Origin of the sequence: Novilysobacter erysipheiresistens (assembly GCF_036663935.1) — a bacterium.
GTDB lineage: Bacteria > Pseudomonadota > Gammaproteobacteria > Xanthomonadales > Xanthomonadaceae > Novilysobacter > Novilysobacter erysipheiresistens.
Window position 1 is genome coordinate 56,468 of sequence record NZ_JAXGFP010000001.1, and the last position, 56,331, is coordinate 112,798.

The 56,331-nt window shown below is 66.0% G+C and carries 53 protein-coding genes and 3 tRNA genes (2 of these 56 only partly in view); 43 read left to right on the top strand and 13 right to left on the bottom strand.

Annotated features, from left to right (window positions below; translation table 11 throughout):
* The 3 genes from SNE34_RS00250 to SNE34_RS00260 form a co-directional block, all read left to right on the top strand.
* A protein-coding gene (locus SNE34_RS00250) for an ABC transporter ATP-binding protein (RefSeq protein WP_332614577.1) crosses the window boundary here: on the top strand, window positions 1–470 show its 3' portion. The gene continues 469 nt to the left of window position 1, outside the view; only the last 470 of its 939 coding nucleotides appear in the window; its start codon lies beyond the left edge, outside the window; the stop codon is at window positions 468–470.
* Window positions 467–1,588, top strand: coding sequence for an ABC transporter permease (locus SNE34_RS00255; protein ID WP_332613641.1), 1,122 nt, complete (start codon window positions 467–469; stop codon window positions 1,586–1,588). The genes SNE34_RS00250 and SNE34_RS00255 overlap by 4 nt, the downstream gene beginning before the upstream one ends.
* A gap of 127 nt (window positions 1,589–1,715) precedes the next feature.
* Window positions 1,716–2,582 (top strand): pirin family protein, encoded by an 867-nt coding sequence (locus SNE34_RS00260; RefSeq protein WP_332613642.1) that lies wholly within the window; start codon window positions 1,716–1,718, stop codon window positions 2,580–2,582.
* Window positions 2,583–2,701: 119 nt separating this feature from the next.
* On the opposite strand, the gene miaB is transcribed toward SNE34_RS00260, so the two are convergent.
* Window positions 2,702–4,054, bottom strand: coding sequence for a tRNA (N6-isopentenyl adenosine(37)-C2)-methylthiotransferase MiaB (gene miaB / locus SNE34_RS00265; protein ID WP_332613643.1), 1,353 nt, complete (start codon window positions 4,052–4,054; stop codon window positions 2,702–2,704).
* 146 nt (window positions 4,055–4,200) lie between these two features.
* On the opposite strand from miaB, the gene SNE34_RS00270 reads away from it, so the two are divergent.
* The 6 genes from SNE34_RS00270 (at window position 4,201) to SNE34_RS00295 (ending at window position 9,312) form a co-directional block, all read left to right on the top strand.
* Window positions 4,201–5,115: a transglycosylase SLT domain-containing protein gene (locus SNE34_RS00270; protein WP_332613644.1), complete on the top strand. Its 915-nt coding sequence runs from the start codon at window positions 4,201–4,203 to the stop codon at window positions 5,113–5,115.
* A gap of 168 nt (window positions 5,116–5,283) precedes the next feature.
* Window positions 5,284–5,949, top strand: coding sequence for a ubiquinol-cytochrome c reductase iron-sulfur subunit (petA, locus tag SNE34_RS00275; protein WP_332613645.1), 666 nt, complete (start codon window positions 5,284–5,286; stop codon window positions 5,947–5,949).
* A gap of 3 nt (window positions 5,950–5,952) precedes the next feature.
* Window positions 5,953–7,218 (top strand): cytochrome b, encoded by a 1,266-nt coding sequence (locus tag SNE34_RS00280; protein ID WP_332613646.1) that lies wholly within the window; start codon window positions 5,953–5,955, stop codon window positions 7,216–7,218.
* Window positions 7,219–7,243: 25 nt separating this feature from the next.
* On the top strand, window positions 7,244–7,975 hold the full coding sequence (locus SNE34_RS00285; protein ID WP_332614580.1) for a cytochrome c1: 732 nt from the start codon (window positions 7,244–7,246) through the stop codon (window positions 7,973–7,975).
* 102 nt (window positions 7,976–8,077) lie between these two features.
* Complete coding sequence (locus SNE34_RS00290) at window positions 8,078–8,713, top strand: glutathione S-transferase N-terminal domain-containing protein (protein WP_332613648.1); 636 nt, start codon at window positions 8,078–8,080, stop codon at window positions 8,711–8,713.
* Window positions 8,714–8,799: 86 nt separating this feature from the next.
* A complete protein-coding gene (locus SNE34_RS00295; protein WP_425604417.1) occupies window positions 8,800–9,312 on the top strand; it encodes a ClpXP protease specificity-enhancing factor in 513 nt (170 codons plus the stop codon).
* Between the two features lie 80 nt (window positions 9,313–9,392).
* Here the strand turns inward: SNE34_RS00295 and SNE34_RS00300 are convergent, their stop codons facing one another.
* Window positions 9,393–9,713, bottom strand: coding sequence for a DUF3301 domain-containing protein (locus SNE34_RS00300; protein WP_332613649.1), 321 nt, complete (start codon window positions 9,711–9,713; stop codon window positions 9,393–9,395).
* A gap of 72 nt (window positions 9,714–9,785) precedes the next feature.
* Between SNE34_RS00300 and SNE34_RS00305 the strand changes: the two genes are divergently transcribed.
* Window positions 9,786–10,604, top strand: coding sequence for an FHA domain-containing protein (locus tag SNE34_RS00305; RefSeq protein ID WP_332613650.1), 819 nt, complete (start codon window positions 9,786–9,788; stop codon window positions 10,602–10,604).
* Window positions 10,605–10,620: 16 nt separating this feature from the next.
* Here the strand turns inward: SNE34_RS00305 and nadC are convergent, their stop codons facing one another.
* Both nadC and SNE34_RS00315 read right to left on the bottom strand, forming a co-directional pair.
* Entirely contained in the window at window positions 10,621–11,487 is an 867-nt protein-coding gene (gene nadC, locus SNE34_RS00310; protein WP_332613651.1) for a carboxylating nicotinate-nucleotide diphosphorylase, read from the bottom strand.
* Window positions 11,484–11,753 carry a Trm112 family protein gene (locus SNE34_RS00315; protein WP_332613652.1) on the bottom strand — a complete coding sequence of 90 codons (270 nt, stop codon included), beginning with the start codon at window positions 11,751–11,753 and terminating at the stop codon, window positions 11,484–11,486. The genes nadC and SNE34_RS00315 overlap by 4 nt, the downstream gene beginning before the upstream one ends.
* Before the next feature lie 77 nt (window positions 11,754–11,830).
* Here SNE34_RS00315 and purE point away from each other — a divergent pair, with 77 nt between their 5' ends.
* Both purE and SNE34_RS00325 read left to right on the top strand, forming a co-directional pair.
* Entirely contained in the window at window positions 11,831–12,334 is a 504-nt protein-coding gene (gene purE, locus SNE34_RS00320) for a 5-(carboxyamino)imidazole ribonucleotide mutase (protein ID WP_332613653.1), read from the top strand.
* A gap of 10 nt (window positions 12,335–12,344) precedes the next feature.
* The gene (locus tag SNE34_RS00325) at window positions 12,345–13,499 is read left to right on the top strand and encodes a 5-(carboxyamino)imidazole ribonucleotide synthase (protein WP_332613654.1); all 1,155 of its coding nucleotides are present in this window, start codon (window positions 12,345–12,347) and stop codon (window positions 13,497–13,499) included.
* A gap of 175 nt (window positions 13,500–13,674) precedes the next feature.
* Here SNE34_RS00325 and sodB read toward each other — a convergent pair whose 3' ends face one another.
* Window positions 13,675–14,253 (bottom strand): superoxide dismutase [Fe], encoded by a 579-nt coding sequence (sodB, locus tag SNE34_RS00330; protein WP_332613655.1) that lies wholly within the window; start codon window positions 14,251–14,253, stop codon window positions 13,675–13,677.
* A gap of 115 nt (window positions 14,254–14,368) precedes the next feature.
* Here sodB and grxD point away from each other — a divergent pair, with 115 nt between their 5' ends.
* The 5 genes from grxD (at window position 14,369) to ppnN (ending at window position 20,985) form a co-directional block, all read left to right on the top strand.
* Entirely contained in the window at window positions 14,369–14,689 is a 321-nt protein-coding gene (gene grxD / locus SNE34_RS00335) for a Grx4 family monothiol glutaredoxin (RefSeq protein WP_332613656.1), read from the top strand.
* A complete protein-coding gene (locus tag SNE34_RS00340) occupies window positions 14,686–15,429 on the top strand; it encodes an SDR family NAD(P)-dependent oxidoreductase (protein WP_332613657.1) in 744 nt (247 codons plus the stop codon). The genes grxD and SNE34_RS00340 overlap by 4 nt, the downstream gene beginning before the upstream one ends.
* Before the next feature lie 34 nt (window positions 15,430–15,463).
* Window positions 15,464–16,063 (top strand): YhgN family NAAT transporter, encoded by a 600-nt coding sequence (locus tag SNE34_RS00345; RefSeq protein ID WP_332613658.1) that lies wholly within the window; start codon window positions 15,464–15,466, stop codon window positions 16,061–16,063.
* Between the two features lie 233 nt (window positions 16,064–16,296).
* Complete coding sequence (locus SNE34_RS00350; RefSeq protein ID WP_332613659.1) at window positions 16,297–19,482, top strand: TonB-dependent receptor; 3,186 nt, start codon at window positions 16,297–16,299, stop codon at window positions 19,480–19,482.
* Window positions 19,483–19,602: 120 nt separating this feature from the next.
* Window positions 19,603–20,985 (top strand): nucleotide 5'-monophosphate nucleosidase PpnN, encoded by a 1,383-nt coding sequence (gene ppnN, locus SNE34_RS00355; RefSeq protein WP_332613660.1) that lies wholly within the window; start codon window positions 19,603–19,605, stop codon window positions 20,983–20,985.
* A 4-nt stretch (window positions 20,986–20,989) separates the two neighbouring features.
* Here ppnN and SNE34_RS00360 read toward each other — a convergent pair whose 3' ends face one another.
* Window positions 20,990–22,012 carry a sensor histidine kinase gene (locus tag SNE34_RS00360; RefSeq protein WP_332613661.1) on the bottom strand — a complete coding sequence of 341 codons (1,023 nt, stop codon included), beginning with the start codon at window positions 22,010–22,012 and terminating at the stop codon, window positions 20,990–20,992.
* A 210-nt stretch (window positions 22,013–22,222) separates the two neighbouring features.
* Between SNE34_RS00360 and SNE34_RS00365 the strand changes: the two genes are divergently transcribed.
* From SNE34_RS00365 to SNE34_RS00395, 7 genes are all read left to right on the top strand, one after another.
* Entirely contained in the window at window positions 22,223–22,786 is a 564-nt protein-coding gene (locus SNE34_RS00365; protein ID WP_332614584.1) for a GspH/FimT family pseudopilin, read from the top strand.
* Between the two features lie 8 nt (window positions 22,787–22,794).
* On the top strand, window positions 22,795–23,277 hold the full coding sequence (gene pilV, locus SNE34_RS00370; RefSeq protein WP_332613662.1) for a type IV pilus modification protein PilV: 483 nt from the start codon (window positions 22,795–22,797) through the stop codon (window positions 23,275–23,277).
* A 49-nt stretch (window positions 23,278–23,326) separates the two neighbouring features.
* Window positions 23,327–24,391: a PilW family protein gene (locus SNE34_RS00375; protein WP_332613663.1), complete on the top strand. Its 1,065-nt coding sequence runs from the start codon at window positions 23,327–23,329 to the stop codon at window positions 24,389–24,391.
* Window positions 24,388–24,930, top strand: coding sequence for a pilus assembly PilX family protein (locus SNE34_RS00380; protein WP_332613664.1), 543 nt, complete (start codon window positions 24,388–24,390; stop codon window positions 24,928–24,930). The genes SNE34_RS00375 and SNE34_RS00380 overlap by 4 nt, the downstream gene beginning before the upstream one ends.
* 11 nt (window positions 24,931–24,941) lie before the next feature.
* Window positions 24,942–28,430, top strand: coding sequence for a PilC/PilY family type IV pilus protein (locus tag SNE34_RS00385; protein ID WP_332613665.1), 3,489 nt, complete (start codon window positions 24,942–24,944; stop codon window positions 28,428–28,430).
* A 5-nt stretch (window positions 28,431–28,435) separates the two neighbouring features.
* Window positions 28,436–28,852: a type IV pilin protein gene (locus SNE34_RS00390; protein ID WP_332613666.1), complete on the top strand. Its 417-nt coding sequence runs from the start codon at window positions 28,436–28,438 to the stop codon at window positions 28,850–28,852.
* A 50-nt stretch (window positions 28,853–28,902) separates the two neighbouring features.
* Window positions 28,903–28,979, top strand: a tRNA-Asn gene (locus SNE34_RS00395).
* 46 nt (window positions 28,980–29,025) lie between these two features.
* On the opposite strand, the gene SNE34_RS00400 is transcribed toward SNE34_RS00395, so the two are convergent.
* Window positions 29,026–29,562, bottom strand: coding sequence for a GspH/FimT family pseudopilin (locus tag SNE34_RS00400; protein ID WP_332613667.1), 537 nt, complete (start codon window positions 29,560–29,562; stop codon window positions 29,026–29,028).
* Window positions 29,563–29,716: 154 nt separating this feature from the next.
* On the opposite strand from SNE34_RS00400, the gene uvrB reads away from it, so the two are divergent.
* From uvrB to SNE34_RS00460, 12 genes are all read left to right on the top strand, one after another.
* A complete protein-coding gene (gene uvrB, locus SNE34_RS00405) occupies window positions 29,717–31,780 on the top strand; it encodes an excinuclease ABC subunit UvrB (RefSeq protein ID WP_332613668.1) in 2,064 nt (687 codons plus the stop codon).
* A 75-nt stretch (window positions 31,781–31,855) separates the two neighbouring features.
* A tRNA-Val gene (locus SNE34_RS00410) sits at window positions 31,856–31,930 on the top strand.
* A gap of 423 nt (window positions 31,931–32,353) precedes the next feature.
* The gene (gene thrS / locus SNE34_RS00415) at window positions 32,354–34,270 is read left to right on the top strand and encodes a threonine--tRNA ligase (RefSeq protein WP_332613669.1); all 1,917 of its coding nucleotides are present in this window, start codon (window positions 32,354–32,356) and stop codon (window positions 34,268–34,270) included.
* Window positions 34,271–34,331: 61 nt separating this feature from the next.
* The gene (gene infC / locus SNE34_RS00420) at window positions 34,332–34,856 is read left to right on the top strand and encodes a translation initiation factor IF-3 (protein WP_332614586.1); all 525 of its coding nucleotides are present in this window, start codon (window positions 34,332–34,334) and stop codon (window positions 34,854–34,856) included.
* Window positions 34,857–35,171: 315 nt separating this feature from the next.
* On the top strand, window positions 35,172–35,369 hold the full coding sequence (gene rpmI / locus SNE34_RS00425) for a 50S ribosomal protein L35 (RefSeq protein WP_332613670.1): 198 nt from the start codon (window positions 35,172–35,174) through the stop codon (window positions 35,367–35,369).
* Between the two features lie 13 nt (window positions 35,370–35,382).
* Window positions 35,383–35,742 carry a 50S ribosomal protein L20 gene (gene rplT / locus SNE34_RS00430; RefSeq protein ID WP_332613671.1) on the top strand — a complete coding sequence of 120 codons (360 nt, stop codon included), beginning with the start codon at window positions 35,383–35,385 and terminating at the stop codon, window positions 35,740–35,742.
* A gap of 106 nt (window positions 35,743–35,848) precedes the next feature.
* Window positions 35,849–36,859 carry a phenylalanine--tRNA ligase subunit alpha gene (pheS, locus tag SNE34_RS00435; RefSeq protein ID WP_332613672.1) on the top strand — a complete coding sequence of 337 codons (1,011 nt, stop codon included), beginning with the start codon at window positions 35,849–35,851 and terminating at the stop codon, window positions 36,857–36,859.
* A gap of 12 nt (window positions 36,860–36,871) precedes the next feature.
* Window positions 36,872–39,262: a phenylalanine--tRNA ligase subunit beta gene (gene pheT, locus SNE34_RS00440; protein ID WP_332613673.1), complete on the top strand. Its 2,391-nt coding sequence runs from the start codon at window positions 36,872–36,874 to the stop codon at window positions 39,260–39,262.
* A gap of 27 nt (window positions 39,263–39,289) precedes the next feature.
* On the top strand, window positions 39,290–39,592 hold the full coding sequence (locus SNE34_RS00445; RefSeq protein WP_332613674.1) for an integration host factor subunit alpha: 303 nt from the start codon (window positions 39,290–39,292) through the stop codon (window positions 39,590–39,592).
* Window positions 39,585–39,941, top strand: a complete 357-nt coding sequence (locus SNE34_RS00450) for a MerR family transcriptional regulator (RefSeq protein ID WP_332613675.1) — start codon at window positions 39,585–39,587, stop codon at window positions 39,939–39,941. Before SNE34_RS00445 ends, SNE34_RS00450 begins: the two co-directional genes overlap by 8 nt.
* 64 nt (window positions 39,942–40,005) lie before the next feature.
* Window positions 40,006–40,082: transfer RNA gene (locus SNE34_RS00455), tRNA-Pro, on the top strand.
* 152 nt (window positions 40,083–40,234) lie between these two features.
* Window positions 40,235–41,287, top strand: a complete 1,053-nt coding sequence (locus SNE34_RS00460; RefSeq protein WP_332613676.1) for a TraB/GumN family protein — start codon at window positions 40,235–40,237, stop codon at window positions 41,285–41,287.
* Here SNE34_RS00460 and SNE34_RS00465 read toward each other — a convergent pair.
* The 6 genes from SNE34_RS00465 to SNE34_RS00490 form a co-directional block, all read right to left on the bottom strand.
* Window positions 41,278–42,525, bottom strand: coding sequence for a phospholipase D-like domain-containing protein (locus tag SNE34_RS00465; RefSeq protein WP_332613677.1), 1,248 nt, complete (start codon window positions 42,523–42,525; stop codon window positions 41,278–41,280). The two genes, SNE34_RS00460 and SNE34_RS00465, sit on opposite strands and share 10 nt — an antisense overlap.
* Before the next feature lie 98 nt (window positions 42,526–42,623).
* Window positions 42,624–44,552 (bottom strand): 1-deoxy-D-xylulose-5-phosphate synthase, encoded by a 1,929-nt coding sequence (gene dxs / locus SNE34_RS00470; protein ID WP_332613678.1) that lies wholly within the window; start codon window positions 44,550–44,552, stop codon window positions 42,624–42,626.
* A 76-nt stretch (window positions 44,553–44,628) separates the two neighbouring features.
* A complete protein-coding gene (locus tag SNE34_RS00475; RefSeq protein WP_332613679.1) occupies window positions 44,629–45,732 on the bottom strand; it encodes a hypothetical protein in 1,104 nt (367 codons plus the stop codon).
* Window positions 45,733–45,857: 125 nt separating this feature from the next.
* A complete protein-coding gene (locus SNE34_RS00480) occupies window positions 45,858–46,538 on the bottom strand; it encodes an HNH endonuclease (protein WP_332613680.1) in 681 nt (226 codons plus the stop codon).
* Window positions 46,539–46,684: 146 nt separating this feature from the next.
* Complete coding sequence (locus SNE34_RS00485; RefSeq protein ID WP_332613681.1) at window positions 46,685–48,475, bottom strand: acyl-CoA dehydrogenase C-terminal domain-containing protein; 1,791 nt, start codon at window positions 48,473–48,475, stop codon at window positions 46,685–46,687.
* A 54-nt stretch (window positions 48,476–48,529) separates the two neighbouring features.
* A complete protein-coding gene (locus SNE34_RS00490) occupies window positions 48,530–48,979 on the bottom strand; it encodes an LEA type 2 family protein (RefSeq protein ID WP_332613682.1) in 450 nt (149 codons plus the stop codon).
* A gap of 432 nt (window positions 48,980–49,411) precedes the next feature.
* On the opposite strand from SNE34_RS00490, the gene SNE34_RS00495 reads away from it, so the two are divergent.
* The 7 genes from SNE34_RS00495 to SNE34_RS00525 all read left to right on the top strand — a co-directional run.
* Window positions 49,412–50,830 carry a tyrosine-type recombinase/integrase gene (locus SNE34_RS00495; protein ID WP_332613683.1) on the top strand — a complete coding sequence of 473 codons (1,419 nt, stop codon included), beginning with the start codon at window positions 49,412–49,414 and terminating at the stop codon, window positions 50,828–50,830.
* 26 nt (window positions 50,831–50,856) lie between these two features.
* Window positions 50,857–51,408, top strand: a complete 552-nt coding sequence (locus SNE34_RS00500) for a hypothetical protein (RefSeq protein ID WP_332613684.1) — start codon at window positions 50,857–50,859, stop codon at window positions 51,406–51,408.
* Window positions 51,409–51,495: 87 nt separating this feature from the next.
* On the top strand, window positions 51,496–51,735 hold the full coding sequence (locus SNE34_RS00505; RefSeq protein ID WP_332613685.1) for a helix-turn-helix transcriptional regulator: 240 nt from the start codon (window positions 51,496–51,498) through the stop codon (window positions 51,733–51,735).
* The gene (locus SNE34_RS00510) at window positions 51,732–53,708 is read left to right on the top strand and encodes an AAA family ATPase (protein WP_332613686.1); all 1,977 of its coding nucleotides are present in this window, start codon (window positions 51,732–51,734) and stop codon (window positions 53,706–53,708) included. The genes SNE34_RS00505 and SNE34_RS00510 overlap by 4 nt, the downstream gene beginning before the upstream one ends.
* 48 nt (window positions 53,709–53,756) lie before the next feature.
* Window positions 53,757–54,458 carry a hypothetical protein gene (locus tag SNE34_RS00515; RefSeq protein ID WP_332613687.1) on the top strand — a complete coding sequence of 234 codons (702 nt, stop codon included), beginning with the start codon at window positions 53,757–53,759 and terminating at the stop codon, window positions 54,456–54,458.
* Between the two features lie 745 nt (window positions 54,459–55,203).
* Window positions 55,204–55,941, top strand: a complete 738-nt coding sequence (locus SNE34_RS00520; RefSeq protein WP_332613688.1) for a hypothetical protein — start codon at window positions 55,204–55,206, stop codon at window positions 55,939–55,941.
* Between the two features lie 3 nt (window positions 55,942–55,944).
* Window positions 55,945–56,331: the 5' portion of a hypothetical protein gene (locus SNE34_RS00525; protein WP_332613689.1), read on the top strand. Its footprint extends 51 nt past the window's final position; only the first 387 of its 438 coding nucleotides appear in the window; it begins with the start codon at window positions 55,945–55,947; its stop codon lies beyond the right edge, outside the window.

Sequence of the window (56,331 nt, forward strand, 5' to 3'; positions counted from 1 at the left end):
AACCGACCAGCGCGGTCGACCCCGAGTCGCGCCGCGACTTCTGGGAGAAGTTGTTCGAGCTGGCCGACGCCGGTACCACCTTGCTGGTCTCGACCCACTACATGGACGAGGCCGAGCGCTGCCATCGGTTGTTGATCCTCGACCGCGGCGCACGCGTCGCCGACGGCACCCCGGACGAACTGACCGGCCAACTCGACGGCCGCACGGTCGAGGTCCGCGCCGCGCGTCCGCGCCAGGCCCACGCCGTTTTGGTCGACGTGCCGGAGATCCTCAGTGTCGCCCAGATCGGCAACAGCCTGCGGGTGCTGGCCGAACGCGACGGCGAGATCGCCGGGCGGGTGCGCGACGCGCTTGCCGACGCCGGGCTGGAGGCGGACGTCGAAGCGGTCTCACCCAACCTGGAGGACGTGTTCGTCGCCGCCACCCGCGGCAACGACGCGGTCGACGCCCGGCCGGAGCGCGCGGCATGAACTGGCGCCGGCTCTGGGCGATCGTGCTCAAGGAGCTGCGGCAGATGCGTCGCGACCGCATCACCCTGGCGATGATCATCGGCATCCCGGTGATGCAACTGGTGTTGTTCGGCTATGCGATCAACCTCAACCTGCGCGGCCTGGACGCCGCGATCGCCGACCAGGCCCGCACCGCCGGCTCTCGCGCGCTGGTGATGGACATGCTGGCGACCGGGGTGATCGAACCGGTCGCGGAGGCGGGCACCCCGCGACAGTTGATGGAGGCGCTGCGGGGCGGCGAGATCAGCGTCGGCGTGGTGATCCCGGCCGACTTCGAGCGCCGCCGGCTCGATGGCCGCGAAGCGGTGCAGGTGCTGGTCGACGGCAGCGATACGGTGGTGCAGAGCGCGGCGATCCAGCTGGCGCGGATGCCGATCGGCGATCCGCGTCCGCGGCTTGCGCAGCCGCCCGACGCCGGCGGTCAGGTCAACGGCGCGGGCGGCCAGATCAGCGTGGTCAGCTTTTACAACCCCGAGCGCCGCTCCGCGGTCAACATCGTGCCCGGCCTGATCGGGGTGATCCTGACCATGACGATGGTGCTGTTCACCGGTGTCGCCATCGTCCGCGAGCGCGAGCGCGGCAACATGGAGTTGCTGATCGCGACCCCGCTGAGCCGCAGCGAGCTCATGGTCGGCAAGGTGCTGCCGTACGCGGTGATCGGCCTGGTCCAGACCACCGTGGTGCTGGCGCTCGGCATGTGGCTGTTCCGGGTGCCGGTGCAGGGCAGCCTGCTCGACGTCTACCTCGCCTCGGTGCTGCTGATCCTCGCCAACCTGACCCTCGGCCTGCTGATCTCGACCCGGGCGCAGTCTCAGTTCCAGGCGATGCAGATGACCTTCTTCGTGTTCCTGCCGTCGATCCTGCTGTCGGGCTTCATGTTCCCGTTCGCCGGCATGCCGACGGTGGTGCAGTGGCTGGCCGAGGTGCTGCCGCTGACCCACTTCCTGCGCCTGATCCGCGGGGTGATGCTGCGCGGTGCGGGGCTTTGGGAGCTGTGGCCGGACGTGTTGGCGTTGGTGGCGTTCACCGTGGTGATGATGACGGTGGCGATCACGGGATTCCGCAAGCGCCTCGACTGACCGCCGGCAGGCGTATCGTTTCCTGGACGGAACGATGTGGCGCACTGTCCGCGCTACCAACCGCCGGCTGCGGCCTCAAATCGGCAGGCAACCGGACGCGATCCGGCTTTCGCGTTGGAGCAAACACATGAAGAAGATCCTCGACACCCGCAGCGCTCCCGACCGCCACTGGGTCGGCGACGGCTTCCCGGTGCACGGCCTGTTCGGCTACAGCGGCGCGGACGTGCCGCAGCGCAGCCCGTTCCTGCTGCTCGACTACGCCGCACCGACCCGGTTCGAGCCGACCACGCAGCGCCGCGGCGTCGGCCAGCACCCGCACCGCGGCTTCGAGACCGTCACGATCGTCTACGACGGCGAGGTCGAGCATCGCGATTCCACCGGAAAAGGCGGCGTGATCGGCGCCGGCGACGTGCAGTGGATGACCGCCGGCGCCGGCATCCTGCACGAGGAGTTCCATTCCAGCGGGTTCGCCAAACGCGGCGGCCCGTTCGAGATGGTGCAGCTGTGGGTCAACCTGCCGGCCAGGGACAAGATGGCCGCGCCCGGCTACCAGGGCATCACCGACGCGCAGATCCCGTCGGTACCGCTGCCGGACGACGCCGGTCGCGTGCGGGTGATCGCCGGCAGCTTCGACGGCCATGACGGCCCGGCCCACACGTTCTCGCCGATGAACGTCTGGGATGTGCGGCTGGACGCCGGCAAGACCGTGCAACTGCCGCAGGCCGAGGGCTGGACCGTGCAGGTCGTGGTGCTGGCCGGCACCGTGCAGGTCAACGGCGAGGCGGTGCTGCGCGAGAAGCAGATGGTGACGTTGTCGACCGAGGGCACCGGTGTGGGCATCGAGGCCAACAGCGACGCCAAGTTGCTGCTGCTGGCCGGCGAGCCGATCGACGAGCCGGTGGTGGGCTATGGCCCGTTCGTGATGAACAGCCAGGCCGAGATCGCCCAGGCGGTCGCCGACTTCAACAGCGGGCGTTTCGGTCGGATGGATTGAACTGACCGGGGCTCTTGTCGGAGCGGCTTCAGCCGCGATCTGGAACCGTTCGCCCGCGCCGATTCCAGATCGCGGCTGAAGCCGCTCCTACAACCGCACGAAGTCCAGTCGGGCAGGGATCAACCGTCGACCGCAATCCGCCCGCGCAACGAGTTGCTCATCGCCTCGGTAATGACGACGTCGACGAACTGGCCGATCAACCGCGGATGCCCGGGGAAGTTCACCGAGCGCATGTTCTCGGTCTTGCCGGTCAACTCGCTGGCGTCGCGCTTCGACGGCCGCTCCACCAGCACCCGCTGCACGCTGCCGACCATCGCCGCGCTGATCCGGGCGGCGTTGTCGTTGATCGCCGCCTGCAGCCGCGACAGCCGCGCGTGCTTGTCGGTATCGCTGGTGGCGTCGTCGAGGTCGGCCGCCGGCGTGCCGGGGCGCCGCGAGTAGATGAACGAGAACGACTGGTCGAAACCCACGTCCTCGATCAGCTTCATGGTCTTCTCGAAATCCGCGTCGGTCTCGCCGGGGAAGCCGACGATGAAGTCCGACGAGATCGCGATGTCCGGCCGGACGCTGCGCAGCTTGCGGATCTTCTGCTTGAACTCCAGCGCGGTGTAGCCGCGCTTCATCGCGCTCAGCACGCGGTCGGAGCCCGATTGCACGGGCAGGTGCAGGTAGTTGGCCAGTTGCGGCACGTCGCGGTAGGCCTCCACCAGCGAGTCGGAGAACTCCAGCGGGTGCGAGGTGGTGAAGCGGATCCGGTCGATGCCGTCGATCTCGGCGATGGTGCGGATCAGCAGGCCGAGGTCGGCCATGTCGCTGTCACCGTACGGCCCGCGATAGGCATTGACGTTCTGCCCGAGCAGGTTGATCTCGCGCACGCCCTGCGCCGCCAGTTGCGCGACCTCGACCAGCACATCCTCGAACGGCCGGCTGACCTCCTCGCCGCGGGTGTAGGGCACCACGCAGAACGAGCAGTACTTGCTGCAGCCTTCCATGATCGAGACGAACGCGCTCGGCCCTTCGGCGCGCGGCTCGGGCAGGCGGTCGAACTTCTCGATCTCGGGGAAGCTGATGTCGACCTGTGGCCGGCCGGACTGGCGACGCTCGCGGATCAGCTCGGGCAGCCGGTGCAAGGTCTGCGGGCCGAATACCAGATCCACATACGGCGCTCGCTTGACGATCGCCGCGCCTTCCTGGCTCGCCACGCAGCCGCCGACGCCAATCAGCACCGGTTTGTCGCCGGCCTTCAACGACTTCCAGCGCCCCAGTTGGCTGAATACCTTCTCCTGCGCTTTTTCGCGGATCGAGCAGGTATTGACCAGGATCACGTCGGCTTCTTCGACGTTCGTGGTCAATTCCAGCCCGTCCGAGGCGGCCAGCACGTCGGCCATCTTGGCCGAGTCGTATTCGTTCATCTGGCAGCCGTGGGTCTGGATGAACAGCTTTCCCGGGGACGGGGCGAGGGTGTCGGTCATGGCGGTTCCGGGGAGGGCGGCGGTTAATCCGCGCCGGAGATGTGCGGGAACCGGCTAGTCTAGCGGATCGGCCGCAGTCGGGCCGCCGTCGCGTTTTCGAAGCGTGGGGCTTGGCAATGCCGACAGGAAGGGAGAGACTCGCGGGCATGAGGGGGGGTATCGCACTGCTGGGGTTCCTGTGCCTGCTGGTCGCCACGCCCGTGGCGGCCGGCACCATATACCGCTGCGACAGTTCCGACGGCGCCCGCAGTTACGTCAGCAAGCGGATTCCCGGCGCCAAGTGCAGCGCGGTCAGCAGCTACACCGCCAGCCGGTCCACGCCTCCCGCGGAACGCGCACCGGCCTCGGCCGCGGTGGGTGATGCGAGTCCCTCCAGTCCCACCGCGGGCTCGCCGGCCACGATCAGCACCGGCTCCAGCGCCGCGCCGGTGACGGTCATGACCAACGCGGCCCCGGTCAGTTCGGTCAAGCCCGGCTCCAAGGGATCGCGACGGGTGCAGGGGCAGGTGTATTCCTACATCAAGGACGGCGTCCGCCACTACACCAGCGAGCGCCCTAAAGGCTTGGCCCGCGCGAGCGCCGTGCGGACGATCAAGTACAGCTTCCTGGAGACCTGCTATGCCTGCGCGGCCCGGCCGGGGGTGAGTTTCGCCAACGTCCGGCTCAACACGGAAGCCTACCGCGATGAAATCGCGTCGGCCGCCGCCAGGCACGGCGTCGACGAGGCGATCGTGCGGGCGATCATCCACGCCGAGTCGGCGTTCAACCCCAATGCGCTGTCGCGAGTCGGGGCGCAGGGCCTGATGCAGCTGATGCCCGCCACCGCGCGCCGGTTCGGGGTCGACAACGCCTTCGATGCCGGGCAGAACATCCAGGGCGGAGTCGAGTACCTGGCATGGCTGCTGAAGCGGTTCGACGGCAACCTGACCTACGCCGCGGCCGGCTACAACGCCGGCGAGGGCAACGTCGACAAGTACAACGGGGTGCCGCCCTTCAGCGAAACCCAGCGCTACGTGCAACGCGTCGGGGTGCTGGCCGAGCGCTATCGCGCCGCGCGGTAGGCGTTTCCGGTTTGCCGCAGGCGGCGTCGCACGGCCCGCGGCGGCGTCCCGGATTGTCGGGTCGTTAACCGTTCCGTTACACTTCCCCGTCTTTTGAGCCGCCAGCCGACGCCAGTGGTGCCGGTCGTGCGGTGAAACTTCGATATTCAAGCTTTTGCGGAGCGCCGGATGGCAAACCAAGGGGTCAAAGATCCTCATAACGAGGTTAGCGGACATGGTGGCGAGCCCGTCAACCACGGCCGCCGCCGTTTCCTGACCGCGACCACCGCCGTGGTCGGCGCGATCGGCGCCGGTTTCGTGGCCGTGCCGTTCATCAAGTCGTGGAACCCGAGCGAGCGGGCCAAGTTGGCTGGCGCGCCGATTTCCGCCGACATCAGCACGCTCGAGGCCGGCCAGCGCCTGGTGCTGGAATGGCGCGGACAGCCGATCTGGATCGTGCGTCGCACCGAGGAGATCCTGCAGGCGCTGCCGACGCTCAAGGACCAGCTGCGCGACCCGCTTTCGACCGAAGCCCCGGACCAGCAGCCCGAGTACGTGATGGAAGGCGAGCCGCAGTTCCGCTCGATCAAGCCCGAGATCTCGGTGCTGGTCGGACTGTGCACCCACCTGGGCTGCTCGCCGGAGATGAAGGCGGAGATCCGCCCCGAGCCGTTCGACCCCAACTGGAAGGGCGGCTACTTCTGCCCCTGCCACAAGTCGAAGTTCGACATGTCCGGCCGCGTGTACCAGGGCGTGCCCGCACCCATCAACCTGCTGGTGCCGCCGCACCACTATGAGAGCGACACCACCATCGTGATCGGTGTCGATCCCTCGCAGTCCCAGGGAGCCGCGTAAGCCATGTCGAACATCTTCACCCGCGCCGCCAACGGCGCGATGGACTGGGTCAACGACCGCGCACCCGCGCTTGCGCCGATGTACCGCAAGCACATGACCGAGTACTACGCGCCGAAGAACTTCAACATCTGGTACGTGTTCGGCGTGCTGTCGCTGGTGGCCCTGGTCAACCAGATCTTCACCGGCATCTTCCTGACGATGCACTTCAAGCCGAGCGCGGCGGAAGCCTTCGCCTCGGTCGAGTACATCATGCGCGACGTGGAGTGGGGCTGGCTGATCCGCTACATGCACTCCACCGGCGCATCGCTGTTCTTCATCGTGGTCTACCTGCACATGTTCCGCGGACTGCTGTACGGCTCCTACCAGAAGCCGCGCGAGCTGGTCTGGCTGCTCGGCATGGTGATCTACCTGGTGCTGATGGCCGAGGCCTTCATGGGCTACGTGCTGCCGTGGGGCCAGATGTCGTTCTGGGGCGCCAAGGTGATCATCTCGCTGTTCGGCGCGATCCCGGTGATCGGCAACGGCCTGACCGAGTGGATCATGGGCGACTACCTGCCCGGCGACGCCACCCTCAACCGCTTCTTCGCCCTGCACGTGATCGCGCTGCCGCTGGTGCTGCTGTTGCTGGTGGTACTGCACCTGGGTGCGCTGCACGAGGTCGGGTCCAACAACCCGGAAGGCGTGGAGATCAAGAAGGGACCGAAGGGCAACCGCTGGTCGCCGAGTGCGCCGGCCGATGGCATCCCGTTCCACCCGTACTACACGGTCAAGGACCTGGTGTTCGTCGGCTTCTTCCTGCTGATCGCGGCGTTCATCATCTTCTTCGCGCCGGCGTTCGGTGGCTGGTTCCTCGAGCACGACAACTTCGTCGAGGCCAACCGCCTGGTGACCCCGGAGCACATCAAGCCGGTCTGGTACTACACCCCGTTCTACGCGATGTTGCGGGTGATCCCCGACAAGCTCGGCGGCGTGATGGTGATGTTCGGCGCGATCGCGATCCTGTTCGCGGTGCCGTGGCTGGACCGTAGCAAGGTCAAGTCGGTGCGCTATCGCGGCTGGATCTCGAAGGTCGCGCTGATGGTGCTGGCGATCTCCTTCATCTGGCTCGGCAAGATCGGCGCCGGCCCGGGCACCGACCCGGTCGAAACCCAGATCGGCCGCGTGCTGACCTTCCTCTACTTTGCTTTCTTTATCACGATGCCGCTGTGGACCAAGCTCGACAAGACCAAGCCGGTGCCGGAGCGGGTGACGACGCATGACCATGACTAAGCCACTTACCGCCCGCCGTCCGCAGATGCTCGCCAGGATCGCCGCCTTCGCTGCCGGACTGCTGGTCTCCGCGTCGGCATTCGCCGCCAGCACCGGCGACCTGCAGCAGGCCGGCGTCGACCTCGGCAACCAGGCCTCGCTGCAGCGCGGTGCCCAGCTGTACATGAACTACTGCGCGGGCTGCCACTCGCTCAAGTACCTGCGTTACTCGCGCATCGCCGAGGACCTCGACCTGACCGAAGAGCAGGTGATGGAGAACCTCAACCTCACCGGTGCCAAGTTCGGCGAGCACGTGCTGGTCGCGATGCCCGAGGAACATGCCACCGAGTGGTTCGGCAAGATGCCGCCGGACCTGAGCCTGATTGCGCGTTCGCGCGGCAGCGACTGGGTCTACACCTACCTCAAGTCGTTCTACCTGGATGAGTCGCGCCCGCTGGGCTGGAACAACAAGTTGTTCCCGAATGCCTCGATGCCCAATCCGCTGTGGGAGCTGCAGGGGTTGCAGCACGCCATCCATGGCGAGCCCGACGTGACCGGCGAGCCGACCGTGGTCGGCCTGGAAGTCACCCGCGCGGGCACGATGGCGCCGGCCGAGTTCGACCAGGCCGTGCGCGACATCACTGCATTCCTCGAGTACGCCGGTGAGCCGGCTGCCCTCAAGCGCCAGAGCATGGGCGTGTGGGTGGTCCTGTTCCTCGCCCTGCTCACGTTCCTGCTCTACCTGGTGAAGACCGAGTACTGGCGCGACGTGAAGTAGTTGCCCCTGCGGGCGACCGACGACTCAAGGCCGTGACGACCGCCCGCACTGGGTGGGCGGCGTCGTGCGACCGGCGGAATCCGGTCGCTGGAGAGGTCGATGATGGCAGCGAGTCCCCGTATGCGTAATGCCCTTACCCTGTTCTCGTCCACCGATTGCGTGCTGTGCCACCGGGTGCGGCTGGTGCTTGCGGCCAAGGGTGTTACCTACGACCTGATTCCGGTAGACCCGCAGAACCCGCCGGAAGACCTGGTCGACCTCAACCCGTACCACTCGGTGCCGACCCTGGTCGAGCGCGACCTGGTGCTGTACGCCGCCAGCGTGGTCAGCGAATACCTCGACGAACGCTACCCGCATCCGCCGCTGATGCCGGTCGACCCGCTGTCCCGCGCGCGCCTGCGGCTGGCGATGCTGCGGCTGGAACACGACTGGGTGCCGCAGGTGCAGGCGATCCAGCTGGGCAACAAGGCGCAGGCCGATGCGGGCCGCAAGCGCCTGAAGGAACTGCTGACCGCCTCGGTGCCGCTGTTCAAGGCGTTCAAGTTCTTCCTCAACACCGAGATGAGCCTGGCCGACTGCGCGATGGCGCCGATCGTCTGGCGTCTCGACTCCCTGGGGGTGCCGTTGCCGAAGGACGGCAAGGCGATCGAGGACTACGGCAACCGCATCTTCCGCAACCCCGGCTTCACCCGCAGCCTGACCGAGCAGGAGCGCCGCCTGCGCGACCTGCCGGGCTGAACCGCGGCACCCACCGCGCCGCATCGCGTGTGCCCGTTTGCGACGGGCCTTCGCGTGCGGCGCTTTCATTTGCTTAGACTGCACGCATGACCGATGACGCCTCCCCGATGACCAGCCACCGTCCGTACCTGTTGCGGGCGCTGTACGAGTGGATCGCCGACAACGGCATGACCCCGCACCTGCTGGTCGATGCCACTCGGGCGGACGTGCAGGTGCCGAAAGGTGCGGTGAAGGAGGGCCGGGTCGTGCTCAACATCGCCGATCGCGCAGTCTCGGGATTGGAGATGAGCAACGAACTGATCCGTTTCAGCGCCCGCTTTGGCGGGGTCAGTCAGACGGTGTCGGTGCCGGTCGGCGCGGTGCTGGCGATCTATGCGCGCGAAACCGGGCAGGGCATGGCGTTGCCCGACGAGGTCCAGGGCGAAGACGCGCAGGACGTCAGCGACGGCGGCACCGAAAGCACGCGCCCCACGCTGAGCGCGGTCCCGAGCGCGTCGGGCGACGAGGGCGATCTGTCTTCGGGCGACGACGGCGACGACGATCCGGGCGATGGCTCCGACCGACCGCGTCGCGGTCCACACCTGCGCGTGGTCAAATAGCCGGCGGATGTAGGAGCGGCTTCAGCCGCGATCTGAAACCGTTCGCTCGCGCCGACTCCAGATCGCGGCTAAAGCCGCTCCTACAACTGCGACGGTGCCGCGGCGACCGGGCCGCTGAACGACACCAGCCGACTGTCTCGCAGGACCAGCCGACCGCTGCGGCGGTCGTGCCCATCGCTCGAATAGTCGAACCGGAACGTGCGTTCCCAGCCGAGCCAGCCGTTGTCGTGGCGGCACACCCGCAGCCGGATCGCATGCACGCTCTCGTCGAGCAACTGCACGCCGGCGGCACGGCAGGCGTCGCGACCGACCTTGACGGCCTGTTCGGCGGCGGCGCGGCCCGCGCTCCAGAATGCGAACGCGGTCGCAGCGAGAATCATCACGATCAGTAGAGTCGGCATCGGCTAAATGTGGCGGCGTATCGCGTCGTCCGCAAGGGCCGCCGACGTGCTTCTCAGGGGGAGAGCAACGACATGAAACTGGTCTTTCCGGGTGGTGAACACCCGCAGGTCCTGCTGGGCCAGGGCGTCAACCGGGTCGGCTCCGATCCGCTCGCCAACATCGTCCTCGACCGCCCCGGCGTGCTCCCGCAGCACTGCCAGCTGCACGTGACCGACCAGGCGGTGATGCTGTCGGTCACCGCCGGCATCGCGGTGACCGTCAACGGCCATGCGGTCGATGGACTGATTGCGTTGCGCGCCGGTGATCGCGTGTGCTTCGACGGCGTGCAGGCCCAACTCGCGGCGCTCGACCCGAACGCCGCGGCGCGGCACCGGGCGCTGGCGGCCGGTTGCGCGCAGGGCGCGGCCAACGACGACCCGGGGGCGACTGCGGTCCGCCCGGTGTTGCCGAAGTTTGTCCTGCGCGGTCTCTCGGGCAGTGTGTTCGGCCGCAGCTTTGCACTGCTCGGGCCGATGTCGGTCGGGCGCGCGAGCGAGTGCGAACTGCTGTTGCGTGACGAAGGCCTGTCACGCCGCCATGCGCGCCTGATCCCGACCGCGGAAGGCGTGCAACTGGAGGACCTGGGATCGACCAACGGTTGCTTCATCAATGGCGCGCGGGTCCTGCGCGGGGTGGCCCGGCCCGGCGACGAGGTTGTTTTCGACAGCGTGCGCTTCCAGCTGGTCGGTTCAACCGTCGAAACCGGCGCCCGGTCCACGCCGGTGCAGGTCCCGGCGACGCCCGGCCACCGACCGGTTCGCGCGCTCTCGCAGCTCTGGTCGCCGTGGTTGTGGACGGCCCTGGCGGCTTCGTCGCTGGTGGCCTTGGTCGCGCTGGCGTTCCTGTACTGAGGACGCCGCGGTCGGGTCAATTCCCCTCGGGAGGAGGACCGAGCTTGAGCGACAGGTCGATCGCGCGGACGTGCTTGGTCAGCCCGCCAATCGAGATGCAGTCGACGCCGTCGGCGGCGATCGCGCGCAGGCCCTCGAGGTCGACGCCACCGGAAACCTCCAGCGGAACCGGGCGGGGATGGGCGGCGGTGATCGCCACCGCCTCGCGCCGGGTGGTGGCGTCGAAGTCGTCGATCAGGATCCGGGTGCAGCCGACCTCGAGCGCCTCTCGCAACTGGTCGAGGGTTTCGACCTCGACGATCAGCGGCAAGTCCGGCTGGGCGGCACGCGCGGCGTCGATCGCGGCGGTCAGCGAACCGGCGGCGCGGACGTGGTTCTCCTTCAGCATCACCGCATCGAACAGGCCCATCCGGTGGTTGACCCCGCCGCCGACGCGGACCGCGTACTTCTGCGCCTGGCGCAGGCCGGGGAGGGTCTTGCGGGTGTCGAGGATCTTCGCTTTGCTGCCGCGCACGGCGTCGACGTGGGCGGCGGTATTGGTGGCGGTCGCCGACAGGGTCTGCATGAAGTTCAGCGAACTGCGCTCGGCGCCGACCAGGGCTCTGGCACGGCCCTGCAGCGTAGCGAGCACGGTGCCGGCGGCGATGCGATCTCCTTCTTCTACCCGCCAGTCGATCCGCACGTCCGCATCGAGCGCGCGGTGGCAGGCATCGAACCACGGCCGGCCGCAGACGATCGCGTCTTCCTTGCACAGCAGGTAGGCGCTGTCGGCGATGTCGGGAAGCAGCGCAGCGGTGACGTCGCCGGCGCCGAGGTCCTCGGCCAGCGCCCGGGCGACATCGGCGGCGACGGCGTCCAGCGGTGCGGCGAATTCGACGCTCATGCGGTCGGGAACCCGTCGACCTGGGCAGTCGCGATCGCCTCTTCGGCCAGTAGCACCGGAATGCCGTCGTCGATCCGATAGACCCGCTTGCGGTCGCGGGTGACCAGCGCCTCGCGCAGCGGCTCAGGCTGGGCGCTGCCGTCGTCGCGGACCACGCCGCCCGCCGCGATCGCCTGGTTCAGCGCCTGCAGGCCGCGGCTGTCGAGCAGGGCCAGCGATTGGCGGCTGGCGGGGCAGACGAGCAGGTCGAGCAGTTTGCGGTCCATGGGACGAGACTCCTGTGCGGGCCGGTGAAGCGACGGCGTAAGGTCGGTAGAATACCGTTTTGCCGCAGGCTCGAACCATGACAGACACCGCGCAGGCGCCGCTCGTCGGCATCGTGATGGGCTCCCGCTCCGACTGGGAGACGATGCAGCATGCGGCGGCCAAGCTGGAGGTACTCGGCGTCCCGCACGAGGTCCGGGTGGTCTCGGCGCACCGCACCCCCGACGTGCTGTTCGACTACGCCGCCAGTGCGGCCGGTCGCGGCCTGCGCGCGATCATCGCCGGCGCCGGTGGCGCTGCGCACCTGCCGGGCATGCTCGCCGCCAAGACCGCGGTGCCGGTGCTCGGCGTTCCGGTGCAGTCGAAGGCGCTCAACGGCATGGACTCGCTGTTGTCGATCGTGCAGATGCCGGCCGGGATTCCGGTGGCGACGTTCGCGATCGGCAACGCCGGCGCGGCCAATGCGGCGCTGTTCGCGGCGGCGATGCTGGCGGCGGAACACCCCGCGATCGGCGGGGCGCTCAACGCGTTCCGCACCCGGCAGACCGAAGACGTCGCCGGCAACGACGACCCGCGCAAGTGAGCCCGGCACGATGACTACCGTAGGCATCCTCGGCGGCGGACAGCTCGCCCGCATGCTGGCGCTCGATGGCGCGCCGCTGGGCGTGCGCTTCCTTGTGATGGATGCGTCGGCCGACGCATGTGCCGGCCAGTTCGCGCCGATGGTGGTGGGCGACTACACCAACGAGTCCGCCCTGGCCGAGTTCGCGTCGCGGGTGGACGTCGCCACCTTCGACTTCGAGAACGTGCCGTCGGAATCCGCCCAGTGGCTGACCGAGCGGATCGCGGTATACCCGAATCCCCGTGCACTCGGCACCACCCAGGACCGGCTGGCGGAGAAGACCCTGTTCCGCGAACTCGGCATCCCGGTACCGCCCTTCGCCACCATCGACACCCGGGCGCAACTCGACACCGCCATCGCCGACATTGGCGCGCCCTGCATCCTCAAGACCCGTCGGCTCGGCTACGACGGCAAGGGCCAGTTCCGGATCAAGAGTGCGGCCGATGCCGATGCCGCCTGGGGCGCGCTGGGTGCGCAGGCGGAGAAGGTCGGGTTGATCCTGGAAGGTTTCGTCGCGTTCGAGCGCGAGTTGTCGGTGGTTGCGGTACGCGGCCGCGACGGCGAGTTCCGCACCTGGCCGCTGACCGAGAACTGGCATGTCGACGGCGTGCTGTCGGCCAGCTTGGCCCCGGCCACCGCCGAGCCGGCGCTGGCGGAGACCGCGTTCGGCTACGCCCGCCAGCTTGCCGAGGCGCTGGATTACGTCGGCGTGTTCGCGCTGGAACTGTTCTGCCGCGATGGCGAATTGCTGGCCAACGAACTGGCGCCGCGTGTGCACAACTCCGGCCACTGGACGATCGAGGGCGCCGAGACTAGCCAGTTCCAGAACCACCTGCGCGCCGTGCTCGGCCTGCCGCTGGGCGCGACCCGAATGGTCGGCCACGCCTGCATGCTCAACTGGATCGGCGCGATGCCGGACGCCAACGCGGTGCTGGCCGAGCCGGGCGGGCATTGGCACGACTATGGCAAGGCGCCGCGCGACGGCCGCAAGGTCGGGCATGCGACGTTGCGGGCGGAGTCGCCAGAGGAATTGGCCGCGGGGTTGCAGCGGGTCGGTGCTGCGCTTGACCGTGAAGCGCAGGTTGCCCCGGTCATTTCCAGATTGCATGGCAGGCGGCCCTTGTAGGAGCGGCTTCAGCCGCGATCTGAAATCGTTCGCTCGTGCGGACTCACGATCGCGGCTGAAGCCGCTCCTACAACCGCGGGACGTCCAGTCGACAGGGACATTCCAACCGCCGTCGACGCAAACAAAAAACGACCGGGTCGCCCCGGCCGTTCGCGTCACGTCACCGGATGCGCGATCACTTCATGTTCGAAGCGACGAACTCCCAGTTGACCAGGTTCCAGAACGACTCGACATACTTCGGCCGCGCGTTGCGGTAATCGATGTAGTACGCGTGCTCCCACACATCGCAGGTCAGCAGCGCGGTGTCGTCGCCGGTCAGCGGGGTGTTGGCGTTGGCGGTGCTCACCAGCGCCAGCGCGCCGTCGGGACGCTGGACCAGCCAGCCCCAGCCGGAGCCGAAGGTCTTGATCGAGGTCTCGCTGAACTGCTCCTTGAACTTGGCGAAGTCGCCGAACGCCTTGTTGATCGCCTCCAGCAGTTTGCCGGTCGGCTCGCCGCCACCGTTGGGTGACAGGCAGTTCCAGTAGAAGGTGTGGTTCCAGACCTGCGCGGCGTTGTTGAACATCCCGCCCTGCGACTTGCGGATGATGTCCTCCAGCGGCATGTCGGCGAACTCGGTGCCCTCGATCATCTTGTTGAGGTTGTCGACGTAGGCCTTGTGGTGCTTGCCGTAGTGGTACTCCAGCGTTTCGGCGGAGATGTGCGGCTCGAGCGCGTTCTTTTCGTAGGGCAGGGGAGGCAGTTCGATTGCCATTGGCGGGCTCCTTGATGAGGCTGGCTGGATGGACGGGCTACAATCCCCATTCTATCCCCACGCCATGTTGCCCGGCCGTCAAAGCCGGGCAACGCACCATTGCAGGAGTTGATCGATGTCCGTGCTCGAGCGGATCCAGGCCGAAGTCGAAAGCCACCCGGTCGTGTTGTTCATGAAGGGCACCGCGCAGTTCCCGATGTGCGGCTTCTCCAGCCGCGCGGTGCAGGTGCTGCAGAGCGCCGGCGCCACCGAGCTGCATACGGTCAACGTGCTGGAAGACCCGGAGATCCGCGCCAACCTGCCGCGCTACTCCAACTGGCCGACCTTCCCGCAGCTTTTCATTCATGGCGAGCTGATCGGCGGTTGCGACATCACCGTCGAGCTGTTCGAGTCGGGCGAACTCGCCCGCATGATCAGCGAGACCCAGCGCCAGTGACCGCGGATGCAGGCAAACCGGCGGCGAATGCGCTCGATGGCCGGGTGGTGCTGGTCAGCGGGGCCGCCGGCGGACTCGGCAGTGTCGCCGCCACCGCCTGCGCCCGCGCCGGGGCCACCGTGGTGTTGCTGGGTCGCAAGCTGCCGAAGTTGAACCGCCTGTACGACGCGATAGCGGCCGAAGGGCCGGAGCCGCTGCTGTACCCGCTCGACCTGGAGGGTGCCACGCCGGACGACTACGCCGAACTGGCGAAGCGCCTGGAAGCCGAACTCGGCCGGCTCGATGGCGTGCTCCATTGCGCCGCCAACTTCCGCGGCCTGACCCCGCTGCTGCAGAGCGATCCGGCGGCCTTCGCGCGCGCGATCCACGTCAACCTCACCGCGCCGTGGTGGCTCAGCCAAGCCTGCCTGCCGTTGCTGGCCAAGGCCGACGACGCTGCGCTGGTGTTCGTGCTCGACGATCGCGAGCGCGTCGGCAAGGCCAACTGGGGCGGCTACGGGATTGCCCAACACGGGCTCGAATCATTGGTCGCAATGCTGCACGCCGAACTGGCCAACACCCGGGTGCGGGTCGCGGGGCTGCAGCCGGGCCCGATGCGCACCGCGCTGCGGGCGATGGCCTACGTCGAGGAAGACGACCGCACCGCGCGCGCGCCCGAGGCCTATGCCCAGGCTTGCGTCACCCTGTTGTCGGCCGCCGGCGCCGACCATCGCGGCCAGGTATGGGCGCCCCGGCCCTGATGCCTGACCCGGCCCACGCACGCATGGACCCCGCATGACCATCGCCTCCGCCGCGCTGCTGCTGTTCCTGATCCTGGATCCGCTGGGCAACATCCCGGTGTTCCTGAGCCTGCTGCGCAGCCTGCCGCCGCGGCGCCAGCGGATCGTGCTCGCGCGCGAACTGCTGATCGCGCTGGCGGTGCTGATGCTGTTCCTGTGGGGCGGCAAGTACGCGCTGGAGGTGATGCACCTGAGGCAGGAGTCGGTCTCGATCGCCGGCGGCATCGTGCTGTTCCTGATCGGCATCCGGATGATCTTCCCGCGGCCCGAGGGTCTGATGGGCGAGCTGCCGGACGGCGAGCCGTTCATCGTGCCGATGGCCATCCCGCTGGTCGCCGGCCCCTCGGGCATGGCCGCGGTGATGCTGATGGGCAGCGAGGACCCGACCCGGCTGATGGACTGGAGCCTGGCCCTGCTGCTGGCCTGGGGTGCGACCGCGGCGATCCTGTTCTGCGCGCCGATGCTCTACAAGCTGCTCGGCAGCCGCGCGCTGACCGCGGTCGAGCGGCTGATGGGCATGCTGCTGGTGGCGATCTCGGTGCAGATGTTCCTCGACGGCCTCGCGGCCTATCTGCAGCTGGGACCGGCGGGCTGACTCCATGTCACCGGCCTGTCATGTCCGACGGGCATGACGGTTGCCAAGCATTGCCGCACGGCCATCGAGGGCGTTCGCGCAGTCATGAAACGGTAAAACATCCGCAGTAGTATGCGCCGTGTTAATCTATCGTTAATCGGCAATTGCGCCGATTTGCCGTGTCTGCCTGTCCGATCTGCCCGGGCTTCCAGCCGATTCCCGGGCTCCCGTATTCCATGCCCGAGGCCATCGCAATGACCCACCCCAACCGTGTCCGGTTGTCCAAGCTCACCCTGGGACTGCTCGCAGTCCTCGCCACCGCGCCGGTATTCGCGCAGAGCACGTCCGCCGGCATCGGCGGGCAGGTTTTCGGTGCCGACGGCCAGCCGGTCGCGGGCGCCGAAGTGACCATCGTCCACACCGCTTCGGGCACGGTCAGCCGCGCCACCACCGATGCCAGCGGTCGTTACGACGCCCGCGGCCTGCGCGTCGGCGGTCCGTACACGGTCACCGTCAACAAGGCCGGCGCCGGCTCGGAAAGCCAGGACGGCGTGTACCTCAACCTCGATGAGGTCAACCAGGTCAACATCGCCCTCGACAACAGCGTGACCACGCTGGAGTCGGTGCAGGCGATTGCCGACTACACCGGCTCGGACGTGTTCAGTGCCAGCAAGATGGGCGCCGGCTCCAACGTGACCCGCGAGGAGATCGCCGCGTTCCCGTCGATCGAGCGCAACCTGCAGGATTACGCCCGCCTCGATCCGCGCGTGGTGCAGACCGACAAGTCGCGCAACGAGATCTCGGTCGGCGGCCAGAACCCGCGCTACAACGCGATCCGGGTCGACGGCATCAGCACCAACGACGCCTTCGGGCTGGAGTCCAACGGCCTGCCGACGCCGAAGCAGCCGTTCTCGATGGATGCGATCGAGGAGATCTCGGTCGACGTCGCCAATTACGACGTCACCATCACCGGCGGCGTTGGCGGCGTCATCAATGCGGTCACCAAGTCCGGCACCAACGAGTGGGAGGGTTCGGTCTACGGCCTGTACCGCGACAACTCGATGGTTCGCGAGAACGACAACGGCGAAGACTTCAACGGTTTCGAGGACGAGCAGACCTACGGCCTGACCGTCGGCGGTCCGATCGTCAAGGACAAGCTGTTCTTCTTCTTCAACTACGAGAAGTTCGAGCAGGGCGCGCCGTCGCCGTCGTACGGCCCGGTCGGTTCGGGTGCGTCGAACGTCGTCGACATCACCGCCGAGGACATCGCCCGCGTCCAGCAGATCGCCGAGGGCTACGGCTTCGATGCCGGCAGCTTCGGCGTGGCGGGCGCCGACACCACTGGCGAGGAGTACGGCCTCAAGATCGACTGGAACATCAGCGACCGCCACCGCGCCAACTTCCGCTACGGCACCTCCGACCAGAGCGTCGCCGAGTTCCCGGATTTCTTCGACGACGCGATCTCGCTGAGCACCCACGCCTACCAGCGTGACTACAGCTTCGACACCTACAACGGGCAGTTGTTCAGCGACTGGACCGACAACTTCAGCACCGAGGCCAAGCTCTCCTATCGCGAGTACTCGGCGGTGCGCAACCCGACCGCGCGGCTGCCGGAAATCGCGATCGACTTCGGCCCCAACACGCTGTTCCTCGGCACCGAGGAGAACACCCACGCCAACGTGCTCGAGACCGAGACCTGGAACGCGTTCTTCGCCGGCAACCTGTTCCTCGGCGACCACACCCTCAAGTTCGGCTTCGACTTCGAGGACAACGAGATCTACAACCTGTTCGGCCGCCGCACCAATGGCGTGTACGCGTTCGACAGCATCGAGGACTTCGAGGCCGGCGAGTCGAGCTTCTACCAGCTGTTCTATCCGACCGACGGCAACCTCGACAACATGGCCGCGATCTGGGGCATGCAGAACCTCGGCGTGTTCGTGCAGGACACCTGGGCGGTCAACTACAACCTGACCCTGACCTACGGCCTGCGCTACGACGTGCCGATGCTGAAGGACGACCCTGCCTACAACGCCTTCGCGTCCGAGACCTTCGGCTTCGACAACAGCGCCACCATCGACGGCAACGGCCTGTTCCAGCCGCGCGTGGGCTTCAACTACACCTTCGACAGCGACCGTCCGACCCAGTTGCGCGGCGGCTTCGGCCTGTTCCAGGGTGCAGCGGCCAATGTCTGGCTGTCCAACCCGTTCACCAATACCGGCCTGGGCTACGTCGACTACCGCTTCAGCAATGGCATCAGCGGCTTCAACGCCGATCCGTCGCAGCAGATCGGCCTGATCCCGCCGGGCTCGGAAGGCCGCACCCAGTCGGTCGACTTCATCGATCCGGACCTCGGCCAGCCGGCCATCTGGAAGGCCAACCTGGCGATCGACCACGAGCTGCCGTGGTGGGGCGTGGTCGGTGCCGCGGAGCTGGTGCTGGCCTCGGTCAAGGAAGGCATCTACTACCAGCACCTCAACCTGGGTGCGCCGACCGGCGTCGGCCAGGATGGTCGCCTGCTGTTCTGGAATGACGGCGGCTACGATCCGGCCAGCTGGAACGAGTTCGGCCAGACGGTCGACGATGCCGATGTCTCGTCGCGCGCCAACGACAACGGCGCCTTCAACGACGCGATCATCGCCCGTCCGACCAGCAAGGGCGGCTCGCAGCAGCTCACCCTGTCGCTCAACAAGCCGTTCAACCAGAGCGACTGGTCGTGGATGGCGGCCTACACCTACACCAATGCCGAGGAGGTCAGCCCGCTGACCAGCTCGACGTCCGGCTCGCAGTGGGGCAACAGCATCCGCTTCAATCCGAACGATGAAGTGGCCTCGACCTCCAGCTACGAGATCGAGAACCGCTTCACCGCCGCGCTGACCTGGAAGCACGCGTTCTTCGGCGACTACAACACCATGGTCGCCGGCTTCTACGAAGGCCGCACCGGTCGTCCGTACAGCTACACCTTCGACAACGACGCCAACGGCGACGGACGTTTCGGCAACGACCTGTTCTACATCCCGGCCGGTCCGGACGACGTGGTCTTCGCCAACGCCGAGGAAGAGGCCGCGTTCTGGGCCTTCATCGAGGGCAACTCCTACCTCAACGATCATCGCGGCCAGGTCGCCGAGCGCAACGCCGATACCTCCGAGTGGGTCAACCAGTTCGACATCCGCATTACCCAGGAGCTGCCGGGCTTCATGAGCGGCCACAAGTCCGAGGTCTGGCTCGACATCCTCAACGTCGGCAACCTGATCAACGAGGACTGGGGCCGGATCGAGGAAGTCGGTTTCCCGGGCGCGCGTGGCGTGGCCGAGTACGGCGGCATCGACCCGGCGACCGGCAAGTACGTCTACCGCTACAACGGTGCCGACGAACTGGACCTGTACGACGATCGCGGCATCTCGCGCTGGTCGCTGCAGGTCGGCTTCCGCTACAAGTTCTGATTGGCATGAAGCGCTGAAGACCTGAAAACGGCCGGGGCAACCCGGCCGTTTTTTTGTTCGCTCCTACAAGGGCTCGGCTCTGCGCTAGAGTCGACGGCAAAGAACAACAATGAGACCCGCATGACCGCCCCAGCCAACGCCACCCTGCCCACCATCGACACCCACATCTACCCGCGCGGTGGCCTCGACATCCTCTCGCGCGCGGAAGTCGCCGAACTCGCCGATGCCTCCGCCGGCGGCCTGCACGACCTGCTGCGGCGTTGCGCGCTGGCGGTGCTGACCAGCGGCAGCGCCAGCGACGACCCGCGGGCGGCGCAGGAGCTCTATCCCGATTTCGACATCCAGGTTCACCAGCAGGACCGTGGCGTCCGGATCGACCTGCACCACGCACCGGCGTTGGCGTTCGTCGACGGCCGGATCATCCGCGGCGTCGCCGAGTTGCTGGCGGCGGTGGTGCGCGACCTGGCCTACACCGCGATCGAACTCGGCGCCGATGGCGCCCGCGACCTGTCGAGCAGCGGCGGCATCACCGACGCGGTGTTCGGCCTGTTGCGCAACGCGCGGGTGCTGGAGCCGGCCGATCCCAACCTGGTCGTCTGCTGGGGCGGCCACTCGATCAACCGCGAGGAGTACATGTACACCAAGGAGGTCGGCTACCAGCTCGGCCTGCGCGGCCTCGACATCTGCACCGGCTGCGGGCCCGGCGCCATGAAAGGCCCGATGAAGGGCGCGACCATCGCCCATGCCAAGCAGCGCCATCGCCGCGGCCGCTACATCGGCGTGACCGAACCGGGCATCATCGCCGCCGAGTCGCCCAACCCGATCGTCAACCACCTGGTGATCATGCCGGACATCGAGAAGCGGCTCGAAGCCTTCGTCCGCCTCGGCCACGGCATCGTGGTGTTCCCCGGTGGCGTCGGCACCGCCGAGGAGATCCTGTACCTGCTCGGCATCCTGTTGCGCGAGGAGAACGCCGGCGTGCCGTTCCCGCTGGTGCTGACCGGGCCGACCGCCTCGGCGCCCTACTTCGAGCAGATCGACAAGTTCATCCGCCTGACCCTGGGCGAGGCGGCGACCGCCCGCTATACCATCATCACCGGCGACCCGGTCGAGGTCGCCCAGCGGATGGCGGTCGGCGTGGGCAAGGTGCGCGAGCATCGCCTCGCCCAGCGCGATTCGTTTTTCTTCAACTGGTCGATCAACATCCCGCTGGAATACCAGCGCCCGTTCGTGCCCAGCCACGAGGCGATGGCCGCACTCGACCTGCACCAGGGGCGCAAGCCGCATGAGTTGGCCGCCGACCTGCGCCGCGCGTTCTCGGGAATCGTCGCCGGCAACGTCAAGGAGGACGGCATGCGCCGGATCGAGCAGTTCGGCCCGTTCGAGATCCACGGCGACCCGGAGATGATGGCCTCGCTCGACGCCCTGCTGCGCGCCTTCGTGGAGCAGCGGCGGATGAAGATCGCCGGTGACTACAAACCCTGTTATCGCGTGGTGGCGTAGCGGCTCAAGCCCCGATCGGCAATCGCACCGTTGCGATGAACCGCCCCTCCAGCACCTGTGTCTGCACGCTGCCGCGGCCACCGGTCAACGCCTCGATCCGTACCTGCGAGGCGTTCAAACCGACTTGGTGTCCCGCGACCGCCGCCCCGCCGGGCCGTGGCAGCGGATTGCTGATGCGCACGACCACCGTGTCCGGCGTGGTGCTGACCGCGACTTCGATTTCGCCATTCGGCATCCGCTCGACCCCGTGGCGGATCGCGTTCTCGACCAGCGGCTGGATCGACAGCGCCGGCACCGTCACCGCCGGCAGCTCGCGCGGCAGTTCCCAGCGCACCTGCAGGCGATCGCCGAAGCGCAGCGCCTCGATCTCCAGGTAGCGGCGCGCCAGCGACAGCTCGTCTTCCAGCGAAATCTGCCTGGGCCCGGCCAGCGCAGCGCGGAACAGATCGGCCAGGTCCAGCAGCAGGCGCTCGGCCTCCTCCGGTCGCTGGTGCACCAGTGCCGCCCCGGTGTTGAGGGTGTTGAAAAGGAAGTGCGGGCGGATGCGGGCCTGGAGAGCCTGCAGCTCCGACTGCTTGGCGCGCACCGCGTGCAGGCGGCCGCGCCAGTGGTTCTGGAAGGCGGCCAGGCCGAGGAACCCGACCGCGAGGACGATCCCGGTCAGGCGCAGCACCAACGCCGACCATTCCGGCTCGGTCATCGGCCAAACCCCACGCATCAATAGCCAGACCAGGCCCAACACCAGCCAGGTGTTGACCAGCAGCAATCCCAGCGCGAGATAGGTCAACCTCTGAGGCCTCATGCCCTGCAGTGCCCGGCGGAACAGGTACAGCGACCCCAGGGTCAGCAGCGCGACCCACTGGATGACCAGCGAAGCCAGCCCGAAGTAGATCCAGCGGTCGATGGAGACTCCCGGGGCGAGGGCCAGCACTATCGCCAGGCACTCGCCGGCCAGCAGCACCCAGATGATCGCGGGGGCCTGCCAAAGAGCGTCCAGCGGTCGGGGTGTCTTGTCGATCTCGAGCATGGATGGGGCAGGGAAGGCAATGGAGACTGCATCATGCCTGCCGCTGGCCCGACTGGCAGCCCAGCCGCCGTTCAACCTGTCCCCGCTGCCGCCCATCGGCGCTTGCTGGCGATTGCTGCGGTACGCGTCTAACGTGTTGGCTCGGATCATCCCGGGGAGGGGACGATGCAATCTGTCGTAAACCGGCCACACCCGGCCGCAAGCCGTTCCATGGCGGTGAGGTGGCGGGGCTTTACCCTGGTGGAGCTGATGATCACTGTGGCCGTATTGGCTATCGTCGTGACCCTGGCGGCGCCCAGCTTCTCCGATCTGATCAACCGCAACCGTCTAACTGCCGCGGCCAACGAGGTCGTGGGTGCCCTGCAGACTGCACGGATGGAAGCGGTGCGCCGCAATACCCGGGTCGTGCTCTGCCCCAGTACCGATGGAACCAGTTGCAGCGGGGCGGACTGGCAGCGGCTGATCGCGTTTTCCGATGCTGATGGCGACGTCACGGTCGACGCCGATGACGACGAGATCATTCGCGACATGACCGTTTCGACCGGCGGCATCGTGGTCAATCCCAGCAGCAATACCGCAACCAACCAGCGCATCAGCTTCGGGGCCAGCGGGTTGGCCCGCGTGGGTGCCGGCGTTGCGCGCGAAGGCGGCCTGTCGGTGTGCTCGGACCGGCTGGATGCGGCCGAGAACACCCGCGATGTGGTCGTAGCCGTCAGTCGCGTCAGCGTCACCACACGTAATGGCAGCGATGCCTGCAGCGCAAGGACCGACTGAGGACTCCGATGAAGAACTTTCCCACCCCTGGTTCCGGCAGGAATCGCCAAGCCGGCAGTTCCCTGCTCGAAGTGTTGATCGCCGTGCTGATCCTGGCGGTCGGCATGCTCGGCATGGCGGCGCTGCAAGCGGTGACCCTCAAGAACAGCAATAGCTCGGCTGCGCGCTCGCAGGCGGTGATGCAATCGTATTCGCTGCTTGATCGACTGCGGCTGAACCGCGAACTGGCCATGAGCGGTGGCTTCAACGTCACCGGTTGGACCTGTGCCGCCGCGGCCGCGGACCCCGATGGCCCGGCCGACGATACCGATTACTCGGTCTTCAACGGTTGGCTGCAGGAAGTGCAAGGAGTGCTTGGGAGCAGTGCCTGCGGTCGCGTCCAATGCAGCGCTGCTGAATGCACCGTGGGGGTGCGTTGGGACGACACGCGCGCGACCGGCGACCCGCAGGACACCGAACCACTCGAAATCGAAACCACTACCGGGCTCTGACATGACGACTTCCCCAAACCGGCGACGGTCCGGATACGCCAGCCCCTACTTGGCCCGCGGCCTGTCGCTGATCGAACTGATGATCGCGCTGCTGCTCGGCTTGGTGGTGACCGCCGCGGCCGGCGGCATGCTGTTGGCCAACAAGCGGGTCTACGCATCGACCGCGACCCTGAATCGCATCCAGGAAAATACCCGGGTGTCGTTCGAGCTCATGTCCCGCGACCTGCGTGAGGCAGGCGGCAACCCGTGCGGTGGAGCCATTCCGATCATCAGTCAGCTGGAGTCCGGCGATAACAGCTGGTGGACCCAGTATGCCGATGGGCTCCATGGCTATGACGGTGATGCGCCCGGTACTACAACGGGTTCGGGAACGGCCCAGCGGGTCGCCGGAACCGACGCGATCGATCTGCATATGGCCAACAACGGCGATATCCGTGTGACCGACCATCAGAATCCCAGCGCCGTTCTGAATGTAACTACGACCGCCGGACTTTCCGATGGTGACATCCTGATGGTCTGCAATAACTCGTTTGCAATGGTGTTTCAGGCTAGCAATATCTCCGGCACCGGAATGAAAATTGGGCATAACGGTGGCAGTGGCACCGGCAACTGCAGTCAGGAGTTTCAGTACGAGCGCAACTGTACTTCTGGCGCCAGCGGCGACAAGGGATATTGTTTCCTGGTTCCGGAAGACAAGTCGGTCAATCCAAACTGTGAAAAGCACAGCCGTTCCCCTGCAACGGTGGTCCAGGTTCAGAGCTTCAGGTGGTATATCGGCAACAATGCCCGTGGTGGAACTTCGTTGTACCGCGCGAGCCTGATCAACGAAACGGGTGCGTTGGTTCCAACTATTGCTGACACGGTCGAGATCGCCGAAGGCGTCAGCGGCATGAACCTTTTGTATCGCGCCAACGGCGCCGCCAACTTCGTTACTGCAACTGCCATTACTGCTGCCAATAGCTGGGGCGCGGTAAACGCGGTGCAGGTCGGTCTGACTGTCGAGGGCGCCGAAGGCGCACTGAAGGGCGGTTATCTCGACGGCACCGATGGCAACGCCCTCTCGCGCCAACTGACCCATGTCGTGGCCCTTCGCAACAAGGAGGGTGTGCTGTGAATCGAACCGTCCGGCTTCCGCCCCCTTCCCAAACCCAGCGAGGCGTTGCGCTGATCGTTGTCCTGTTACTGCTGCTGGTGGTGACCTTGCTTGGTCTGGCTTCGATGCGTGGCACGTTGCTGCAAGAGCGCATGGCCGGCAACGTGCTCGCGCGCGGGCAAGCCTTCCAAGCCGCCGAATCCGCGCTGCGCGTAGCGGAGGCCTACGCCGCCACCAAACCGGTGGTTCCGGGTGACGGCTGCTCAGGGGGCGTGTGCGCCATGCCCGGGGCTGCCGAAGCGCCGCCATGGCAAGCTGCCGGGTTCTGGGACACCGCCGCCAATTACCGCCGCGCTAGCGCGGCCGGTGTCAGCCCCGTACTCAAATACGTGGTCGAGGATTACGGGCAATCGGAGTCGGACGACTGTACCGGCAGCATCGACATGTCTTCTTCGCCCTGCGCCAATGCCAAGCAGGTCTACCGCATTACCGTGCTCAGCCAGGCGACCAACGGCGCCGAAGTGATGTTGCAGTCCACCTTTGAAGTGCCAGTGCCATGAGAACCTTTCCCATGAAGCGTCAACCCTCCCTCAATCCGGCATTCGGCCTGCGCGCGGTTTGCGCTACGTTCGTGGCAACGCTGATGGCGCTTCCGGTCAGTGCCGCGACAAGCTTCCCGGACTATCCGTTGCAAACGGGCGTTGGCTCGGTTCCGCCGAACATCATGTTCATCCTCGATAATTCGGGATCGATGGCATTGATTTCGATGCCGACGACCACCGAGGACTTTGACGTCCAGCCCGCCGACTATTCCGGAACCGGTACTGGCGCGACCCGCAGCGGATTGCGTGACGATCCCCACGATCGGTCCTATTTGAACAACGCCGTCTACTACGATCCTGGCACGCCCTACCTGCCCTGGATGACTGCCGATGGAGTCACTCGCATGACCGGCGGTCAGGATGTCTCTGCCGTCTACAGCAACTGGAACCTAGCGGACGCCGCCGCGGGCACACGTGATCTGCGAGGCAACGACGAGTCAATCTTCTACGTGCCGAAGGTCGGCGTGACGGCGTCCACCAACCCGGCCGACTTCGATCGCTACCGGGTCAATGTCAGCGGAGTCGTGGTTGGCCGTGCCGGCACCCAAATTTCCGGATTTCCGCGAGGTCCGCTGGATTCGTCCATGGATCCGTACACGGAGCGCTCCTTCACGATAGCGGTGCCTTCCGGTGCGGCCGGACTGGAAGTCTTCACCATTGGCGGCCAAAATGATGTGGACCTCAACCTAATCGGTCCCGACGGCGTCGAGCGATGCAGTTCCAGCAACGGTTGGAACCGTGAGTCTTGCGTGATCAGCTATCCGCAAGCCGGAAACTGGACCGCCCAGGTGTACCGGGACAACGGCAACAATTTTTCGAATGTGAGTCTTGGCGCCTACTTGGAGGTGGAAAAAACACCTACGGGGCGCTCCCAGGCCGACGAGCTGAAGAATATTGCCACTTGGTACTCCTATTTCCGTAGTCGCATGAAAACCGCCAAGGCCGGCGCCTCGGAGGCGTTTGCGGGCCTCAGCAAGAACTATCGTGTCGGCTATACGCCCATCAACGGACGCTCGGATGACCTTGATGTCGATGGCACCGGTGCCATCATTCCAGTCGGCAGCAATGATGGACTGTTTGAAAGTACCAACAAGAACGATTGGTTCAGTAGTGTCCATGGCGAAGTAGTGCAGAACGGTTCAACGCCGCTGCGCAGCGCCCTCAATGACGTTGGCGACTACTTCAAACGCACCGATGCGAACGGGCCCTGGGGTCCGCAGGAAAGCGCGGATCAGCTGTCATGCAGGCAGAACTTCGCGATCCTGACGACGGATGGCTACTGGAACGACAGCAGGGATTCAACTTTTGGAATGGGAGACGAAGACGGCGACGGCCACCAGGTCACCTTGGCTGACGTGGCTGCCCACTATTACGAGACCGACCTGCGCGACGACCTGACCGACAATGTGCCGGGCTCCGCGTCGGACACCGCCGACTGGCAACACATGGTGACCTTCGGCATCTCGATCGGCCTGAATGGCACCCTGGCACGGACCGACCCCCCGCCGGCATCCAATGCTGCGGTATGGCCCGATCCGATGGACAACGAGAATGCCGAGCGAATCGACGACCTCTGGCATGCCGCGGTCAACGGCCATGGCAACTTTATCGCCGCTGCCAACGCCAAGGCCTTTGCTACCGGACTCAAGGAAGCGCTGGGCACCATCACCAGTCGTAGGGCTTCCGGCTCGAACGTGACCTCGAACGGCCCGCAACTGAATGCAGGTTCCAGGATCTTCCAGGCGACCTTTACTTCGGGCGAGTGGTCCGGTGATGTCCAAGGCATCAGCATCGCGACCGGCGATATCGCCGACTCGGCCGCCTGGAGCGCGGCGGCGGTGGCAAATGCAGCCCCCAGCGACTTCCTGGCTCGCGGTGTCTACACCTGGAACGGTTCGGACGGCGTCGACTTCCCCACGGCCGCGCAGGAGGGTGCGCTCGCGCGCACCGGCGGCACGTCACCGGTGACAGGCGCCGACAATGCGGCCTATCTCAAGGGCGACCGTTCGGACGAAATTGCCCATGGCGGCGAGCTGCGTAACCGGACCTCGCCGATTGGCGACATCGTCAATTCCTCGCCGTTCTACTCGGAGGAGGCGGCGGCACTGTTCATCGGCGCCAACGACGGTATGTTGCACGCCATCAACAGCGCCGCCGGCACGGTCGAGTTTTCGTATGTCCCGGCGGGACTGGATTTCGCGGCGCTCGCGACCCTCAGCGATCCTGAATACCAGCACAGGTTCTTCGTGGACGGCGGTATCGATGTCACCACGCGCGCGCAGGGAAACAACAAGAACATCCTCGTGGCGTCGCTGGGGCGGGGTGGAAAGGGAGTGTTTGCGTTGGACGTGACCGACCCGGCGAACTTCGATCCGGGCGATGACGTGCTGTGGGATCGCACCGGCGCCGTCGACGATGACATGGGATATGTGCTTGGGGCGCCTCTGGTCCGCAAAAGCCACGCCAGCGGTGCAACGCTGGCGTTCGTGGGTAACGGCATTGAGAGCGTCAATGGCAGCTCGACCTTGTTCATCTACAACGCGGAGACCGGCGCCCTCGTCAAGGAAATCCTGGTGGATGCGACTGGCGGCGGACTGGCGCCGCCGCGTGCGGCCGACACAAATCTGGACGGCGTCGCCGACGTCATATATGCGGGTGACCTCAAAGGCAGTCTGTGGAAGTTCGACATTACCGGTAACACAAACAAGTGGGTTGGCGAGAAGTTCTTCACTGCGGTTGACGACGGTGGCAAAGCCCAGCCGATTACCGCCGCAGTGGCACTCGCCCGCGAGCCCGTCACCGATCGGATCTTCGTGCTGTTCGGCACGGGGAAGTACATTTCCGCCGGCGACGTGACCGATCAGTCCACCCAGACTCTGTACGCTCTGATCGACGCTGGCTCGCCGATTTCCGGGCGCAACGCATTGCACGAGCGGACCATTCCCTACACCGGTGTCGATTCGCTGGGACGGGACGCGCGCGCGTGGGAGTCGTACTCGTTGCTCCCGGCGGACGCAGAGGGCTGGTTCGTGGACTTGGGTATCCCCAAACCCGGTGAGCGGGTGGTGACGGCTCCCGTCATGCGTTCGCGCGCGCTGTGGTTCTCCAGCATCATCCCGCAGGCAGGTAGTGGCTGCGACTCCGGCGGTACCGGATACCTGAACGCACTGGACGCCTTTACCGGAACCAATCCGCAGATCGGCAGCGGGACCGGCACCTACATCGATGTCGATGGCGACGGCCAGGGCGACGACAGGCTGAACGGCACAACCGGTGACACCGAAGCTGGGTTCATTACCTCGGTCGACCTGGGTATCGGAATGATCGGCCAAGCCACGGGCGTTGGCGGTGGCATGTATGCCTGCGGCAGTGAGGCCGAATGCGGATACGTCCCGACGCCGCCGGACGGATCGGGTGCCAAGCGTCTGGGTTGGCGCGAGCTGTACGACAGGAACTGATGATGATGAACACTCAGCAACGCACGGCCGGCTTCACCCTGATCGAACTGATGATCACGGTGGCGATCGTCGCCATCCTGGCGGCCATCGCCTACCCGAGCTACCAGAACCACATCACCAAGACGCGGCGGGGCGCAGGGGCAGCGTGCCTGATGGAGGCTGCGCAATTCATGGAGCGCTACTACACGACCAAGTTGACGTACAAGGACGCCGCGCTCCCGGCCACGCAATGCTCGAACGAGGTCGAAGATCACTACGCCATTGAGTTGGTGGGTACCCCTGATGGCGACAGCTACGTGATCCAGGCGGACCCCCAGGGCGGACAGGACACCAACGACACAAAGTGCGGCACTCTGTCGATCAACCAGGCCGGTACCAAGAGCGAAACAGGCTCTGCCGGCGACGCCTCCGAATGCTGGTGAGGCCGGTTGGGCTTGACCGCAGGTTCAGGCGGATTACAATGCGCGTCCCCGCCCGAATAGCTCAGCTGGTTAGAGCACTTGACTGTTAATCAGGGGGTCGTTGGTTCGAGTCCAACTTCGGGCGCCAGGTTCTTGAGAAGGCTCGCAGCGATGCGGGCCTTCTTTTTGCTTGCTCACAGCGGGTAGGGGCAGGGCTTGGCCTCCTCAAAGCGCTCACTGCGCGGCCTTCCGCCGTTGTTGACCACCACCTTGCCCAGCAACCTCGCGGGTTCGCGCGAGCACAAGCGGATGCTCAGGTTGCTGCCATAGGCCCAGCCGTTGGGGGTGAATCGCACCAAAGTGCGGCCTTGGGTGCTGCGTAGCGCCAAGCTGGCGCCCACGCCATCGATCCGCTGCAGCACCGCATTCGGGGCGGCTGGCTGGCCTGTACGGTCGGGATCTGAGAAGACAATCCAGCCTCCGTCCCAGCTCGTGTCGTCCTCGCAGCTCGATCCGTTCGTGCTCGGGCATACGCCGACAGCCTCGCCGCGCTTGACCGCGCCCAGTCGGGCGATTGCCAGCGAGCTCGTCAGCAGGTGATAGGCGGTGGCGGCCCGGGCGCGCTGCTGCAGGCCGGCGAACGCGGGCACGCCAATGGTCAGCGTGATCACCAGTACGGCCAGCGCCGTCATCAGTTCGATCAAGGTGAAACCACTGGCTTGCTGCTTCACAGGCCGACTCCATTCGGGGAGCCCGCAGCGTCGCGCATGGTTGAATGAACCGTTATCGGTACAGTCCCATGGGCGGGGTAGGGAAACACCGTGCCAACCCCCATTACGTGGGCGTCCTACACTGGCGGTTTCGCGGCCCCACGCTCCGACCCACATGAACGACGACAGCCACATCCCCGCATCGCCGACCGAAAGTCGGCTCCAAAAAGGCGTGTTCGAGCTGGTCTCGCCTTACTCCCCGGCGGGCGACCAGCCGCAGGCGATCGCCAAGCTGATCGAGGGGTTCGAGAACGGCCTGGCGCACCAGACGCTGCTCGGGGTGACCGGCTCGGGCAAGACCTACACCATCGCCAACGTGATCCAGGCGGTGCAGAAGCCGACCCTGGTGATGGCGCCCAACAAGACCTTGGCGGCGCAGCTGTACGGCGAGTTCAAGTCGTTCTTCCCGCACAACGCGGTCGAGTACTTCGTCAGCTATTACGACTACTACCAGCCCGAGGCCTACGTGGCCTCGTCGGACACGTTCATCGAGAAGGACAGCTCGGTCAACGAACACATCGAGCAGATGCGGCTGTCGGCGACCAAGGCGCTGCTGGAGCGCCGCGACGCGATCATCGTCTGCACGGTGTCGGCGATCTACGGCCTCGGCGACCCCAACGAATATTTCCGGATGGTACTGCACATGGTCCGCGGCGAGCGCATCGACCAGCGCGAGCTGATCCGCCGGCTGACCGAGATGCAGTACGTGCGCAACGACACCGAGCTGCGTCGCGGCACCTATCGGGTGCGCGGCGAGGTGATCGACGTGCACCCGGCCGAGTCGGAGATGGAGGCGGTGCGGATCGAGCTGTTCGACGGCGAGATCGAGGCGGTCACCGCGTTCGACCCGCTGACCGGCGAGACCCTGCGCAAGCTGCCGCGCTACACGATCTATCCGAAGTCGCACTACGTCACCACGCGCCGCACGGTGCTCGACGCGGTCAAGGAGATCAAGGAGGAGCTGCGGGTCCGGCTCGAGCAGCTGTACGCGCAGAACAAGCTGGTGGAGGCGCAGCGGCTGGCCCAGCGCACCCAGTTCGACCTGGAGATGCTGGCCGAGGTCGGCTACTGCAACGGCGTCGAGAACTACAGCCGCCACCTGACCGGCCACATGCCGGGCGAGCCGCCGCCGTGCCTGTTCGACTACCTGCCGCCGGATGCGCTGCTGGTGCTCGACGAGTCGCACGTGACCGTCCCGCAGATCGGCGCGATGTACAAGGGCGACCGCTCGCGCAAGGAGACCCTGGTCGAGTTCGGCTTCCGGCTGCCGTCGGCGCTGGACAACCGGCCGCTGAAGTTCGAGGAGTGGGAAGGGCGCTCGCCGCGTTCGATCTTCGTCTCGGCCACGCCGCGGGACTACGAGATGCAGAAGTCCGAAGGGCAGGTCACCGAACTGGTGGTGCGGCCGACCGGCCTGATCGACCCGGAGGTCGAGATCCGCCCGGTCGGGACCCAGGTCGACGATGTGCTGGGCGAGATCAACAAGCGCGTCGCGCTCGGCGACCGCGTGCTGATCACCACCCTGACCAAGCGCATGGCCGAGAACCTGACCGAGTACCTCGGCGAGCACGGCGTGCGGGTGCGCTACCTGCACTCCGACATCGACACCGTCGAGCGGGTCGAGATCATCCGCGACCTGCGGCTGGGCAAGTTCGACGTGCTGGTCGGCATCAACCTGTTGCGCGAGGGCCTGGACATGCCCGAGGTGTCTCTGGTGGCGATCCTCGACGCCGACAAGGAGGGCTTCCTGCGCTCGACCGGCTCGCTGATCCAGACCATCGGCCGCGCCGCCCGCAATGTCCGCGGCAAGGCGATCCTGTATGCCGACAAGGTCACCAAGTCGATGCAGGCCGCGATCGACGAGACCGACCGCCGCCGGGCCAAGCAGGTCGAGTACAACGCCGAACACGGCATTACCCCGCAGTCGGTGGTGCGCGCGGTGGTCGACATCATGGAAGGCGCACGGGTCGATCCGGATGCGCTGAAGGGCCGCAACCGTGCCCGGCAGGTCGCCGAAGAGGCCGCCGAGTACGCCGCGCTGAGCCCGGGTCAGCTGGCGGCGAAAATCAAGAAGCTGGAACAGAAGATGTACCAGCACGCCCGCGACCTCGAGTTCGAGCAGGCCGCCGCCGCCCGCGACGAGCTGCACCGGCTGAAGGAGCAGGGCTTCGGCGCTTGACGTACGCTGACCTATTGCCGCCGCCGCCGGCCCGGGATAAACTGCGCGCCCTCTCGCCGGGTTAGTGATGGCGAAGGGCGGTTAGCTCAGCGGTAGAGCACTACCTTGACATGGTAGGGGTCACAGGTTCGAACCCTGTACCGCCCACCAAATGTTCGAAGACGGCCGGGTATCCCCCGGCCGTTTTTGTTTCCCGGCACCCGTGGCGGGCGTCCCGCACCGCGGGGCGGATATGACATTGCCGCCCGCGCCGCCGTTGACTTGCGTCGGCTTGTCCCCAACTATTGCAGGGTCGGTCGGCATCCAGCCGGCCCCGTTTTCGAGGGTGGCCCGCGCCAACGCGCCGGCCGAGCGTGCGACATGAGCACTACCACCGCCCATCGTTGACCCCGCCCGAGGCTTCCGCATTGCGCAGGCGCCTTCGTGGCGCTTTTTGCTTTGCGGGTCTTGCCGTCCCTCCCGTGACAACGACTCCCTTGTAGGAGCGACGTGAGTCGCGACCCGCCGAACCTCCGTGACGATGTACAGGTCGCGACTCACGTCGCTCCTACAAAGAAGCCCATCGATATCCCCATGATCGCAATCACGCTCCCCGACGGCTCGCGCCGCGAATTCGACAACCCGGTCACCGTCGCCGACATCGCCACCTCGATCGGTCCCGGCCTGGCCAAGGCCGCGCTGGCCGGCAAGGTCGACGGCAAGCTGGTCGACACCGGTTACCGGATCGACCACGACGCATCGCTCGAGATCGTCACCGACAAGCACCCCGATGCGCTGGAAGTCCTGCGCCATTCGACTGCTCACCTGCTGGCCCAGGCCGTGCAGCGCCTGTTCCCGGGCGCGCAGGTCACGATCGGCCCGGTGATCGACAACGGCTTCTACTACGACTTCGCCTACGAGCGCGCGTTCACGCCCGAGGACCTGCCCGCGATCGAGGCCGAGATGCAGAAGATCGTCAAGGAGGCGCAGTCGGTCAGCCGCAGCGTCAAGTCGCGCGACGAGGCGATAGCGTTCTTCAAGGGCCTTGGCGAGCACTACAAGGCCGAGATCATCGAGTCGATTCCGGCCGACGAAGACCTGTCGCTCTACAGCCAGGGCGAGTTCACCGACCTCTGCCGCGGCCCTCACGTGCCCGGCACCGACAAGCTGCGCGCGTTCAAGCTGATGAAGGTCGCGGGCGCCTACTGGCGCGGCGACCACAACAACCAGATGCTCAGCCGCATCTATGGCACCGCCTGGCTCAACGACAAGGACCTCAAGGCCTACCTGCACCAGCTGGAGGAGGCCGAGAAGCGCGACCACCGCAAGATCGCGAAGCAGCAGGACCTGTTCCACCTGCAGGAAGAGGCCCCGGGCCTGATCTTCTGGCATCCGAAGGGCTGGTCGATCTGGCAGGTGGTCGAGCAGTACATGCGCCGCGTCTACCGCGAATCGGGCTACCAGGAAGTGCGTTGCCCGCAGATCCTCGACGTGTCGCTGTGGCAGAAATCCGGCCACTGGGACAACTACAAGGAGAACATGTTCTTCACCGAGTCGGAGAAGCGCACCTACGCGCTCAAGCCGATGAACTGCCCGGGCCACGTGCAGGTGTTCAACCACGGCCTGCACAGCTACCGCGACCTGCCGATCCGCTACGGCGAGTTCGGCGCCTGCCACCGCGACGAGCCGTCCGGCGCGCTGCACGGCATCCTGCGCGTGCGCGGCTTCACCCAGGACGACGGCCACGTGTTCTGCACCGAGGCCCAGATCGAGTCCGAGGTCACCGCCTTCCACGCCCAGGCGATGGCGGTCTACGCCGCGTTCGGCTTCAGCGACGTGCAGGTCAAGCTGGCCCTGCGCCCGGAGCCGCGGCTCGGCGACGACGCCACCTGGGACAAGGCCGAAGACGCCCTGCGTTCGGCCCTGCGCGCGGCCGGGGTGGAGTGGGAAGAGTTGCCTGGCGAGGGCGCCTTCTACGGCCCCAAGATCGAGTACCACTTGCGCGACGCGATCGGCCGCACCTGGCAGCTGGGCACCATGCAGGTCGATTTCATGATGCCGGCCCGCCTCGGCGCCGAGTACATCGACGAGGCCAGCCAGCGCCGCCACCCGGTCATGCTGCATCGCGCCATCGTCGGCTCGATGGAGCGCTTCATCGGCATCCTGATCGAGCACCACGAAGGCCGGTTCCCGGCATGGCTGGCACCGGTGCAGGCTACCGTGATGAACATCACCGACGCCCAGGGCGATTTCGCCGACGAGGTCCGCAAATCCCTTGCGGAACAAGGTTTCCGGGTCCAAAGCGATTTGCGCAACGAGAAAATCGGCCGTAAGATCCGCGAGCACACGCTGCAGCGCGTGCCGTACCTGCTGGTGGTCGGAGACCGCGAGAAGGAGACCGGCACCATTGCGGTGCGTACCCGCGGAGGGGAGGATTTGGGGTCGATGTCCGTCACCGAATTCGCCGCGCGTTTACGTGAAGAAGACGTAACCCAGGGCAACCTGGCCTGACCGAACCGGCCGCGAGGCGGCCGGCACACCCCATGGGTACGCCCATACCGGAGATTGCAACATCAGCACCCCTGACAAGCCGAATCGCAAGAACCAGGAAATCCGAGTCCCCCGCGTCCGCGTCATCGGCGCCGACGGCGAAATGGTCGGCGTGCTCTCGCGCGACGAGGCATTGGACCTGGCCCTGGAAAGTGGCATGGACCTGGTCGAGATCCAGCCGCACGGCGATCCGCCGGTATGCCGCATCATGGATTTCGGCAAATACAAGTTCGACCTGCAGAAGAAGGCCAACGCGGCCAAGAAAAAGCAGAAACAGGTCGAGATCAAGGAAATCAAGTTCCGCCCGGTCACCGACGAGGGCGACTACCAGATCAAGCTGCGCAAGATGCGCGAGTTCCTGGAAGAGGGCGACAAGCTCAAGGTCAACATCCGCTTCCGTGGCCGCGAGATGAGCCACCAGGAGCTCGGCCGCGAGATGGCCGCGCGGATCGAGGCCGACCTCGGCGAAGACATCGTGATCGAGTCGCGCCCGCGCCTGGAAGGGCGGCAGATGGTGATGATGATCGCGCCGAAGAAGAAGACCTGAGCGGGCGGTCGATTTTCAGCGTTGGTCCACGAAAGGGCGCCGCGAGGCGCTCTTTCGTGGAGGTCTCCGAGCAAAAGCCGGCCCATGCGTTCCGCGAACATCCTGACTCGTCAGGGTTTGTTTGCAACGCAACAGCCCAAGCCCCATAATGGCCGGCCCGGTTCGCCGGGATTGTTGTATGCATCACCCAGGACACGTCGCGGAATTTCGAAGGTTTCCTTCGCGATCAACGACTTACAACCGGACCGGGCAGGACGGAAAGAGTGGCCACGCCACCGCCCAGGCCAGTTACAAGAACCCGAAAGGACATCCGCAATGCCCAAGATCAAGACCCACCGTGGAGCGGCGAAGCGTTTTCGCAAGACCGCTTCCGGCAAGTTCAAGTGCGGCCACGCCAACCGTAGCCACATCCTCACCAAGAAGTCGACCAAGCGGAAGCGCAACCTGAGGCAGACGAACCACGTCCGCGCCGAAGACGCGGGCCGTATCGCCCGCATGCTGCCGTACGCCTGAGGAGGACTGAGAAATGGCACGAGTCAAACGTGGTGTACAGGCGCGTCGGCGCCACAAGAAAATCCTGAAGCAGGCCAAGGGCTACTACCACGCCCGCCGCAAGGTCTTCCGCGTCGCCAAACAGGCGGTCACGAAGGCCCTGCAGTACGCCTACATCGGCCGCAAGCAGAAGAAGCGTAATTTCCGTTCGCTGTGGATTACCCGCATCAACGCGGCGTCCCGCGCCAACGGCATGAGCTACAGCCGCTTCATGAACGGCCTGATGAAGGCCGGCATCACCCTCGACCGCAAGGTGCTGGCGGACATCGCCGTGCACGACGCGGCGGGTTTTGCCGCGCTGACCGAGAAGGCCAAGGGCGCGCTCGCAGCGTAAGGTGTCGCATCGTCCGCGCGGTTTTGCCCGCGCGACGGTCAGGCAACGAAGTACACGCATGGGGAAGGGCGCAAGTCCTTCCCCATGTTTCGTTCTGGGGATGCGCATGAGTGATATCGAAGCATTGACTGGCCGCGCACTGGCCGACATCGCCGCCGCCGATTCGCCCGAGGCGATCGAGGCATTGCGGGTGGCCCTGCTCGGCAAGTCCGGCAGCGTGACCACCCAGCTCAAGCAGCTAGGCACCCTGCCGGCCGACCAGCGCAAGGCCGCCGGCGAAGCGATCAACAAGGCGCGCGACACGCTGTCGACCGCGCTGGCCGAACGCAAGGCCGCGCTGGAAAGCGCCGCGCTCGACGCCCGCCTGGCGTCTCAAATCATCGACGTCACCCTGCCCGGCATCGACGGTGCCCGCGGCGGCCTGCACCCGGTCAGCCGCACGCTGGAGCGCATCGCCGACATCTTCGGCCGGCTTGGCTTCGAGCTCGCCGACGGCCCCGAGATCGAGGACGACTGGCACAACTTCGAGGCGCTGAACTTCCCGCCGCACCACCCGGCGCGGGCAATGCACGACACCTTCTACTTCGACGACGGCCGCCTGCTGCGCACCCACACATCGGGCGTGCAGGTGCGCTACATGAAGGACCTGCTGGCCACCGGTGGCACGCCGCCGCTTCGCATGATCGCTGCCGGCAAGGTCTACCGCAGCGACAGCGACCAGACCCACACACCGATGTTCCACCAGGTCGAGGGGCTGCTGGTCGACGAGCGCGCCAGCTTCGCCGATCTCAAGGGCACCCTGGCCGAGTTCGTGCGCGCGTTCTTCGAGCGCGACTTCGAGATGCGCTTCCGCCCGAGCTACTTCCCGTTCACCGAGCCCTCGGCCGAGGTCGACATCGCCTGGCAGCAGCCGGACGGCTCGACCCGCTGGCTGGAAGTGCTCGGCTGCGGGATGGTCCACCCGAACGTGTTGCGCAACGTCGGTATCGACCCGGAGAAGTACACCGGCTATGCGTTTGGCCTCGGCGTGGAGCGCTTCGCGATGCTGCGTTACGGGGTCGACGACCTGCGCAGTTTCTTCGACAACGACGTGCGCTTCCTGCGCCAGTTCGCGTAACCGGGGGCGACCATGAAATTCTCCGAAAACTGGCTGCGCCAGCACGTACCGACCACGGCGACCCGCGACGAGCTGGTGGCCACGCTGACCGCGATTGGCCTCGAGGTCGAGGAAGTCACCGCGCTCGGCGAGTCGCTCGACGGCGTGGTGGTGGCGCAGATCCTTAGCGCCGAAAAGCACCCCGAGGCCGACCGCCTGCAGGTCTGCCAGGTCGACGCCGGCAACGGCGAAATCGCACAGATCGTCTGCGGCGCGCCCAACGCGCGCGCCGGCCTCAAGGCGCCGCTGGCGAAGGTCGGCGCGGTATTGCCGGGCGGGATGCAGATCAAGCCCGCCAAGCTGCGCGGCGTCGAGTCGTTCGGCATGCTGTGCTCGGCCAAGGAACTGGGAACCGATGGCGATGCTTCCGGGCTGCTGGAACTGCCCGAGGCCGCCCCGGTCGGCCAGCCGGTTTCTGAATTGCTCGGTCTCCCGGACGCCAGCATCGAGATCAAGCTGACCCCCAACCGCGCCGATTGCTTCGGCGTGCGCGGGATCGCGTTCGACGTCGCCGCGGCCTCCGGTGGCGCGGTCGCGCCGCTGGCGATTGCGCCGGTACCGGCCGCCAGCGACGCCCGGCTCGACATCGAACTCAACGCCGGTGCCGACGCGCCGCGTTACTGCGGCCGGGTTATCGAGGGCGTCGATGCCTCGGCAAAGACCCCGCTGTGGATGGCCGAACGCCTGCGTCGCAGCGGCGTGCGCCCGGTATCGCTGCTGGTCGACGTGACCCAGTACGTGATGCTGGAACTCGGACAGCCGATGCATGCGTTCGACCGCGACCTGCTGACCGGCCCGGTCGGCGTGCGCCGCGCCCGCGCCGGCGAATCGCTGAAGTTGCTCGACGGCCGCGACGCCAGGGTCGACGGGCAGTTCCTGCTGGTCACCGACGCCGGCAAACCGGTTGCACTCGCCGGCGTCATGGGCGGCTTCGACAGCCGAGTCACCGAGGCCAGCCGCAACGTATTCCTGGAATCGGCGCACTTCGCCCCCCACGCGATCATCGGCCGCAGCCGCAAGCTTGGCCTGCACACCGACGCCGCGCACCGCTTCGAGCGCGGTGTCGACCCCGAATTGCCGCGCACCGCGATCGAATACGCGACCCGGCTGATCCTCGACATCGCCGGCGGCACGCCCGGCCCGGTGGTCGAGGCGGCGCTGATCGAGCACCTGCCGCAGCCGCAGGCGATCACCCTGCGCCGCGCCCGCGTTGCCCGCGTGCTCGGCCTGGAGATCGCCGATGGCGAGATCGAGCGCATCCTGACCGCGCTCGGTCTAGCCGTCGACGCCAGCGCCGACGGCTGGCAGGTCACCGCGCCGAGCCGCCGCTTCGACATCGCGATCGAGGAAGACCTGATCGAGGAGATCGCTCGCGTCCACGGCTACGACGCGGTCCCGACGACGCTTCCGGCCGGCGCCTCGCGGCTCGTGGCGCCCAGCGAGGAGACGGTCGAGGACGCCAGCGTGCGCCGCCAGCTCGCTGCGCGCGACTATCTGGAAGCGATCAACTACGCCTTCGTCGACGCCGACCTGCTGGCCAAATGGGGCCTGACCGAAGGCGCGGTGACGCTGGCAAATCCGCTCAGCGCCGAGCTCGGGGTGATGCGCACGTCGCTGCTGCCGGGCCTGGTCGCCGCGCTCGGCCGCAATGCCGCGCGCCAGCAGCCGCGGGTGCGGCTGTTCGAGCTCGGCAACGTGTTCACCGCGATCGCCGACGCCGCGCCGCTGCACACCCGGCGCATCGCCGCGGTGGCCTGCGGCGATGCCGTGGCGGAGCAATGGGGCGCCGCCGAGCGCGAGATCGGCTTTCACGACCTCAAGGGCGACCTCGACAGCCTCGCCGCGTTGTCCGGCGCGCGTCTCGACTACCGGCCGTCGAAGCCGGCCTGGGCGCATCCGGGGCGCTCGGCCGATGTCTGGCGGCTGGACGATCGCGGCAAGGACGTCCGGCTCGGCTGGATCGGCCAGTTGCATCCGCGCCTGCAGCAGGCACTGGAAATCGACACCGACGTGGTCGCTTTCGAGCTCGACCTCGTGCCGCTGCTGGCGCGGCCACTGCCGCAGGCCGGTGGGCAGTCGAAATACCCGTCGGTGCGTCGCGACCTGGCCTTCGTGGTCGCCGAATCGGTCAGCTGGGCCGCGCTGTCAGCCAGCGTCCGCAAGGCCGCCGGCCCGGTGCTGCGCGACCTTGTGCTATTCGACGTGTACCAGGGCAAGGGCGTTGAATCAGGATGCAAGAGTCTCGCTATGGGCTTGATTTTGCAGGAACAATCGCGCACGCTGACCGACGGTGAAGTGGATGCGGCGATTGCCGCCGTGACCACGACGCTGCAACAGGAACACGATGCCGCGATCCGTGGCTGAGGTTCGCGGCAGTACGGAAGGAAGGCGATGGCACTGACCAAGGCGGAGATGGCCGAGCGACTGTTCGACGAGGTCGGCCTCAACAAGCGCGAAGCGAAGGAATTCGTCGACGCGTTCTTCGACTCCCTGCGCCAGGCGCTGGAAAGCGGCCGTCAGGTCAAGCTGTCGGGCTTCGGGAATTTCGACCTGCGGCGCAAGAACCAGCGGCCAGGCCGCAACCCGAAGACCGGCGAGGAAATCCCGATCTCGGCGCGGACCGTGGTGACTTTCCGTCCCGGCCAGAAGCTGAAGGAACGCGTGGAAGCGTATTCCGGAGGCTCGCATGCTTGACCCGGGCAGCAACCGCGAGCTCCCGCCGATCCCGGCCAAGCGCTACTTCACCATCGGTGAGGTCAGCGAGCTGTGCGACGTCAAGCCGCACGTGCTGCGCTACTGGGAAACCGAATTCCCCACGCTCAACCCGGTCAAGCGCCGCGGCAACCGTCGCTACTACCAGCGCCACGAGGTGCTGATGGTGCGGCAGATCCGCGGCCTGCTGTACGAGCAGGGCTACACCATCGGCGGCGCCCGTCTGCGGCTGGAGGGCGAGGCCGGCAAGGACGAGTCCGCGCTTAGCTCGCAGATCATCAAGCAGGTGCGGATGGAGCTGGAAGAGGTGCTGCAGCTGCTGCGCCGCTGATCGCGAGTGCTAGCAAAACCGCTATACTTGCCGCCCGCCTCGAAAGGGCGGGAACAGAACATCTCGGGGCGTAGCGCAGCCTGGTAGCGCACCTGTCTGGGGGACAGGTGGTCGTCGGTTCAAATCCGGCCGTCCCGACCAATTCGAATCGCCAAACGCCCGGTCCGCCGGGCGTTTGCCGTTGTGGGAACTTGCAGCGGGAAGTCGCGGTCGGACTCCGCGCATGGACGCGGCGGTGTCGCCGCTCGTCGGCCACGCCCCTTTTTCCACCGATTCGAAATGGAGTTCATCCGATGCATGCAGCCTTGCTGATGGGTCTCGTTGCGCTGGCGGGTTCTTCGCCGCTTTCCCATGCCGCGGAGGCCGCCATCCCGCCGGCTGCGCCGTCCGACCACGCGGCCACCGCCGCCGATACCATCCGCGATCTGGGTGCCGTGGTCGTGACCGGCGTGCAGCCCGGGCCGGGCATGTGGAAGGTGTCGCGTGGCGGCCACGAGCTGTGGGTGCTGGGCGTGGTGTCGCCACTGCCCGATGCCATGACCTGGCAATCGGCGGAGGTCGAGGCGGTGATCGGCCGCGCCGGCCAGGTCCTGCAGGCGCCGATGTGGGCGGTCTATTCCGATGTCGGGATCTTCAAGGGCCTGAGCCTGCTGCCCGCGGCGCTACGCGCGCGTCGGAACCCCGAGGGCGCCGAGCTCGAGGACGTGCTGTCTCCCACGTTGCACGCGCGTTGGGAGGTCCAGAAAGACAAGTACCTCGGCTGGGAGCTGGGGATCGAACGCTGGCGGCCGATGTTTGCCGCCGAGAAGCTTCAGCGGAAGGCGATGGAGCGGTTGGGCCTCGATGGCGCCGTGGTCGATCCGGTGATCGCCGCCGCGGCCGAGCGCGCAGGCCTGCAGCCCACGGTGATCCAGGTCAAGAGCACGATCGACGAACCGCGCGAGTTGCTGAAGGCGTTCAACCAGGCGTCTTTCGACGACACGGCCTGCCTCGAGCGCACCGTCTCGCAGCTTGAACACGACCTGCCGACGCTGGCCGCGCGCGCCAATGCCTGGGCCAGTGGCGACCTCAAAACCCTGCGGCGCCTGCCGTACGAAGACCTGCGCTGGAGTTGCGTGCACGCGCTGCTGGAAAGCGACATCGCCCGTCGACTAGATTACGACGAAGTGCCGATGCAGATCGAGCGGGCCTGGCTGGAGGCGGCCGAGAAGGCGCTGGCGGAACACCCGGTATCGTTCGCATCGCTTCCGATGGACCGCGTGCTGGCGCCGGATGGCTACTTGGCCAAGCTGCAGTCACGGGGTTACACCGTCGAGGCACCGCCTTCGGCCGTGACTCACAACTGAGCGCGCAACAACAACGCCATGTGGTTGCGGACGCGGGCGAAAAGCGATCGCTGCTCGACATCAGCCAGGGTGATTTCGCGCGAGGCCCGCAGGTCTTCGTCGAATGACGCCCGCAGCTCGTCTACCAGCGGACGGTCGTAGACGGCCATCGCGATCTCGTAGTTGAGGGTGAAGGAGCGGCTGTCAAAGTTCGACGAACCGATCACCGCCCAGGTGTCGTCCACGGTGACGGTCTTGGCATGCATCATTGTGGGCTGGTACTCGAATATCCGCACCCCGGCCTCGAGCAGGCGCCGGTAGTAGGTCTGGCTGGCGTAGCCGACCAGCGCCGAGTCCTGGTGCGGGCCGGGGACCAGCAAGGTGACCTTCACCCCGCGGCGCGCGGCGCGCTCGATGCCCAGTTCCAGTGCCGGATCGGGGACGAAATACGGCGTGGCGATACGTATTTCCTCGCGCGCGCCGTGGAACAACAGCCAGTAGACGAACGCGATGTCGGACACCGGACCCGCGGGGGCGGCATTGAGCGGCACGATCCCCGCCGCGTCGACCGCCGGCAGCGGCGGGAACATGCGATCGCCCGCCAGCACTTCGCCGCTGGCCTGGCGCCAGTTCTCGGCGAATGATCCCTGCAGGTAGCGCACCGCAGGGCCTTCGATGCGGAAATGGTCGTCGCGCCAATGCTGCGGATCCTGCGCATCGCCACTCCACTCCTCGGCGATGCCGACCCCGCCGGTGAAGCCGATGCGGCCGTCGACGACCAGCACCTTGCGATGACTGCGGTTGTTGAAGCGGTTCAGCGTGTACCAGCGCAGCGGGTGGAACCAGGCGAAACGGCAACCGGCCTGTTGCATCTGCTCGACCAGCGCCGGGTCCATCTTGCGACCGCCGAATGCATCCACCAGCACCCGTACCTCGACGCCGCGGCGCGCGGCCGCGCTCAACTCGTCGGCGAACGCGACCGCGACATCGCCGGTCCAGTACACGTAGGACAGGATGTTGACCGAGGTCTTGGCCTCGCGGATCGACGCCAGCATCGCCGGGAAGATTTCGCTGCCATTGACCAGCAATTCCACCCGGTTGCCTGGCAACAGCGGCGCGTCCAGGTTGGCCGCCAACGCGACCGCGGTGTCGGGCGATTCGGCGGCCAGTTCGACCGACAGGCGATCGGGTGGGATCTCGATCGCTTCCGGTACCCACCACGAGTACAGCGTCCATGCCAGGGCCAGGACGCCGAACAATGTGAGCGCCTGGGTCAGGCGGTGTTTCGTCCGGCGCGCGGCGATGGTTCGGCGGCGATGGGCGGATGGTCGCATCCGCGCAGCTTAGCCAGCGGCGATCATGCGCGCCGTGAGGAGTCCATGATGGCGGCCGCGTCGGGCAGGCGAGGCCATCGCGCCTGCACGGCCGCACGGATGCCGTCGACATCCAGTCCGGCTTCGGCCAGCAGTTGTTCGCGGCTGGCGTGGTGCTGGAAGGCGTCGGGCAGGCCGAGGTGCAGGACCGGCAGGGTGAGGCCTTCGGCGGCCAGCAGTTCGGCGACGCCGGAGCCGGCGCCACCGGCGACGACGTTGTCCTCGAGGGTGACGAAGCCCTCGTGGGTCGCGGCCAGTTCAAGCAGCAGGGCGCGGTCGAGCGGCTTGACGAAACGCATGTTGACCACGGTCAGGCCGAGCTCCGCGCCGACCTGTTCGGCCGCCGGGACCAATGCTCCGAATGCGAGCAGGGCGATGTGCGCGCCACGACGACGCAGCTCCGCCTCGCCGATCGGCAACGTGTCGAGGCCCGGTTGCACCGGGATCCCGGGGCCGCTGCCGCGCGGGTAGCGCACCGCGGCCGGGCCGGCGTAGCAGTGGCCGGTGCTGAGCATCCGCCGGCACTCGTCCTCGTCGGCCGGCGCCATCACCACCATGTTCGGCACGCAGCGCAGGTAGCTCAGGTCGAGGTTGCCGGCGTGGGTGGCGCCGTCGGGGCCGACCACGCCGCCGCGGTCGATCGCGAACAGCACGTCGAGGTCCTGCACCGCGACGTCGTGCACCAGCTGGTCGTAGCCACGTTGCAGGAAGGTCGAGTAGATCGCGACCACCGGCTTGGCGCCCTCGCAGGCCATGCCTGCGGCCAGCGTCACCGCGTGCTGCTCGGCAATGGCGACATCGAAATAGCGTTGCGGGTACTCCTTGCTGAAGCGCACCAGGCCGGAGCCTTCGCGCATGGCCGGGGTGATCGCCAGCAGTTTTTCGTCGGCGGCGGCCATGTCGCACAGCCAGTCGCCGAACACGTCGGTGTAGCTCGGCTTTTTCGCCCCGGGCTTGTTGACCATTCCCTGGCTGGGATCGAACGGACTGACCGCGTGGTAGCCGATCTGGTCGCCCTCGGCCAACTCGTAACCCTTGCCCTTGGTGGTGATGATGTGCAGCAGCTGCGGGCCCTTCAGGTCCTTGAGGGTCTTCAGCGCGCCGAGCAGGGCGGGGAGGTCGTGGCCGTCGATCGGGCCGGTGTAGTGGAAGCCGACCTCCTCGAAGAACGTCGACGGCACGAACATGCCCTTCCAGTGTTCCTCCCAGCGCCGCACGAACTTCGCCGCCGGCTTGTGCTTGTCGCCGAGCAGCTTCTTGCCGCCCTCGCGCAGCGCGTTGAGGGTGCGGCTGCCGGTCAGGCGGCCGAGCATCCGGGTCACGCCGCCGACGTTCTCGGAGATCGACATCTGGTTGTCGTTGAGGATCACCAGCAGGTTGGGTTCGATGCCATCCGGGTCCTCGCCCATGCCGCCGGCGTGCGCCAGCGCCTCGAACGCCATGCCACCCGTCATCGCGCCGTCGCCGATCACGGCCACGACCTTGCGATCGGCGCCGGCGCGCTGGCTGGCAATGGCCATGCCGAGCGCGGCGGAGATGCTGGTCGAGCTGTGGCCGACCCCAAACGTGTCGTACTCGGATTCCTCGCGCTTCGGGAACGGCGCGACGCCGTCCTTCTGCTTGACCGTGTGGATGCGGTCGCGGCGGCCGGTGAGGATCTTGTGCGGGTAGGTCTGGTGGCCGACATCCCACACCAGGCGGTCGACCGGGGTCTCGTACAGCCAGTGCAGGGCCACGGTCAGCTCGATCACGCCGAGGCCGGCGCCGAAGTGGCCGCCGGACTGGGCGACCTGTTCGATCAGGTATCCGCGCAACTCGTCGGCGATCGCCGGCAGTTCCTCTTCGGGAAACTCGCGCAAATCGGCGGGGACGGCAATGCGGGACAGGCGCGGATAGCGTTGCGGATCAATCATCAATACGGCATCGGACGGCAGTCGCCCATTGTCCCGCCGGCGTCGGGGCGGGGCAAGGCGGACGATGCGTCGGGCGTCAGCGCCCGCGCAGGCGTCCGAACAGGCCGCCGGATTTCGGTGCGTCCGCTTCGGGTTCCGGCGGGTGCTCGATGTCGGCAAACCCGGTCGCCAGGCTGGCGTTGACGAAATCGGTGACCTCGGCCACCGGCACGCCGCTGGCCTCGGCGATCTCGGCAAGGGTCGCCGGTCCCTTCATCATCGCGGTGGCGATGCGGAAATGCTTGGGGTATTCGCGCTCGGTCTGCGGCCACTTCAGCATCTGGTAGCGCGCCTGCGGATCGAACCCGGGCATCAGCGTGCCGTTGCCGGCGAGCAATCCGCCGAACCACACCAGCCGCGCCAGCGGTTGCGCCGCGCCTTGCGCCGCGGCCTGGGCGTCCCAGTCGGCGACGGTGGCGAAATCGTCAGACTTCAACACGCTGCCGACGTGCGGACTCAGCGGCTTCAACGCCCCCGGGCCGTGGTACTGCCGTTGTTCGGTGTCGATCAGCAGGACGACGCCGTCGCGTTCAAGCTTGACCCGACCCTTGACCCGGCCGGAGGCGAGCCATTCGGCCAACGTGCCCGGTTCCGGATCGGCGGCCGGCGGCGTATGCGGTTGCAGGCTCGGGGCTGCCGGGACCACCTGGGCGACGGCCACGCTGGCCGGTTCGCGCGGGGAATTGCCGACTTCCTCGGTCGCCTGCGCCGTGGACGCCTCATCGACCGGCTGCGGATGCTCCTCCGGCAGTTCGTCCTGTGGCTGCGGGGCCGGGGTCAGTCCCGCCGGCGACGGGGTCGCAGTACCGGCGGCTGCGTCTGCGACCGAACCTTCGGGCCTTGGCACGAGTTCGTTCAGCAGTTGCACCACGGAACCGGCATCGAACGGCTGGGCCAGGCGGAAGTCGGCCTGGGTACGCGGTGCCGAGGTCAGGCCGATCACGGTCTTGCCGGCGGCATGCAGCCGCAGCCAGCTCATCGGGCCATACATGCTGTCCATGTCGACTGCGATGAAGTCGCCCTGGGTGTCGGGCAGCAATTGCCAGATGCCGCCAAGGCGCTGGTTGGCTTCCGCGAACGCCACCTTCAGCGCCGTTTCCGTAGCCGGATCCATGCCGGTCAGGCCGAAAGTCAGGGACATTTTGTGTTCCATTGCGACAGGTTGCTGCCAGTGTCCGGGACCCGGCAACACCCGTCAACGCGCGCGCTGCGTCGCAACTGCGCGCGCTGCGGCAGTCATTGCCGGGGACTGTGATGCCGGCACGATCAGTTCAAAGACCGCGCATGCTTCTTCGGCAACTGGTTTTTCAGGAACGCCATCTGGTCGGCGAGGATGTTGCGGTTCGACAGGATCAGGTGTTCGACCCAGCTCGGCCGGTACGGCACCGCCAGCAGCGGCATGCCGGCCTGTTGCGGGGTGCGGTTGCCCTTGCGCGAGTTGCATTGGAAGCAGGCGCTGACCACGTTTTCCCAGACGTCGCGGCCGCCCTTGGACACCGGCAACACATGGTCGCGGGTCAGTTGCGGGCGGTGGCAATCGCGACCGCAATACAGGCACAGGTGGGCATCGCGGGCGAACAGCGCGGTGTTGGTCAGCGCCGGGGTCGGCGCCAGCGCGTGCGCGCGGGCATGGCCACGGGCGGCAACGATCGGGTGCAACTGCAGCAGGCTGTGTTCGCCGCTGACCCGGTTGAAGCCGCCATGCACGGTCAGGCAGGGGTCGCCCAGCGTCCAGGCAACCGCGTCGCGGGCATACAGGCAGGCCGCCTGTTGCCAATTCATCCAGTCGAGCACCCGGCCGTGGGCGTCCAGCGACAACAGGCGCACGGAGTTGAGTAGTTCGAGCGCATGTCGCGGCGCGACGGGGAGGCTTTCCGGGCCGGGTCGGATGGGCTCGACCGGGGTGCCGGAGCGGACCAGATGCAATTTCGCTCTGTCGGTCTCCATTGGAAACCGAGCTTATACCGGATTTGCTGCCAGTGGGCGAGAGCGAACCCGCCGGTAGGAGCGATGTGAGTCGCGACCTGTACATCCTCCCCAGCGTTCGTCTGGTCGCGACTTACGTCGCTCCTACAGGGAAACTCGCTTTGGACTCAGGTATCGAACCGCTCCGCATCCAGCGCCATGAGGGATGCAGCCCCGCTCTCCATTGCCGCCGCATGGCCCAGCGTGCGCGGCAGGATCCGCGCGAAGTAAAAGCGCGCGGTCTCGCGCTTGCCGGCCTTGAACCCTTCCGGCTGGGTCGAATTTTCGCTGGCGGCGACGCTGCGCGCCCACCAGTAGGCGAGGGCGACGTAGCCCGAGTACATCAGGTAGTCGTACGCGGCCGCCCCGACCTCGTCGGGATTGGCCACCGCGCGCTGGCCGACCTGCATCGTCAGCCGCTGCCACTCGCCGGCCTTGTCGCGCAGCGGCGCGATGAACTCGGCGACCGCGGCGTTGCCCGTATGTTCCTGGCAGAACGTTTCGATCATGCCGAGGAACACCTGCAATCCCGCGCCCTGCAACTGCATCACCTTCCGACCCAGCAGATCGAGCGCCTGGATGCCGGTGGTGCCTTCGTACAAGGTGGTGATGCGCGCGTCGCGGGCGAGTTGCTCGATGCCGTGCTCGGCGATGTAGCCGTGGCCACCGTAGCACTGCAACGCGTGATAGGTGCATTCCACGCCCCACTCGGTCAGGCAGGCCTTGACGATCGGGGTCATGAAGCCAACCAACGCGTCGGCCTGTTTGCGTTCGTCGGCGTCCGGCGAGTGGTGGGCGATGTCGACCAGCAATGCAGCGTGGTAGCCCATCAGCCGCCCGCCTTCGACCAGCGACTTGCAGGTCAGCAGCATCCGGCGCACATCGGGGTGGACGATGATCGGGTCGGCGGCCTTGTCGGGGAACTTCGCGCCCGACAGCGCACGCATCTGCAGGCGTTCGCGCGAGTACGCCAGTGCGTTCTGCAAGGCGCGGTCGGACAGGCCGAGGCCCTGCAGGCCGACCGCGAGCCGGGCGGTATTCATCATGGTAAACATCGCCATCAGCCCTTTGTTGGCCTGGCCGACCAGATAGCCCTGGGCGCCATCGAAGTTCAGCACGCAGGTCGCCGAGCCGTGGATGCCCATCTTGTGTTCGATGCTGCCGACACGGACCCCATTGGCTTCGCCGACCGTGCCGTCGGGCGCGACCCGGATCTTTGGCACCACGAACAGCGAGATGCCCTTGCTGCCGGCCGGCGCATCCGGCAGGCGCGCCAGTACCAGATGGATGATGTTGTCGGTGAAGTCGTGATCGCCGGCGGTGATGAAGATCTTGGTGCCGGTGATGTCGTAGCTGCCGTCGTCGTTCGGGACGGCGCGGGTCTTCAGCAGCCCGAGGTCGGTGCCGCAATGCGGTTCGGTCAGGCACATCGTGCCGGTCCAGCGACCTTCGACCAGCGGCTTGAGGAACACTTCGCGTTGCCAGTCCTCGCCGTGCTGGATCAATGCTTCGGTGGCGCCATGCGAGAGCAGCGGAAAGTTGCCCCAGGCCAGGTTGGCGGCGTCGATCATTTCCTTCAGCGGCACCCCGGCGGCGTGTGGCAGGCCCTGGCCGCCGAACTCCGGCGGCGAGGTCAGGCCGGCCCAACCACCGTCGACGTACTGTGCGTAGGCCTGCTTGAAGCCGGGTGGGGTGGTGACCGTGCCGGTGGCCTTGTCATGACTGCAACCAACCCGGTCGCCGATCTCGTTGAGTGGCGCCAGCACGGTCTCGGTGAAGCGCGCGCCTTCCTCCAGCACCGCTTCGAGCACGTCCCGGCTGGCGTCGTCGAAGCCCATGCGCTGGAACTGCGCTTCGGCGTCGAGGACGTCGAACAGGACGAACTGCATGTCGCGCAGCGGGGCTTTGTACTGGCTCATCGACGACCTCGTTGTTGTCTTTGGTGCGTGGTTTCGCGGTTTGGTGCCGGTGGGTCAGCGCATCACCCCGGGCAACCCGGGAGCCGGGCTGAGGGCGCTGCGGCGTTCCATTTCGAACTCGCGCTGGCGGCTCTCGTTCGGCGTGGCCGTCATCGTGCCCTGCAGTGAGTATTCGATGCTGCGGCCATCCGCGAGCGCCCGGGCCACGGCGAACTTGGCGGCGGCTGTCGGCGCCAGCTCCACCGTGACCACGTCGGCCGACTCCGGTCCGACCGTGACACCGGGGCTGGCTTGTAGGGTGCCGGCGGGGTGGTCCTCGACTTCAAGCTCCAGCCGCAGTGCATCGAAGCGCATCGTGATGCTGCTGAAGTTCTCGATCCGCAGGTCGGTCGACCAGTTGCCGTCGGCGCGCACGGTCAATTGCTGGATCCGTGCCGACGGTTCCGATACCCGCCGCGCCGGGCCACTGGCGCAGGCCACCAGCAGCAGTGCGCACGACGCCATTGCCGCCCAACGTGTCCAGCTTGCCCAGCGCGTGCTCGTCATCGTTTGATCCCCGGTTCGTGTCTGCGTCGGCGAGGATACTACGGCGCATGGAGGCCGCTGCCGGCCGCAATAGCGCGACCCAAAACGAAAAAAACCCCGCATCGGCTATAACCGTTGCAGGGCTTGCGTTACCGCGATCTCGACGACTGCCACCAAATGGTGGCCGGGGAGGGAATCGAACCCCCGACACGGGGATTTTCAAGGGCCATACGGCCCGAATGTAAGCCATTGTTTCGTGGTAACTGTGCAATTGCACAGTTACAATTCTTAGATATTTCAAGCACTTAGCGTGCAAATGGTGGTAGGCTTCGATGGCCGGCGATGGTCGCCGGTGCAAGCCGAGTCGTGCCACAGTCGTGCCATAGCTCGGGCAACCCCGAGGACGCCGCTATGGCAACGCACAAGAGAAAGCCGCCGCAGACGCACCACCTAGACGACGATTACATCCGCAGCCGCGCGCGGCCCGCCAAGGGCAACGTGATCGACTTCGATGACCAGATCAATGGCTTCGCCGTTCGCTTTACACCCAAGGGAACGCCGACCTTCCTCTACTGCTATGGCAGCTCCCTTGCCGGGGGTAGTGCCCGCCGCATGGTCATCGGCAGGTGGACGCCGGACAGCGGCTTGTCCGCGTCATCAGTGATGCCCGCCATGCGTAAGCTCGCAAAATCCTATCGTGGGCAAGTCGATAACGGGCGCGACCCGTACAAGGAGCGCCAAGAAGCCGTAGACGAGCGCAAGGCCGCCGAGGCCGAGCGCAAAGCCGCGCAGCGCCGCGAGGAGGCAGAGGTTACCGTCGATGAGCTTTGCGACCTCTACCTAGCCGAGCATGGCCCCAAGCTGCGACCAGCCACGAAGCGCAAGACCGAGCTTCGGATGGCCCGTTATCTGCGCCCGGTGTGGGGCGAGCGCAAGGCCAAGGACATCACCAAAGCCGACGTGATCGCGCTACTCAAGCCGGTTCGAGCGGCGGGCAAGCGTTGCGAAGTCGTCCACATGCTGTCCATGGTGACGGGGCTGTTCAACTTCGCAGTGGATGACGACGAGCTAGAAGCCATCACCGACAACCCGGCGCGCGGCCTGAAGAAGAAGCTCATCACTAAGAACGAGCGACCACCGGCACGCGACCGCGCCCTGACGACCCAGCGCGAGTTCCGGGCGTTCTACCTCGTCACCCAGCCGGGCATCTACAAGGGCCAGGTCATGGGCAAGGACAAAGCCATGCACCCGGACGAGGCCGCCTGCCTGCGATTGATGATGCTCACCGGCTGCCGCCCGAGCGAGGCGGCGGGGTTGCCATGGTCGGAGGTCGATATGTTCGCCAAGGTGTGGAACAAGCCCGCCGACGTGCCGGGCCGTAGCAAGTCGCGCCGGGCCGATGTGGTGCCGCTGGTAGACGAGGCCATGGCGATATTGCAGGCGCGCAGGGGCAACGGCAGCGACTTCGTGTTCCCGGCGCAGCGCGGCATGGGCAAGAAGCCCCTGACAGAGAACCGGCTGGCCGGTGCCCTTCGCGGTGTCGGCCATCGGCTGGCACGCATGGGCATCGAACCATGGACGCCGCACGACCTTCGCCGCACCGTGACAACGGGGCTGTATGAAATCGACGTGGACACCTACCTAGTCAAGCGCACGTTGAACCACGCGACCACGGGCGTCACGGACACGCACTACAACAAGCACACGTTCATGCGACAGCGCCGCGCCGCGCTGGAGGGTTGGGCTGCCTATCTTGAACAGACGACGCGCGGCACCCGGCCCGACGTGCCCGACAACGTGGTCCCGTTCGCCAAGGTCGGAGGGCGATAGTCATGGACGCTAGCTTGCAAGAGAGGATGAAGGCGATAGTTGACGAAAGCCTACCGGGAGTGATGGGGAGCCTTGCCGAAGGTGGTCCCGTGGACGAGGGCGAGAAGACAACTGACTGGCAAGGTTTGCACCCGACAATGAACCGGCTTGCGGAAGATCGACCCGCGCTTGTGGAATTCGACCGTGACGCGCGCGCATGGTGCATCGATCACCTACCAGAAAGTGCCGCGGCCCGCGCGCTGCAGAAGCTGATAAGGCACTCGTCTCCAAAGGTGCGGTTAGCCGCCCTCGATAGCTTGTGGGACGACCCGAAAATTCCCGGCGTAATCGAATCCCGGCCCACGCCTTCGCGCGATCTAAGCACCGCCGAATTCATGGCGCAGTTCGATTCGGACGTCGCCGAGTTGATGCACGACAAGGGCATGACGAGACTTGAAGCCGAGACGGAATTCTTCTGGCTGTATGCCGAAATGCAGACCAACATCACGCGATGTCCTGAAAGGTCCAAGAACGCAGCGCAGGAAAAGTTGAACAAGGCGAAAGACGCTGCATATCACCGCGCCTATCGGAACAGCTAAAGCCCGGCGGCTTACGCCAACCTTGCCTACGTAACTGCTTCGCGCCATAGCTTAGGTGCCACCGAAACAGCAACAGCGGTGGCAATCATGGCAACGAAGCAAGACCTGAAAGACGTCCTCGACGACTTCCTCACTGCGCGCGAAGCCGCAGCGGAAATCGGGGTTCACGTTCGGACCCTCAAGTACTGGAAGGCCACGGGCTACGGCCCCGATCACTTCTACATCGGCAAGCGGTTGTTCTACCGCCGTTCGGACGTGGTTGCTTGGCTCCAAGGCATCAGCGAGACCAAGGCCCCAGTGACCAAGGGTCGAAAGGTGCGCGCATGAAAGCCGACACCGCGCCGATTAAACGCGTCCTCGCACTACTCGGCGGGGTAACGCAGCCCGACAAGAATCAATGGCTCGTGCGCTGCCCTGCACATGACGACCACACGGCATCACTCTCCGTCAGTGTGGACGAAGACGGTACCGTGGCCCTCTACTGCCATAGAGGATGCTCGGCGAAAAAGGTATGCGAGGCCATCGGCCTGACCTTGCCCGACCTGTTCCCGCCGAAAGGCAAGGCAACGAAGCCCACGAAGGCGAAGGCGAAACCCAAGCCGACCGCCAAGGCGAAGCCCGCCAAACCGATCACCGATGAGGATCGGGACGAGGCAAAGCAGGCCGCCAAGAAACTCGGTCCCAGTTCGCTGGTCGGGTTCAAGCTGGCGGACGTCTACCCGTACCGCGATGCGAGCGGCAAGGTGTGGGGCTGGCGCGCACGGTATGAGTCCAAGACGGGCGGAAAGCAGATAAAGCCCTTCCACCATGACGGGAACGAATGGGTACTGAAGGAACGCAAGCCGCCGCGCGCTGGCAAGCCCCTATATCTCCTGCCCGAAGTGCTGGCCGCTGCGGACCCGGTGTTCATCGTGGAAGGCGAAAAGTGCGCCGACACGCTGGCCGCTATCGACATTGCAGCGACCACAAGCGGCGCAGCTAGCAGCGCGGGCAAGGCCGATTGGACGCCACTGGCCGGCCGCCGCTGCATCGTATGGCCCGACAACGACGACCCCGGCGAAAAGTACGCCGCCGACGTGGCGGCCAAGCTGACGGCGCTGGGCTGCGACGTGAGCATTATCGATGTTGCCGCGCTCGGCCTGCCAAACGAGGGCGACGACGCCGCCGACTGGTTGCAGGCCTACCCGACCGCGACCGCCGACGACGTGCTCAATCTGTCCACCATCGAAGCAACGACGCAGGAAGCGGTCAACTTGATTCGCGCGTCTGATGTCGCCCCCAAGTCGATCAATTGGCTGTGGGATGGCTACCTCGCGCGCGGAATGCTCGGCTTGCTTGCTGGTGATGGCGGTACGGGCAAGACGACCCTAGCCCTGACCATCGCCGCAGCGATAACGACCGGCGGCAAGCTGCCCGATGGCACGAAGGCGTCCAGGGGTAGCGTGATCATGTGGACGGGTGAGGACGCGATAGCCGAGGTCTTGGTTCCTCGTCTAATCGAAGCGGGAGCCGACCTAGATCGCGTCCACTTCGTCGCTTCCACAGGTGAGGGGCAGTTCTTCGACCCAGCTACCGACATGCCCGCGCTGGAACAGCAGACGCAGCGTGCCGGCGACGTTGCTCTGGTGATTGTCGATCCGATCGTGAGCGCCATCGTGGGCGACAGCCACAAGAACGCCGAAGTCCGGCGCGGCTTGCAACCGTTGATGACCTTGGCCGCGAACACGGGCGCTGCCGTTATCGGGATCACCCATTACGCCAAGGGCACCGCCGGCCGTAAGACAAATGATCGAGTGATCGGGTCGGTTGCCTTCAGCGCCGTGGCCCGCGTTGTGCTGGCGACCGTGATGGGTGCCGATGGCGAATGCCGCCTAGTGCGTAGCAAGAGCAACATTGGCCCGCATGGTGACGGCTTTACCTACTCCATCGAAGTCGTCCAACGGGAGTTCGATGGTGTGCCCGCATCGGTGAGCAAGATCGTATGGGGGCCAGCATTGTTCGGCTTCGCGGATGAGTTGCTGGGCCAGCTAGAGGGCAAGCGCAATCCGAGGGACGAAGCGGCGGATTGGCTGTATGCCGTGCTGCAGGATGGCCCGGTGCCGAGCAAGGAGCTGAAGGCCAAGGCCGCGGAAGACGGCTTGGCATGGCGCACCATCGAGCGCGCCAAGGAGGCCCTGACCGTCGTGGCGGAACGTAAGGCGACCACCGGCAAGGGACGCGGCAACGGTGAGTGGATATGGCGCCTGCCCAATTCCGCGCGTGAGGCCGCACAGGAACTGCGGAAGGCCAAGTACCAATGACCTGCCGGCAAACGCATAATCAAATCCGGGTCGGAGTAGGAGTGCGACATGCCGCCGCTCGCATTGAAGGAAGGAACGGGTCATTGGCACCCGACCTCCATACATAAGCTCGTTGAACTCCTGGAAAAGGGCATTCGGGGTGGTCGAGGATACATTCACTGCTATGCGCTCACGCGAAACATCGCATACAACTTGCAATATCTACAATATCTTGAGCGAACGCTGCTTGATCTAAAGCTAACTAGCGTTCTAGAGACGCAAACATGGAAGACGCAGATCATAGTTGGTTGTGGAGTTATTGAATCTCTGCTCCATTACTTAATTATCGCAAGTGGAAATCAGGCGACGGCAGACTGGGAGGTTAGGCAGGAGTTTACCGGTGTCAACAAAACGGTAGATGGGAAGATTTATCGTATTGATTCGGTGTTCAAGCAGAAGCTAGCCTTGCCGAAGCCAGTAGAGATGACCTTCGATGCCATGCTCAAGAAGGCTGAAAGCAAGCGTCTTCTCGGAGAGGATCACACTTTGTACTCTAGATTGAAGCGACTTCGACCGCTTCGTAATCGCGTGCATCTGCAAGCAATTGCGACGACGGCCGATCACGATTTCAATGCGTTTACCAATCTTGACCAGCGACTAATGATGCAGGTGGTGCACGCTGTTTTTACTGGAGCGACCTTCACGCCCTCAGTTGAGCAGCGCCGTTACTTTGCCTATCTGGATAGGTATAACGAGCCGATCGAAGAATAGTGCAGCGAAGCGGTTATATGGCCCGTAGCGACCAACCTGCCCGGCACCCGGTAGGGGTATAGCTGGGCAGGGGTGCGCCGGCCTTGTGGGGCCACACACACTATAAAACGGGCGTGTCGCCCGGTGTCCGGTGGGGTATTCGGCTGGTGGCGTCGATATTTAGTCACTTCGGGCAGGTGCTCGCGCGCCTACTCGCGTGGGGGCTGGCGGTGTGGCGGCCTTGGCGGGGTTTTCGGGCTGCGAGCGTTGCCCCGTAAAGGTTGTTTAAGGCAGCCATGAAGCTTCGACGGCTTGGCGGTCTTAAACGCTTGGCGGTGTTGAAAATTAAGGCCGCCAACACCGCCACGCACTGGCGGCCTTAAACAACCCTTATAAATAAAGGCTATTGAGAGTGTTTTAGGTTCAAGGCCGCCAAATTATCGGTGGTGTAAAGCAATGGCGGTGTTAAAGCCCGCCGGGTACGCGAGCGGCGACACACTTTCCGGCTTTGTTCGCGCAACGCCTGATAGCTGAGCCTTGGCGGTTATTTGTAGGCATGGGCACCGAGCAACCCCGTGCTAGACCGCTGCGACCTTTGCTGCGTAAGGCTGTGCGCTCGGTTCCATGTCACTTTATGACGTTATGGCACGACCTTGGCACGATTCTTCGGGTGCTACGGGTTTTTGCGTCGGGTTACGCGACGTGCCCCTACGTAATCGGCGCAGTCGGCATCGTTGGCGAAACCCACAGCCAGAGGGCTACCGCCATGACCAACCCTATAGACGCTCGCATCGCTGCCGACAACCGAGCCGTCCGCGCGATGGAACGACGCGAACGGGCCAAGGCACCGAAGCTGCCCCGGCCCGCCTCCGACGGCATCTATAACGAGCCGTTCGCGAACTACGGTGAAGACTCCGGCTTGCTCTTTCGACAGGAGACGGTCGCCAAATTCACAGCGCTCAATAACGAGGTCACGAAGCTCTACAAGAACCCCGTGCTCACCTCTAACGAGAAGGTGCTGAGCGCTGAGACGAAGGTAAAAAAGCTGGTCGCCGCCGTCGAACAGGATATTCAGGAGCAGTGGCACCTTATCGGCCGCAAACGTACCGACATATCCGGCCGCATGGCGAACGCGCTGCGTGCGCCGCGCGAGGACTGGCGCGCATCCGCGTTGGAGGTCCGTTCGGTGCTCCGGGGCATGTCCCACGACGAGCGGAATGCGTTCCTTAGGTCGATGTCCGGGGATGCCGGTGATGACGCCATGCTGATCAAGTACGCGGTTGCCAGCGTGCCCCCGGAGCTGTCGGGCGTGCCGTTCGAGACCCACAAGGACATGAGGGACCTCCTGCTGGCCCTGAATGATCCGAAGCTGCTCACCGAACCGAAGGACCTTGAAGAGCGAACGCAGCGCCTGAAAGCGCTGGAGCAAAACGTGCCGCTGATGGCTCGTGAGCTTGTGGACCTCGACCGGGCCGCCGCGCTGCGGTCGCTCACCGAGGACTAAGCGATGGCCGCCGAAGCCCCCATGACCCCGGCACCAGACGCAGGCGGCGGGCGGCTGGGTCGCTGCGAAAAACCGAGTCAATTTCCGCGACGGTGGGCGGAGGCCATGGAAGGCCACTTACCGTCCCAAGTTCTGCGCCCGCTGCGGGATGCCCGAGACCGTCGTCTTTCAAAAACGAACCGGCTCGCCGCGCTCGATTCCGCGCGGTTCGCCTTGAGTGTGCGGGAGCGCAACTGGAGAGCGACGGACAACAGTCTCGATGAAATGCAGGAAAAGCGCGGCGTTGAGTACGTAGACCCCAGCGACCCGGCTCAGGCGGCTGCGTTCGTCGAACGTATCGACCTAAAGGCGTTGAGCAAGAGCCGCCGGATCGAGGTAGCAATCGAAGTC

What these genes read in the sequence shown, in the direction of transcription:
- SNE34_RS00255 (WP_332613641.1), top strand. Translation starts at nt 467, where the DNA reads ATGAACTGGCGCCGGCTCTGGGCGATCGTGCTCAAGGAGCTGCGGCAG.
- SNE34_RS00260 (WP_332613642.1), top strand. Translation starts at nt 1,716, where the DNA reads ATGAAGAAGATCCTCGACACCCGCAGCGCTCCCGACCGCCACTGGGTC.
- miaB (WP_332613643.1), bottom strand. Translation starts at nt 4,054, where the DNA reads ATGACCGACACCCTCGCCCCGTCCCCGGGAAAGCTGTTCATCCAGACC.
- SNE34_RS00270 (WP_332613644.1), top strand. Translation starts at nt 4,201, where the DNA reads ATGAGGGGGGGTATCGCACTGCTGGGGTTCCTGTGCCTGCTGGTCGCC.
- petA (WP_332613645.1), top strand. Translation starts at nt 5,284, where the DNA reads ATGGCAAACCAAGGGGTCAAAGATCCTCATAACGAGGTTAGCGGACAT.
- SNE34_RS00280 (WP_332613646.1), top strand. Translation starts at nt 5,953, where the DNA reads ATGTCGAACATCTTCACCCGCGCCGCCAACGGCGCGATGGACTGGGTC.
- SNE34_RS00285 (WP_332614580.1), top strand. Translation starts at nt 7,244, where the DNA reads ATGCTCGCCAGGATCGCCGCCTTCGCTGCCGGACTGCTGGTCTCCGCG.
- SNE34_RS00290 (WP_332613648.1), top strand. Translation starts at nt 8,078, where the DNA reads ATGGCAGCGAGTCCCCGTATGCGTAATGCCCTTACCCTGTTCTCGTCC.
- SNE34_RS00295 (WP_425604417.1), top strand. Translation starts at nt 8,800, where the DNA reads ATGACCGATGACGCCTCCCCGATGACCAGCCACCGTCCGTACCTGTTG.
- SNE34_RS00300 (WP_332613649.1), bottom strand. Translation starts at nt 9,713, where the DNA reads ATGCCGACTCTACTGATCGTGATGATTCTCGCTGCGACCGCGTTCGCA.
- SNE34_RS00305 (WP_332613650.1), top strand. Translation starts at nt 9,786, where the DNA reads ATGAAACTGGTCTTTCCGGGTGGTGAACACCCGCAGGTCCTGCTGGGC.
- nadC (WP_332613651.1), bottom strand. Translation starts at nt 11,487, where the DNA reads ATGAGCGTCGAATTCGCCGCACCGCTGGACGCCGTCGCCGCCGATGTC.
- SNE34_RS00315 (WP_332613652.1), bottom strand. Translation starts at nt 11,753, where the DNA reads ATGGACCGCAAACTGCTCGACCTGCTCGTCTGCCCCGCCAGCCGCCAA.
- purE (WP_332613653.1), top strand. Translation starts at nt 11,831, where the DNA reads ATGACAGACACCGCGCAGGCGCCGCTCGTCGGCATCGTGATGGGCTCC.
- SNE34_RS00325 (WP_332613654.1), top strand. Translation starts at nt 12,345, where the DNA reads ATGACTACCGTAGGCATCCTCGGCGGCGGACAGCTCGCCCGCATGCTG.
- sodB (WP_332613655.1), bottom strand. Translation starts at nt 14,253, where the DNA reads ATGGCAATCGAACTGCCTCCCCTGCCCTACGAAAAGAACGCGCTCGAG.
- grxD (WP_332613656.1), top strand. Translation starts at nt 14,369, where the DNA reads ATGTCCGTGCTCGAGCGGATCCAGGCCGAAGTCGAAAGCCACCCGGTC.
- SNE34_RS00345 (WP_332613658.1), top strand. Translation starts at nt 15,464, where the DNA reads ATGACCATCGCCTCCGCCGCGCTGCTGCTGTTCCTGATCCTGGATCCG.
- SNE34_RS00350 (WP_332613659.1), top strand. Translation starts at nt 16,297, where the DNA reads ATGACCCACCCCAACCGTGTCCGGTTGTCCAAGCTCACCCTGGGACTG.
- ppnN (WP_332613660.1), top strand. Translation starts at nt 19,603, where the DNA reads ATGACCGCCCCAGCCAACGCCACCCTGCCCACCATCGACACCCACATC.
- SNE34_RS00360 (WP_332613661.1), bottom strand. Translation starts at nt 22,012, where the DNA reads ATGCTCGAGATCGACAAGACACCCCGACCGCTGGACGCTCTTTGGCAG.
- SNE34_RS00365 (WP_332614584.1), top strand. Translation starts at nt 22,223, where the DNA reads ATGGCGGTGAGGTGGCGGGGCTTTACCCTGGTGGAGCTGATGATCACT.
- pilV (WP_332613662.1), top strand. Translation starts at nt 22,795, where the DNA reads ATGAAGAACTTTCCCACCCCTGGTTCCGGCAGGAATCGCCAAGCCGGC.
- SNE34_RS00385 (WP_332613665.1), top strand. Translation starts at nt 24,942, where the DNA reads ATGAAGCGTCAACCCTCCCTCAATCCGGCATTCGGCCTGCGCGCGGTT.
- SNE34_RS00390 (WP_332613666.1), top strand. Translation starts at nt 28,436, where the DNA reads ATGAACACTCAGCAACGCACGGCCGGCTTCACCCTGATCGAACTGATG.
- uvrB (WP_332613668.1), top strand. Translation starts at nt 29,717, where the DNA reads ATGAACGACGACAGCCACATCCCCGCATCGCCGACCGAAAGTCGGCTC.
- thrS (WP_332613669.1), top strand. Translation starts at nt 32,354, where the DNA reads ATGATCGCAATCACGCTCCCCGACGGCTCGCGCCGCGAATTCGACAAC.
- rpmI (WP_332613670.1), top strand. Translation starts at nt 35,172, where the DNA reads ATGCCCAAGATCAAGACCCACCGTGGAGCGGCGAAGCGTTTTCGCAAG.
- rplT (WP_332613671.1), top strand. Translation starts at nt 35,383, where the DNA reads ATGGCACGAGTCAAACGTGGTGTACAGGCGCGTCGGCGCCACAAGAAA.
- pheS (WP_332613672.1), top strand. Translation starts at nt 35,849, where the DNA reads ATGAGTGATATCGAAGCATTGACTGGCCGCGCACTGGCCGACATCGCC.
- pheT (WP_332613673.1), top strand. Translation starts at nt 36,872, where the DNA reads ATGAAATTCTCCGAAAACTGGCTGCGCCAGCACGTACCGACCACGGCG.
- SNE34_RS00445 (WP_332613674.1), top strand. Translation starts at nt 39,290, where the DNA reads ATGGCACTGACCAAGGCGGAGATGGCCGAGCGACTGTTCGACGAGGTC.
- SNE34_RS00450 (WP_332613675.1), top strand. Translation starts at nt 39,585, where the DNA reads ATGCTTGACCCGGGCAGCAACCGCGAGCTCCCGCCGATCCCGGCCAAG.
- SNE34_RS00460 (WP_332613676.1), top strand. Translation starts at nt 40,235, where the DNA reads ATGCATGCAGCCTTGCTGATGGGTCTCGTTGCGCTGGCGGGTTCTTCG.
- dxs (WP_332613678.1), bottom strand. Translation starts at nt 44,552, where the DNA reads ATGATTGATCCGCAACGCTATCCGCGCCTGTCCCGCATTGCCGTCCCC.
- SNE34_RS00475 (WP_332613679.1), bottom strand. Translation starts at nt 45,732, where the DNA reads ATGTCCCTGACTTTCGGCCTGACCGGCATGGATCCGGCTACGGAAACG.
- SNE34_RS00480 (WP_332613680.1), bottom strand. Translation starts at nt 46,538, where the DNA reads ATGGAGACCGACAGAGCGAAATTGCATCTGGTCCGCTCCGGCACCCCG.
- SNE34_RS00485 (WP_332613681.1), bottom strand. Translation starts at nt 48,475, where the DNA reads ATGAGCCAGTACAAAGCCCCGCTGCGCGACATGCAGTTCGTCCTGTTC.
- SNE34_RS00490 (WP_332613682.1), bottom strand. Translation starts at nt 48,979, where the DNA reads ATGGCGTCGTGCGCACTGCTGCTGGTGGCCTGCGCCAGTGGCCCGGCG.
- SNE34_RS00495 (WP_332613683.1), top strand. Translation starts at nt 49,412, where the DNA reads ATGGCAACGCACAAGAGAAAGCCGCCGCAGACGCACCACCTAGACGAC.
- SNE34_RS00500 (WP_332613684.1), top strand. Translation starts at nt 50,857, where the DNA reads ATGAAGGCGATAGTTGACGAAAGCCTACCGGGAGTGATGGGGAGCCTT.
- SNE34_RS00505 (WP_332613685.1), top strand. Translation starts at nt 51,496, where the DNA reads ATGGCAACGAAGCAAGACCTGAAAGACGTCCTCGACGACTTCCTCACT.
- SNE34_RS00510 (WP_332613686.1), top strand. Translation starts at nt 51,732, where the DNA reads ATGAAAGCCGACACCGCGCCGATTAAACGCGTCCTCGCACTACTCGGC.
- SNE34_RS00515 (WP_332613687.1), top strand. Translation starts at nt 53,757, where the DNA reads ATGCCGCCGCTCGCATTGAAGGAAGGAACGGGTCATTGGCACCCGACC.
- SNE34_RS00520 (WP_332613688.1), top strand. Translation starts at nt 55,204, where the DNA reads ATGACCAACCCTATAGACGCTCGCATCGCTGCCGACAACCGAGCCGTC.